At 46.2% G+C, this 57,671-nt stretch carries 48 protein-coding genes and 5 tRNA genes (1 of these 53 cut by a window edge); 29 read left to right on the forward strand and 24 right to left on the reverse strand.

What is annotated here, in order from left to right:
* Positions 1-7 precede the first annotated feature (7 nt).
* The 4 genes from ilvN to H5T88_07325 are packed head-to-tail and all read right to left on the reverse strand — an operon-like array spanning position 8 to position 4,732.
* Entirely contained in the window at positions 8-493 is a 486-nt protein-coding gene (gene ilvN, locus H5T88_07310; protein ID MBC7330150.1) for an acetolactate synthase small subunit, read from the reverse strand.
* A 10-nt stretch (positions 494-503) separates the two neighbouring features.
* On the reverse strand, positions 504-2,174 hold the full coding sequence (gene ilvB, locus H5T88_07315) for a biosynthetic-type acetolactate synthase large subunit (protein MBC7330151.1): 1,671 nt from the start codon (positions 2,172-2,174) through the stop codon (positions 504-506).
* Entirely contained in the window at positions 2,171-3,829 is a 1,659-nt protein-coding gene (gene ilvD, locus H5T88_07320; protein ID MBC7330152.1) for a dihydroxy-acid dehydratase, read from the reverse strand. Before ilvD ends, ilvB begins: the two co-directional genes overlap by 4 nt.
* Positions 3,830-3,859: 30 nt before the next feature.
* Positions 3,860-4,732 (reverse strand): ATP phosphoribosyltransferase, encoded by an 873-nt coding sequence (locus H5T88_07325; GenBank protein ID MBC7330153.1) that lies wholly within the window; start codon positions 4,730-4,732, stop codon positions 3,860-3,862.
* 267 nt (positions 4,733-4,999) lie between these two features.
* On the opposite strand from H5T88_07325, the gene H5T88_07330 reads away from it, so the two are divergent.
* The gene (locus tag H5T88_07330; GenBank protein MBC7330154.1) at positions 5,000-5,746 is read left to right on the forward strand and encodes a hypothetical protein; all 747 of its coding nucleotides are present in this window, start codon (positions 5,000-5,002) and stop codon (positions 5,744-5,746) included.
* A 127-nt stretch (positions 5,747-5,873) separates the two neighbouring features.
* Here H5T88_07330 and H5T88_07335 read toward each other — a convergent pair whose 3' ends face one another.
* Positions 5,874-7,499: a HAMP domain-containing protein gene (locus H5T88_07335; protein ID MBC7330155.1), complete on the reverse strand. Its 1,626-nt coding sequence runs from the start codon at positions 7,497-7,499 to the stop codon at positions 5,874-5,876.
* Positions 7,500-8,171, reverse strand: a complete 672-nt coding sequence (locus H5T88_07340) for a response regulator transcription factor (protein ID MBC7330156.1) — start codon at positions 8,169-8,171, stop codon at positions 7,500-7,502.
* 210 nt (positions 8,172-8,381) lie between these two features.
* On the opposite strand from H5T88_07340, the gene murJ reads away from it, so the two are divergent.
* The 12 genes from murJ to H5T88_07400 all read left to right on the forward strand — a co-directional run bounded on the left by murJ (position 8,382) and on the right by H5T88_07400 (position 18,691).
* On the forward strand, positions 8,382-9,986 hold the full coding sequence (murJ, locus tag H5T88_07345) for a murein biosynthesis integral membrane protein MurJ (protein ID MBC7330157.1): 1,605 nt from the start codon (positions 8,382-8,384) through the stop codon (positions 9,984-9,986).
* Between the two features lie 485 nt (positions 9,987-10,471).
* On the forward strand, positions 10,472-11,764 hold the full coding sequence (locus H5T88_07350) for an O-antigen ligase family protein (protein ID MBC7330158.1): 1,293 nt from the start codon (positions 10,472-10,474) through the stop codon (positions 11,762-11,764).
* Between the two features lie 15 nt (positions 11,765-11,779).
* Positions 11,780-13,942 carry a bi-domain-containing oxidoreductase gene (locus tag H5T88_07355; protein MBC7330159.1) on the forward strand — a complete coding sequence of 721 codons (2,163 nt, stop codon included), beginning with the start codon at positions 11,780-11,782 and terminating at the stop codon, positions 13,940-13,942.
* A gap of 66 nt (positions 13,943-14,008) precedes the next feature.
* Complete coding sequence (locus H5T88_07360) at positions 14,009-15,196, forward strand: hypothetical protein (GenBank protein MBC7330160.1); 1,188 nt, start codon at positions 14,009-14,011, stop codon at positions 15,194-15,196.
* 107 nt (positions 15,197-15,303) lie between these two features.
* Entirely contained in the window at positions 15,304-16,368 is a 1,065-nt protein-coding gene (locus H5T88_07365) for a DUF354 domain-containing protein (GenBank protein ID MBC7330161.1), read from the forward strand.
* 73 nt (positions 16,369-16,441) lie between these two features.
* On the forward strand, positions 16,442-17,002 hold the full coding sequence (locus tag H5T88_07370; GenBank protein MBC7330162.1) for a sugar transferase: 561 nt from the start codon (positions 16,442-16,444) through the stop codon (positions 17,000-17,002).
* A 4-nt stretch (positions 17,003-17,006) separates the two neighbouring features.
* Positions 17,007-17,963, forward strand: coding sequence for an NAD-dependent epimerase/dehydratase family protein (locus tag H5T88_07375; GenBank protein MBC7330163.1), 957 nt, complete (start codon positions 17,007-17,009; stop codon positions 17,961-17,963).
* A 316-nt stretch (positions 17,964-18,279) separates the two neighbouring features.
* Positions 18,280-18,357 (forward strand) — tRNA-Lys (locus H5T88_07380).
* 7 nt (positions 18,358-18,364) lie between these two features.
* Positions 18,365-18,441, forward strand: a tRNA-Glu gene (locus H5T88_07385).
* Between the two features lie 5 nt (positions 18,442-18,446).
* Positions 18,447-18,522, forward strand: a tRNA-Val gene (locus H5T88_07390).
* 7 nt (positions 18,523-18,529) lie between these two features.
* Positions 18,530-18,607: transfer RNA gene (locus H5T88_07395), tRNA-Asp, on the forward strand.
* Positions 18,608-18,615: 8 nt separating this feature from the next.
* Positions 18,616-18,691: transfer RNA gene (locus H5T88_07400), tRNA-Phe, on the forward strand.
* A 538-nt stretch (positions 18,692-19,229) separates the two neighbouring features.
* Here the strand turns inward: H5T88_07400 and H5T88_07405 are convergent.
* The 3 genes from H5T88_07405 to H5T88_07415 form a co-directional block, all read right to left on the reverse strand.
* Entirely contained in the window at positions 19,230-19,985 is a 756-nt protein-coding gene (locus tag H5T88_07405) for a prepilin-type N-terminal cleavage/methylation domain-containing protein (GenBank protein ID MBC7330164.1), read from the reverse strand.
* Positions 19,986-20,362: 377 nt separating this feature from the next.
* Entirely contained in the window at positions 20,363-21,565 is a 1,203-nt protein-coding gene (locus H5T88_07410) for a hypothetical protein (GenBank protein ID MBC7330165.1), read from the reverse strand.
* Complete coding sequence (locus tag H5T88_07415; protein MBC7330166.1) at positions 21,546-23,441, reverse strand: penicillin acylase family protein; 1,896 nt, start codon at positions 23,439-23,441, stop codon at positions 21,546-21,548. Before H5T88_07415 ends, H5T88_07410 begins: the two co-directional genes overlap by 20 nt.
* 38 nt (positions 23,442-23,479) lie before the next feature.
* On the opposite strand from H5T88_07415, the gene rbsC reads away from it, so the two are divergent.
* The 3 genes from rbsC to H5T88_07430 all read left to right on the forward strand — a co-directional run bounded on the left by rbsC (position 23,480) and on the right by H5T88_07430 (position 26,483).
* Positions 23,480-24,460: a ribose ABC transporter permease gene (gene rbsC / locus H5T88_07420; protein ID MBC7330167.1), complete on the forward strand. Its 981-nt coding sequence runs from the start codon at positions 23,480-23,482 to the stop codon at positions 24,458-24,460.
* A gap of 214 nt (positions 24,461-24,674) precedes the next feature.
* Entirely contained in the window at positions 24,675-25,604 is a 930-nt protein-coding gene (locus H5T88_07425) for a substrate-binding domain-containing protein (GenBank protein ID MBC7330168.1), read from the forward strand.
* 264 nt (positions 25,605-25,868) lie between these two features.
* Entirely contained in the window at positions 25,869-26,483 is a 615-nt protein-coding gene (locus H5T88_07430) for a DJ-1/PfpI family protein (protein ID MBC7330169.1), read from the forward strand.
* A 12-nt stretch (positions 26,484-26,495) separates the two neighbouring features.
* On the opposite strand, the gene H5T88_07435 is transcribed toward H5T88_07430, so the two are convergent.
* The 7 genes from H5T88_07435 to H5T88_07465 form a co-directional block, all read right to left on the reverse strand.
* Positions 26,496-26,963, reverse strand: a complete 468-nt coding sequence (locus tag H5T88_07435) for a GNAT family N-acetyltransferase (protein ID MBC7330170.1) — start codon at positions 26,961-26,963, stop codon at positions 26,496-26,498.
* A gap of 93 nt (positions 26,964-27,056) precedes the next feature.
* Positions 27,057-27,836 (reverse strand): DUF2993 domain-containing protein, encoded by a 780-nt coding sequence (locus H5T88_07440; GenBank protein ID MBC7330171.1) that lies wholly within the window; start codon positions 27,834-27,836, stop codon positions 27,057-27,059.
* 3 nt (positions 27,837-27,839) lie between these two features.
* A complete protein-coding gene (locus H5T88_07445; protein MBC7330172.1) occupies positions 27,840-28,541 on the reverse strand; it encodes an ABC transporter ATP-binding protein in 702 nt (233 codons plus the stop codon).
* The gene (locus H5T88_07450) at positions 28,541-29,305 is read right to left on the reverse strand and encodes an ABC transporter ATP-binding protein (protein MBC7330173.1); all 765 of its coding nucleotides are present in this window, start codon (positions 29,303-29,305) and stop codon (positions 28,541-28,543) included. The genes H5T88_07445 and H5T88_07450 overlap by 1 nt, the downstream gene beginning before the upstream one ends.
* A complete protein-coding gene (locus H5T88_07455) occupies positions 29,302-30,228 on the reverse strand; it encodes a branched-chain amino acid ABC transporter permease (GenBank protein MBC7330174.1) in 927 nt (308 codons plus the stop codon). Before H5T88_07455 ends, H5T88_07450 begins: the two co-directional genes overlap by 4 nt.
* Positions 30,225-31,124, reverse strand: a complete 900-nt coding sequence (locus tag H5T88_07460) for a branched-chain amino acid ABC transporter permease (protein ID MBC7330175.1) — start codon at positions 31,122-31,124, stop codon at positions 30,225-30,227. Before H5T88_07460 ends, H5T88_07455 begins: the two co-directional genes overlap by 4 nt.
* Positions 31,125-32,264, reverse strand: coding sequence for an ABC transporter substrate-binding protein (locus tag H5T88_07465; GenBank protein MBC7330176.1), 1,140 nt, complete (start codon positions 32,262-32,264; stop codon positions 31,125-31,127).
* A 107-nt stretch (positions 32,265-32,371) separates the two neighbouring features.
* Between H5T88_07465 and H5T88_07470 the strand changes: the two genes are divergently transcribed.
* The gene (locus tag H5T88_07470) at positions 32,372-32,536 is read left to right on the forward strand and encodes a hypothetical protein (protein ID MBC7330177.1); all 165 of its coding nucleotides are present in this window, start codon (positions 32,372-32,374) and stop codon (positions 32,534-32,536) included.
* On the opposite strand, the gene purE is transcribed toward H5T88_07470, so the two are convergent.
* The 5 genes from purE to H5T88_07495 are packed head-to-tail and all read right to left on the reverse strand — an operon-like array spanning position 32,507 to position 37,019.
* Positions 32,507-33,001 carry a 5-(carboxyamino)imidazole ribonucleotide mutase gene (purE, locus tag H5T88_07475; protein ID MBC7330178.1) on the reverse strand — a complete coding sequence of 165 codons (495 nt, stop codon included), beginning with the start codon at positions 32,999-33,001 and terminating at the stop codon, positions 32,507-32,509. The genes H5T88_07470 and purE overlap by 30 nt on opposite strands.
* Entirely contained in the window at positions 33,001-33,435 is a 435-nt protein-coding gene (locus tag H5T88_07480; protein ID MBC7330179.1) for a CBS domain-containing protein, read from the reverse strand. Before H5T88_07480 ends, purE begins: the two co-directional genes overlap by 1 nt.
* 13 nt (positions 33,436-33,448) lie before the next feature.
* On the reverse strand, positions 33,449-34,837 hold the full coding sequence (gene gltA / locus H5T88_07485) for an NADPH-dependent glutamate synthase (GenBank protein ID MBC7330180.1): 1,389 nt from the start codon (positions 34,835-34,837) through the stop codon (positions 33,449-33,451).
* Positions 34,819-35,643, reverse strand: a complete 825-nt coding sequence (locus H5T88_07490) for a sulfide/dihydroorotate dehydrogenase-like FAD/NAD-binding protein (GenBank protein MBC7330181.1) — start codon at positions 35,641-35,643, stop codon at positions 34,819-34,821. Before H5T88_07490 ends, gltA begins: the two co-directional genes overlap by 19 nt.
* A complete protein-coding gene (locus tag H5T88_07495; GenBank protein ID MBC7330182.1) occupies positions 35,643-37,019 on the reverse strand; it encodes a TrpB-like pyridoxal phosphate-dependent enzyme in 1,377 nt (458 codons plus the stop codon). Before H5T88_07495 ends, H5T88_07490 begins: the two co-directional genes overlap by 1 nt.
* 579 nt (positions 37,020-37,598) lie before the next feature.
* Here H5T88_07495 and H5T88_07500 point away from each other — a divergent pair.
* The 3 genes from H5T88_07500 to H5T88_07510 are packed head-to-tail and all read left to right on the forward strand — an operon-like array spanning position 37,599 to position 40,045.
* Positions 37,599-38,108, forward strand: coding sequence for a 3-isopropylmalate dehydratase small subunit (locus H5T88_07500; GenBank protein MBC7330183.1), 510 nt, complete (start codon positions 37,599-37,601; stop codon positions 38,106-38,108).
* A gap of 15 nt (positions 38,109-38,123) precedes the next feature.
* Entirely contained in the window at positions 38,124-39,173 is a 1,050-nt protein-coding gene (locus H5T88_07505) for an isocitrate/isopropylmalate dehydrogenase family protein (protein ID MBC7330184.1), read from the forward strand.
* Positions 39,170-40,045 carry a fumarate hydratase gene (locus tag H5T88_07510; protein MBC7330185.1) on the forward strand — a complete coding sequence of 292 codons (876 nt, stop codon included), beginning with the start codon at positions 39,170-39,172 and terminating at the stop codon, positions 40,043-40,045. The genes H5T88_07505 and H5T88_07510 overlap by 4 nt, the downstream gene beginning before the upstream one ends.
* On the opposite strand, the gene H5T88_07515 is transcribed toward H5T88_07510, so the two are convergent.
* On the reverse strand, positions 40,028-41,230 hold the full coding sequence (locus tag H5T88_07515; protein ID MBC7330186.1) for a hypothetical protein: 1,203 nt from the start codon (positions 41,228-41,230) through the stop codon (positions 40,028-40,030). The two genes, H5T88_07510 and H5T88_07515, sit on opposite strands and share 18 nt — an antisense overlap.
* A 126-nt stretch (positions 41,231-41,356) precedes the next feature.
* Between H5T88_07515 and H5T88_07520 the strand changes: the two genes are divergently transcribed.
* From H5T88_07520 to H5T88_07560, 9 genes are all read left to right on the forward strand, one after another.
* Positions 41,357-41,896 (forward strand): fumarate hydratase C-terminal domain-containing protein, encoded by a 540-nt coding sequence (locus tag H5T88_07520; protein MBC7330187.1) that lies wholly within the window; start codon positions 41,357-41,359, stop codon positions 41,894-41,896.
* Positions 41,897-41,901: 5 nt separating this feature from the next.
* Positions 41,902-42,171, forward strand: coding sequence for a hypothetical protein (locus H5T88_07525; GenBank protein ID MBC7330188.1), 270 nt, complete (start codon positions 41,902-41,904; stop codon positions 42,169-42,171).
* Between the two features lie 32 nt (positions 42,172-42,203).
* Entirely contained in the window at positions 42,204-45,821 is a 3,618-nt protein-coding gene (locus H5T88_07530; protein MBC7330189.1) for a beta-galactosidase, read from the forward strand.
* On the forward strand, positions 45,818-46,807 hold the full coding sequence (locus tag H5T88_07535; GenBank protein ID MBC7330190.1) for a carbohydrate-binding family 9-like protein: 990 nt from the start codon (positions 45,818-45,820) through the stop codon (positions 46,805-46,807). The genes H5T88_07530 and H5T88_07535 overlap by 4 nt, the downstream gene beginning before the upstream one ends.
* A gap of 131 nt (positions 46,808-46,938) precedes the next feature.
* Positions 46,939-49,083: a beta-galactosidase trimerization domain-containing protein gene (locus H5T88_07540; protein MBC7330191.1), complete on the forward strand. Its 2,145-nt coding sequence runs from the start codon at positions 46,939-46,941 to the stop codon at positions 49,081-49,083.
* A 62-nt stretch (positions 49,084-49,145) separates the two neighbouring features.
* Complete coding sequence (locus tag H5T88_07545; GenBank protein MBC7330192.1) at positions 49,146-51,359, forward strand: hypothetical protein; 2,214 nt, start codon at positions 49,146-49,148, stop codon at positions 51,357-51,359.
* Entirely contained in the window at positions 51,346-52,641 is a 1,296-nt protein-coding gene (gene hisD, locus H5T88_07550) for a histidinol dehydrogenase (GenBank protein ID MBC7330193.1), read from the forward strand. Before H5T88_07545 ends, hisD begins: the two co-directional genes overlap by 14 nt.
* A gap of 282 nt (positions 52,642-52,923) precedes the next feature.
* A complete protein-coding gene (locus H5T88_07555) occupies positions 52,924-54,798 on the forward strand; it encodes a glycoside hydrolase family 127 protein (GenBank protein MBC7330194.1) in 1,875 nt (624 codons plus the stop codon).
* Positions 54,795-55,775, forward strand: a complete 981-nt coding sequence (locus H5T88_07560) for a hypothetical protein (GenBank protein MBC7330195.1) — start codon at positions 54,795-54,797, stop codon at positions 55,773-55,775. Before H5T88_07555 ends, H5T88_07560 begins: the two co-directional genes overlap by 4 nt.
* 616 nt (positions 55,776-56,391) lie before the next feature.
* Here the strand turns inward: H5T88_07560 and H5T88_07565 are convergent.
* Complete coding sequence (locus tag H5T88_07565; GenBank protein ID MBC7330196.1) at positions 56,392-57,387, reverse strand: D-glycero-beta-D-manno-heptose-7-phosphate kinase; 996 nt, start codon at positions 57,385-57,387, stop codon at positions 56,392-56,394.
* 3 nt (positions 57,388-57,390) lie between these two features.
* Positions 57,391-57,671, reverse strand: partial view of a bifunctional phosphoglucose/phosphomannose isomerase gene (locus tag H5T88_07570; protein ID MBC7330197.1) — the final stretch only. The gene runs 796 nt beyond the window's last position; the window shows 281 of its 1,077 coding nt (coding positions 797-1,077); the start codon falls outside the window, past its right edge; its stop codon occupies positions 57,391-57,393.

Here is a 57,671-nt window from a genome sequence, read left to right on the forward strand (position 1 = left end):
CACCTCCCTAAAGGGATTGTAGACCCCTCGCCATTACTATCTTTCCCGTCCTAACTATCTCCTTAATTCCGTAGGGACGAACGAGAGAGATAAAGGCATCCACTTTCTCCACATCACCCGTTATCTCTATCACCATTGAGTTCTCCCCAACATCAACTACAGTCGCCCTAAATATATGGGTTAAATCAAGGATTTCCCTCCTCGCCTGGGCTGTCGCTTCAACCTTAACTAAAGCGAGTTCCCTTTCAAGCGTGGGCGCGAAGGTATAATCTATCACCTTTATCACATCTATCAGCTTGTTGAGCTGCTTGCTTATCTGCTCAATCATCCTTTCCTCTCCATCTACAACGATTGTCATTCGGGATATAGTTGGGTCTTGGGTGATGTTTACAGCCAGGCTCTCTATATTGAACCCTCTCCTTTTGAAGAGCCCAGCAACCCTCGCTAAAACTCCCGGTCTATTTTCAACCAAAACGGACAATGTATGTCTCATTCACCTCACCTCAATCCACTAACATTTTATCAATTGAACCGCCTGCTGGCACCATTGGTAGAACCTTCTCCTCAGGTGCGATTATGAAATCAATTATGCAGGGGCGGTCTTTCACCTCAAGAGCTTTTCTTATGGCATCTTCTATCTCGCTTGTTCTTGTGACTCGTATTCCAACGCAGCCGTAAGCGTCGGCGAGCTTGACGAAATCGGGAGCGGTGATTTGGGTGAAGGAATATCTGCGATTCCAGAAGAGCTCCTGCCATTGTCTAACCATTCCAAGATAGCCGTTATTTAAGATGGCTATTTTTATGGGAAGCCTCTGCTGAACGGCGGTCGCGAGCTCCTGAATGTTCATCTGGATGCTGCCGTCTCCAGCTATATCAAAGACGATTGCATCGGGACGCGCTATCTGAACGCCGATGGCGGCAGGTAAGCCGAATCCCATCGTCCCCAAACCACCGGAGGTTATGAATTGGCGAGGATACTTCGTCTTGTAAAACTGCGCCGCCCACATCTGATTCTGCCCCACCTCCGTCACTATCACCGCCTCACCATTCGTTAATTTCCAAATCGTCTCCACAACCTTCTGGGGTTTTATCACCTCGCCCTCTTCCTTATATTTGAGAGGATACTTCTGCTTCCAGTCGTTTACCCGCTCCAACCAAAGTGGGTGGCTCTTCGGCTCGACCTTCTGGACAAGCTGCTGTAGAACTCTCTTCGCATCCCCCACTATCGGAATATTAACCTGCACATTTTTCCCGATCTCCGCTGGGTCTATATCAATGTGTATCACCTGCGCCATCGTCGCAAATGTAGAGACCTTTCCCGTTGACCTATCGGAGAATCTCGCACCAACCGCTATGAGCAAGTCGCATTCGGAAACGGCGAGATTGGCTGCCACCGTTCCATGCATCCCCAATAGACCAAGGGAGAGAGGGTGTTCCTCGGGAATCGTTCCCTTGCCCATCAGGGAATGAACGACGGGAATCTGGCACTTCTCCGCTAATGCGACGACTTCCTCGGAAGCCCCCGAATTAATACATCCTCCACCCACTAAAAGAACTGGCTTCTGTGCCTCAGCTATTGCCTGTGCCGCCTTGAGAATCTGCCCCGGGTGCCCCTCATAGGTGGGGCGATAGGAACGGAGGGAAACTTTCTCTATCGGCTGATAATCTATCTCCGCAGATTGAACATCAACTGGCAAATCTATGAGAACAGGTCCCGGTCTCCCGGTTTTCGCTATATAGAAAGCCTCTTTGACGATATAGGGAAGGAGGTCAGGGTCCTTAACGAGATAATTATGCTTCGTTATAGGCATAGTTATCCCTGATATATCCGCCTCTTGGAAGGAATCCTTCCCCAGTATATCGCTTCTAACCTGACCAGTTATGGCAACGATGGGAGAGGAATCCATATAGGCGGTAGTTATCCCTGTCACGAGATTAGTGGCTCCAGGACCGGATGTGGCTATGCAAACGCCGACCTTCCCGGTAGCGCGAGCATAGCCATCGGCTGCGTGAGCTGCCCCCTGCTCGTGGCGAACGAGTATATGCCTTATTTCTTTCTCCTCATACAGGACATCGTAAAGGGGAAGAACAGCCCCTCCTGGATAGCCAAAAATGACCTCTACTCCTTCCCTCTTCATACATTCAACAAGAGCCTTAGCTGCTGTCATCCTCATTCAAGCACCGCTCCTTTCCCAGCAGATTTCACCTTCTCAGCGTATCTCCTCAGATAACCTTCCTTTATCTTCGGCTCGGGTGGACGCCAAGCTTCCCTTCTCCTCGCGAATTCTTCCTCGGATATGAGAAGGTCAATCTTCCTTCCAGGTATATCAATTAAAATTCTATCTCCCTCCTGTACCAAAGCAATCGGTCCTCCCTCCGCGGCCTCGGGTGAGATATGACCAATAGCCGCTCCCCTGGTCGCCCCTGAGAATCGTCCATCGGTGAGAAGGGCAACCTCCTCATCCAATCCCATTCCCACCAAAGCAGAGGTGGGCATCAACATCTCCCTCATCCCCGGACCTCCCTTCGGTCCCTCATACCTTATCACCACTACATCCCCACCTACAATCTTCCCGGAGAGAATCGCCTCTACAGCGGATTCCTCGTCATCAAATACCCTCGCCCTCACTTCCCTCTTCATCATCCTTTCCGAAACAGCCGCATACTTCACCACCGCACCGTCCGGAGCTAAATTCCCATGAAGAATCGCTATCCCTCCCTCCTTATGATAGGGATTCTCCACTGGTCTTATGACCTCTTCTCCCCTCCGCTCCGCCCTCTCTATTATCCTCCTCAATGGTTCGCCACTGACAGTCATACAATCCTGATTGATTACATCCACCTTTGATAGCTCTTTCAGAATAGCTGGGATTCCTCCCGCCTCGTTCAAATCCTCAATATGATGGGGACCTATTGGGTCAATTGCGCATAAGTGGGGAACCAGACGGGATATCCTATCAAAATCGTCCAGCTCCAGGGGAACCCTTGCCTCCTTGGCTATCGCCATAAGATGGAGAACAGTATTCGTTGAGCCTCCCAAAGCCATGTCAACCGCGATTGCGTTTAGGAATGCCTCTTTGGTTAAAATATCGGCGGGAGTTATGCCCAATTTCACGAGATTCATTATTGCCATCCCCGCCTTCTTCGCTAACGCCCTGCGAGCGGAGGAGGGCGCGGGAATTGTCCCATTTCCCGGCAAACCCATTCCCAAAGCCTCTGTTAAGCAGTTCATGGTATTGGCGGTGAAGGCGCCCGAACAGGAACCACAGCCGGGACAGGCAACCATCTCCAGCTCCTCCAATTCCTCCAAGGTCATCTTACCACTCTTCACCATTCCCACTGCCTCAAATACCTTGGAGAGGGAAACGGCTTGCCCCTTGAATTTTCCCGCAAGCATAGGTCCACCCGAGAGCATAATGCAAGGGATATCAAGCCTTGCAGCCGCCATAAGCATCCCTGGGACAATCTTGTCACAGCTCGCTATGAGGATAAGTCCATCAAATTGATGCGCCTTCGCCATTATCTCTACTGAATCAGCGATTACTTCCCTTGATGGCAGAGAATACTTCATCCCGATATGTCCCATCGCTATCCCATCGCATACACCTATCACTCCGAACTCAATGGGTGTTCCTCCCGCCATCCTCACTCCCGCTGCAGCAGCCTCAGCTATCTCCCGCAGATGGATATGACCGGGGATTATCTGGTTGTAAGAATTCGCTATCCCTATCAGAGGACGCTCCAGCTCCTCCTTTGTATAACCCATCGCGTAAAAAAGGCTTCTGTGGGGAGCTCTCTCCAAACCTTTCTTCGCATTATCGCTTTTCATTCGGGAAGACCTCCTTTTCTGGAGATAACCTTAGAAAACTACCTTGTTAAGCGGATACTCAACTATTCCCTGCGCTCCAGCCCTTGAGAGCTGGGGGATAAGTGAACGAGATTGGTTTTCATCTAAAACAACCTCAACAGCCACCCAATCGGGGTCAGTGAGGTTGGAAATAGTGGGATTTTTCAAAGCGGGAAGGAGTGAAATTATTTTCTCAAGATTATCTTTATGAACATTCATCTTCAAGCCCACCAATTGGGCACCATTCAAAGCTCCCTGCAGGAGCATAGCGATATCCTCTATTTTCCTCCTCTTCCACTCATCCTCCCAAGCCTTTGGATTGGCTATGAGACGGGTTGTTGACACCATTATTTCCTCAACAATGCGGAGATTGTGAGCTTTGAGGGATGAGCCCGTCTCGGTAAGCTCCACAATTGCGTCTACGAGATGGGGAACCTTCACCTCGGTTGCTCCCCAGGAGAACTCAACATCAGCGGAGACGCCGTGCTTTTCAAGATATCTTTTCGTCAAGTTGACATATTCAGTAGCTATGCGCTTTCCATCAAGGTCCTTGACGCTCTGAATGGTGGAATCCTGAGCAACAGCAAGGACAATCCTAACGGGACGGAAACCCTGTTTTGAGTAGACGAGCTCCGCTACCTCTACTACCTTCGCCGATTGCTCCTCAATCCAATCCTTGCCTGTTATTCCGGCGTCAAGGATACCCTGCTCCGTGTAGCGGGGAATCTCCTGAGCGCGGATGAGGAGAGGCGAGATTTCCTCATCATCAATGGAGGGTAGGTAAGAGCGGGGGCTCACAGAGATATTGAACCCCGCTCTCTTGAAGAGCTCAATAGTAGATTCCTGAAGACTTCCTTTAGGGATACCTAACTTGATCTGCCTCATCTGACCTCCTTTGTGCTATAAATGTAATTTTAAATTATATCAAGATAAAATCAATTCCTCAACAAAATGTATGATTCCATAGCATTTGAGACCCCTTTTCTTAGCTTTTTCTCACTTAGGTTTTTAGGTCTTTTTAAGAAAGGTCTTTAATCGTCTCATTCCATCACCTATATATTGCAATATTGTTAAAAATAGCCCGGGTAAAGACCGTCTTTCTTATTTAAATTTATTTGACATAACTCTTAACAAGTTTGTAAAATAGTATTTATGACCAAAAAGGAATTGGTTTATCAAAAAGCGAGAGAGATTCTTAAAGCCCATCCTTCTTGTTTGAAATACTCTCAGCTGTTTAAAAAACTAACGGAAGCCCTACCCGATATATCCAGGAACACAATTGCTGGCTCTTTGCATAGAATTAGGCTGGATATTCTTGAAGGGAAGATAACCGACATTGAAATTCCCGATAAAGGATTATATTGCTTTAGGGAAGGTAAACCTCCACCTCCACCTCCACCCACACCTCCACCTTCGGTAAAGGAAACCGACTTCTATAAGCCATTTGCCGAATATCTGATAAACGAGTTGGAGGAATGCACACGGGCAACACCCCTTGGTGGAAGCATTTTCGGGGATAAATGGGGAACTCCCGATGTAATAGGCGTGTACAAATTCTCCCCTCTAGACCCCATCCAACCACCGATTGAAGTCATTAGTGCGGAGATAAAGGTAGATACAAACCAATTGATAACCGCATTTGGGCAAGCATGTGCCTATAAGCTATTCAGCCACAAGGTTTACCTCGTGATTCCCAGAACAGCCGGAGAGGACATAAGCAGGATAGAATCGCTTTGTATGCGCTTCGGCATAGGGCTTATCACTTTTGATTTAAATCCCTGCGAACCTAATTTCCAAATCCGCACAAGAGCTTCAAAAAGCGAGCCCGATTATTTCTATCTAAACAAATATTTGAAAAAATTGAGTGAGAAGGCGATAAAGGAATTATTCGGCGGATGAAAACGATTGAAGTAATAAAACCAACCTTAACTAATCACAAAGATGGGCATCTTCTCTCAAGAATTTCCTTGCTCACCTTTGAAGATAAAGTATAAAGACGCTCCCTTCTAAAGTTAAAGCATTGGATTTAGTCCTTTTTCAATGGCAAAGTGAAGGAGAAGATTGAGCCTTCGCCTACCTTGCTTTCCACCCTTACCTTCCCTCCCTGCGCCTCAACCAAGCTCTTCACTATCGCCAATCCCAATCCCATTCCGCTCCCTTTTACCCTCGCCTTATCCGTCTTGTAAAATCTCTCAAATATATAGGGAAGTTCCTCAGGCGGTATCCCCTCCCCTTCGTCGCTCACCCTTATCTCCAATTCTCCATCCCTTTCCCTAAAATCAATCGATACCAATCCTCCTTCCCTGTTATATTTCACCGCGTTCTCTATCAAGTTCAGCAAAACCCTCTCCGTCATCTCGCTATCCCCTATCACCTGTGGAAATCCCTTCGCTATTCTTATCTTTACCTTCCTCTCCTCCGCCATAAGAGCTAATCTCTCCCTTATCCTCTTTGCCATCCCCTCAATATCCAGAACTTCCCTCTTAGGCTGAAGCTTTCCCGTCTCTGCCCTCGTTAATTGAAGAAGATTATCAACGAGATTGGAGAGATATATCGCTTCCTCAAGCGCCCTACCCAAATATTTCCTTTCCTCCTTCTCGTTCACAACCCCATCAATTATCGCCTCCAGGTAGCCCCTGATGGCGGAAAGGGGCGTGCGAAGCTCGTGGGATATATCTGTGAGAAAATCCCTCCTCACCCTCTCCAAATGTCTTATCTCAGTTATATCCTGCACAACTCCCACAGCCCCCTTTCCTTCCTGAAGGGGAGCCGATATGATGAGAAATATCTTCTCCCCTAAATTTATTTCCTGCCTTCTTTCCCCTTCCCTCCCTCTCTCAACAATGCTAAGAACCTCAGGTGGAATGCCCTCGGGAAAAAGCTCCCGGGCCCTTGGATTTAAAAGGGGTTCCCTTCCATCCTCCAGGGCTATAACTCCCTCCGGGAGGACAGAGAAGAGGGTGGAAAGCTTGTCCCTTTCCTCCTCAACACTCCTTATGCTTTCCTCCAATTTATCCGCCAGCGTGTTGAATGCCTGTCTGAGGCTCTCTATCTCGCCTCCCGCTTTCCTCCTCGCTCTCGCTGAAAGCTCACCCTCCATCCAGCTATGCACTACCCTTTCCAAATCGCCAACCGGAGAAGAGATGCTGTGGGAAAGGAAAAGGGCAAGAACGAAGGAAAGGAGGAGAGCTACAATAGCTGAGGCTATCACGATATTTTGGAGATACCTTATTATGTCATTTACTTCGCCAACCGAGGCGTGAAGGGCGAGAGTGCCGACTTGTTTCCCCTTCACCCTCACATCCGAGGCGACTGAAATCGCCATATAGGGGGGCATACATATCTCCCCCCATCTTATATGACCCTTCTCGAATTCCATACTCACGGGAGTGGGAGATGCGGGAGTGAAGCAAATGTGATAACCCGTGGATTCGCTCATCTGCTCAAGGAATTTGAGCGCCTCCTCTTCTCCCTCCTTCTCTCTGATGATTGAATAGCGGAGGGCGATTCCCTCCACCAAGACCTTCAATTCTTTTTCCTTCGTTTTCTTGTAATAATCGCTTAAGAGATATGTCGTTGCGAGGGCGATTGTGAGCGTTGCGAAAAGGACGACCAGAAAGAAGGAGAGAAGGAGGCGAGCAAATATGCGCATTTAGATTTCTTCTAACTTATAGCCAACTCCCCTGATTGTTGTGAGGCGCAATCCCGCTTCCTCAAAATCTATCAAACCCCTTATTCTCTTAATGTGCTGGTCTACAGCCCGCTCATCGGGTGGATAATCCACATCCCGCCAGATTCTATTCATAATCTCCGTTCTGCTCACCACCCTTCCCCTGTTATCCGCAAGGATATAAAGGATGTCCAATTGCTTTGGGGTTAGGGGTATCTTCTTTTCCCCTATCCTTGCCTCATAGGCTGACCTATCAAGAGTCATCTTCCCTATTGTCATCAGCTGTGGTGGTCTTGTCTTTCTTCTTAGAATCGCTTTGACCCGTGCTGTAACTTCCCTTGGACTGAAGGGCTTGACGACATAATCATCCGCTCCCAATTCCAAGCCCAAGACTCTATCCGCCTCCTCCGCCCTCGCCGTGAGCATGAGGATTGGGACATCGTAGCATTCCCGTAAAATCTTGCAGACCTCCCAGCCATCCATCTTAGGAAGCATTATATCAAGGATAACGAGGTTGGGCTTCTCTTGATGGAAGAGATTGAGGGCTTGGATGCCATCATAAGCGGGAACGACCTCGTATCCTTCCCTTTTCAAATAAAGGGATAAAATCTCCACAATATCCTTATCGTCATCTACAATCAAAATCTTCTCCATACAATATAATTTTATATTTCTTGTAGGATTTGAAAAGTCTGCTTGTAATTTCCATACTATTTAAGACTCCTAGGAAGACGTGGCAATCTCAATAGATTACTTCGTCTCTTCGCTTCTCGCATTCAAATAATGGGATTTTCTTGCCTTTGGCGACAGACAGATTTCAAAATCTTGTCTTCTCCTTTTTCTATCCTATAATTTAAATTCAGTATGGAAACAATAGAGGAAAGCCAAGAACTAAAGCCAAAGTCTAAAATCAAATCTCTTCTCCTTCGGCAGAGCTTCTTCCAAGCCTCCATTCTGCTTATGTTTTTTAGCTTTTTGAGCAAAGCGCTGGGCTATGTTCGGGAAATGGCTATAGCTGGCTATTTCGGGGCACGATATTTCACAGACGCCTTCTTCCTCGCGCAAATTATTCCCCTCCTTGGGGGGACTCTCGTAACCATGGCTTTCCCCTTGGTTTTCATCCCGTTCTACCTTAGCGAGAGAGAAAAAAGCGAGGAATCCGCACAAAAGTTAGCAAGCTCTATATTTTGGGGAGTTATTCTATATTCTATACTAGCAATTTTCTTAATCATACTTTTCTCTTGGCCAATATGCAGAGCAATAGCCCCTGGATTCAGTGATGTTCAGCTATCGCTTCTTAGAAGGTTCCTGATCGTACTTTCTCCATTGATTTTCTTTCAATCCTTAGCTGGTTTTTTCACTGCCTATCTTCAAGCACGAAAACATTTTCTTTCTCCAGCATTTGCTGGCTTTCTCGTGAACATACCGATTATTTCCTTCTTATTCCTTTTAGCTCGTCAATTGCCCTTTGAAAGCCTTGCTATCGGCTTTAATTTGGGATACTTTGCCTATTCTTTCGTCTTGTTCCCATTCGCCTTGCTTTTCGGTTTTAATCCCTTTGCTTCCTTCAATTTCTTCCATCCTCATATAAAGCGCTTCTTCTTACTCCTTTTGCCTATAGTAATAGGAAGCAGTTTGAGTTATATTGACATGCTCATCGCCAGAGCGCTTGCTTCTAAGGTAGGCGAGGGTGTGGTTTCAGCGCTGAACTATTCTTACCGTTTGATGGGTATTCCTCTGGGAATAATGGCTGGTTCAATAGGCACAGCAGTATTTCCCTTTATGTCCTCCAAGGCCGCCCTCCTTGATAGTGAAGCCGTCGCAAAAGAGACAACTCGTGGTTTGTATGCTACCTGGTTGATTTCCCTACCGGTAGGCGTCTTCTTCTTCGTTTTATCTCAACCAGTGATAAGGTTAATGTTTGAGCGAGGAGCATTCACAGCGGAAGCGACCAAAATCACCGCTGATATGCTTGCTTTCTTCTCCTTAGGCATACCAGCTATGACGGGTTGGGGAATAGCGACAAGGGCTTTCTATTCTTTACAAGACACCATAACCCCCCTAAAAATAGGTTTCTATCAAATCTTGATAGATTTGGTACTTCTTTTTACCCTCCCCCAAATTATAGGATACAAGGGTCTTCCCTTAGCCACATCTATCTCCATTAGTGTCGGTTTCTCCATCCTATGGCTTACACTATCCAAGAGGTTACCCCAACTAAGAAAAGAACGGATAGTTGTCTCCTTTGGGAAAGCGGTAATGATGTGCTTGATACAGGGCTTTTCCCTTTATTATATATGCCTTCATTTTAGAATAACTACAAGGACAGGTTTTGCAAGGGAACTATCACTTCTCGCTACTCTAGGTATAATTAGTTTCTTAATTTACATCGGGGCAGGAATTATGATGAGGTATCCTGATATTTCAATTGTAACCAGGAAAATAGATAAAATTTTCCGAAAATCCTGACCACATTAGTGGAAACTTCTCATAATAAGAGAAGGTCTGTGAGGAAATCTTACCTCAACAGTTTGGGTTAGGCCTCCACATTCCAATAAGCTCCCAGCAAATTCCGAAGTGAAAAAGAGAGAATAAACATCTTCCCCTGGTAACAATCTCCCAGTTAGAACGGAGCAGAAGGGATTCGCTCACCAATGGGGAAAATTTTTAAAAGGGATTGACTTACACAATAAAATGAATTATAATGAAATTAAAATTATAGAGGAGGAATTGTTTACTTAAAAAAATATACTTTAAAAAAACAGATGCCACAAAATGAACCCGATTAAAAGGGGCGATAATTTAGGATGAAGTCTATCGTGGCAAATATAGGTTTAAAGAAGAACAAAATAGCCCTATTTTTGCCTTTAGGCTTTTTAGCTTTGTTATCCGGCTTTCTTTGTGTCTGGCTGGAGCGAACCTGGCCTTTTGTTTTTGCCATAATTTACTTATCTTTGTTAATATCAATTGGTTTAGCAAGCGGTTTTTGGCTTGTTGTATTTCTCATATCTCTTCATCCCCTCATCCCTTACTACCCTATTGAGGCACTACGGGGAGCCGCTTTACAGGATATTTTCTTCGTCTTTAGTATACCCCTACTTTTAATGTCTTTGCCTCTTAAGAATAAAGGGAGAGCATATCCTCTAATCATCCCTTATATTGTCTTAGCCTCCTGGGCTTTTCTTTCAGCAATTGCCACGCAGGATAATTTCCCAGACTTCCTAGTTGCTCTCGCAAAAGGCACGGGAAGGCCCTTAATCATAGCCCTTACAGCTTTATTTGTAGCCACTGCTATCAGCGATTTTAAGCGTTCTACCATATTATATAAATTAATGGCTCTATCCGCAACTCTACAAGCGGTGATCGGAATTATCGCTTTCGTTTTCAATATCGAAATTGTAGCAGGAAACCTGCATCTTGGAGTCATGAACTTGCCTTACCAAATGGCCCCGATAGTTAATATAAGTAGAAGGCTTCACGGCACATTTTGCACGGCTAATCTTACAGGAGCATATTTCGTCGCCATTATGCCATTGACGCTGTCGCTGATTATTAACAGTAAAAAACTACTTGAAAAGATTTTTTGGGTGACGGGCTTTACCCTACAAACAAGCGCCCTAATCCTAACTTTCACCCGTGCCTCCCTCGTCGCTACAGGTTTCGCCTTAATCCTTTTCTTGATATTGATAAGTAAAAGCGGGCAATTCAAAATAACCCTATCCATTCTCTTTCTTTTATTATCTTCATTTGCCATTTTGCAGACGATTATGCCTGAAGGGTTCATAATAGTTAAAAGCCGCTTCATAAGCGCGAGGCCAGAGGTCCGTTTAGCACCCGCCTGGGCAGGTCTGATGATGTTAAAGGAACATCCTCTATGGGGCGTCGGAGTTGATAACGCAGTCCCCCTTATGGAATCTGACCCACTTTATTCTCGCACTCCCTTCGGCGAAACCTATGTAAGACCCCATAATTCCTTTATTTTCATAGGTGCAGAACTTGGGCTACTTGCAAGTCTCATTCTCCTTTGGGCGTTTATCTCTATAACAAAATTTATTTTAAAAGCCTGGCATTCAAGTAGTAGCGAATCCCTAATGTTAATTTCAGCTGCCGTTCTTAGCGGATGGTTTGGACAGTTTATTCATAGTTTCACAAATAATCTCTATCATCACCCTTCCTTGATGGTAACCCAAATAGCTTTAATAGCAGCACTAACCCCTATTATATATGAGGAAACAAAGAAAACTTGAAAGGAGGTATATTCCTTGAGACAAGTATTACAAGATATAAAGAGCGGCGAGATAAGAATAGTAGAGGTTCCCGCTCCTCTATTAAAAAGAGGAGGGGTATTAGTGCAGAATGCTTTTTCCGTTATTAGCGCGGGCACGGAAAGACACAGCGTAAGCTTGGGACAGAAAAGCCTCATCGGCAAGGCGAAAGAGCGACCGGAACTCGTTAGGAAAACTATTGATGCGCTTTTAAAAGAAGGACTCAGCACAACGCTCGCCCGTGTAAGAGCACAGTTGGAAGCTTATAGGCCGATGGGCTACAGCAGCGCGGGCATAGTTATCGGGGTTGGAGAGAACGCTGAGGAATTCCAGATAGGTGATAAAGTAGCCTGTGGCGGAGGGGGCTATGCTATGCACGCAGAAATTGTATTCGTGCCCAAAAACCTCTGTGTAAAAGTCCCAGATAATGTAAATCTAGCCCATGCCGCCTTTACCACACTGGGTGCTATTGCCTTACATGGAATGCACCAAGCGGAGGTTGGGTTGGGGGACAATGTATTAGTTATTGGTCTTGGACTTATCGGACAATTGCTTGTCCAGTTGCTTAAAGCCGGAGGCTGTCGGGTGATAGGAATGGATGTGAAGCCACAAGCGGTAGAATTGGCGCTAAAGTGTGGAATGGATCTGGGCATCGTGCGTGGAAGGGATATGATAGAAAAAACGGTCAGAAACTTCACTAATGGGCGAGGCGTTGACGCAGTGATAATTACCGCTTCTACAACTTCAAACGAACCCATGTGCATTATCCCCGCAGTTATTAGAGATAGAGGCAGAGTTGTTCTGGTCGGTAGGGTAGGAACAGCATTCCCTTATATGCCATACTCTAATAAAGAGCTGGAAATTAGAATGTCCCGTTCCTATGGACCAGGAAGATACGACCCAACCTATGAAGAGAAAGGTATAGATTATCCCATAGGTTATGTCCCTTGGCCCGAGCGCAGAAATATGGAGGAATTTGTCCGCCTTTTAAGCGAGGGAAAATTAAACCTTGACCCTATAATAACTCATTCCTTCCCCTTTGAGAAAGCTAAAGAAGCCTATGATGTGGTGCTAGGTAAAACGAAAGAGTATTCGGTTGGTGTTCTTTTACAATATCCTTCCTCTTCCATAAAACCCGAAAGGAAAATCGCCCTCTCAACTGAATCCAAAAAGCCTACCACAACAAAGGAGGTCCGAGTTGGCTTTATAGGAGCGGGTAATTTCGCCCAAGCCTTACTTCTCCCTAACCTGAAGAAGATAGAAGGGGTAATATTTAAGGGCATAGCCACAGGAACAGCTGCTAATGCCCAAAGAGTTGGTGAACGTTTCGGCTTTGAATATTGCACAACCGATTACCATGATATTTTAAACGACCCCGATATAGACTGTGTTTTCATCGCAACCCGCAATAACCTCCATGCCAGGGCAACAATAGAGGCTCTAAAGGCAGGAAAGGCAGTTTTCGTTGAGAAACCTTTGGCATTAACTTACGAGGAATTTGAAGAGGTGGTGAAAACGGTTGAAGAAACCGGCGGACGGGTTATGGTGGGTTTCAATAGGCGTTTCTCCCCATTCATTCTGTTGCTTTACGAGAAAATAGAAAAGACCGATTTCCCACTCGTTTTCTGCTACCGTGTGAATGCGGGACCTTTACCCCCGGACCATTGGGTGTTGGATAAAGAACAAGGAGGAGGGAGAATACAAGCCGAGGTATGCCACTTCGTTGATACTTTACAATTCCTCGCCCGAAGTGAACCCGTAGAAGTTCATGCCATATCCGCAGGTGGGAACGGTGTAATACCCAATGATAATCTAACGGTTAATCTGAAATTTAAAAACGAATCCATTGCCTCTATTGTCTACACTGGTCTCGGCGACCCAACCTTCCCTAAGGAGAGAATTGAAGTATTCGGGGGCGGAAAGGTTTTTGTGATATCTGATTTCAACGAACTTTTAATGGTTAGCTCCGGTAAAAAGCGAAGGGTTAAGAAACTGTTCCAGGATAAAGGACACAGCGAAGAGGTAAAAAAGTTCATATCAGCGGTAAAAAGTGGTGGTGAGATGCCTATACCATTCCGTGAAATTGCTCTGACTACATTGACGACATTAAAAATCGAGGAATCCATCTCTAAAGGAACTCCCTTGAAGATAGAGTTCTGAAAATTGACATGTTTTCTTTGCTTTTTAAAACACCTCTATTTAATCAAGGGAAGGGAGTGTTATGAGTTGAAAAAATCCGAAGAAGTTAATAAGGGGTATCTATCCATTATCCATAAAATGGAGAAATATAATCTAAAAAATATGTGGCGAGGATATGACCCATATGATGGTTTAAATAGCCGACTCTTCGAGCTAACCCCCTTTAAATACAATCGCTCTTTTCGCCTTTTATGGAGTTTTGCCATCAGGGCTATTCCCTTTAATGTAAGACCGTTCTTGCTTGTGCATAAAGGCATTAATCCCAAAGCAATCTCCCTTTTCATATCCTCTTATAGCGAATTGTATTCTCATTTTAGGGATAGAGATTTGCTCATAAAAGCCAAATTTCTTGTGAATGTGTTGAATAAAGAGAAAATCAAAAGGTATAAAGGACCTTCTTGGGGTTATAACTTCCCCTGGCAATCAAAAGTCCTTTACGCTCCTTTAGGAATGCCCAATGCAGTATGTACGACTTTCGCTGCCCAGGCTTTGTTGGATTTCCAAGAAGCAATAGGAAGCAACGAATTCACCGAAATGGCAGTGAGGATCTGCGATTTTCTCCTTAACGACCTCAATAAAACGATAACCCCCAGGGGCATATGCTTTAGCTATACTCCTATTGACAATCTTTGTGTGCATAATGTGAATCTTTGGATTGCCGCCCTTTTAGCAAGAGTTTACTTACTTACTAAAAATGAATCCTTATTATCATATGCGGATGAAGCTGTCAAGTTTACTCTATACCATCAAAATCCCGATGGCTCTTGGTTTTATGGAGTGGGGAACGATAATTTGCTTTATATAGATAACTATCATTCTGGCTTTAACTTAGTTGCATTGAAGCAATACATAGATTACTCAGGAAATTCGGAATATGAGGAACAATTAATTAGAGGTTATAATTACTATAAAAAAACCTTCTTCTTGCCCTCGGGAGCGCCTCGTTATTATCATAACAAACTTTTCCCCGCAGATATCCATTGTTGTGCGCAAGGAATTATCACCCACACAGTTTTTGGTGATTTGGAGGAAGCGGAGAAAATAGCCAATTGGACATTGGAAAATATGTACGACGAAAAAGAGGGTTTCTTCTATTACAGAAAATATCCTGCTTATACGATAAAAACGCCCTTCATCCGTTGGGGGCAAGCTTGGATGTTTTACGCACTAACTAAATTGCTTCTCTCAAAAGCACTTCCTCATAGATTGGGGTGATTAAAAATGGTCAACGAAAGGATATTGACTATTGTGGAAAGGGATATAAAATAATAAATTACGTAATTAATCACGTGATAGATAAAAATTGGTTAGAAAATCCTTATATGAGAGTAATCAAGCCAATGCGGATTTGGTTTGATTTAGCCAATTCCGCTCATGTATTACTTTTTAGAGGGATTATAAAGTCCCTTCGTTCAATGGGACATACTCCCTTCGTAACTGTACGAGATTATGCCCAAACGAAGGATTTAGTTGAACAAAGTGGGATAAAACATATAGTGGTGGGAAAACACGCCGGTAGAAGCTATTACAAAAAACTCCTCTACCTTTTCTGGCGAAGTGGCAAACTATTAGCACTCGTCCGGGGTTTAGATATTGATATTGCTGTTAGCCATAATTCCGCCGACCAAGCCATTGTTTCTTTTCTGTTGCGTATTCCATTCTTAACAATTCAGGACACCGAAAGACAAATAGCCAACCATTTGGTGTTCAGGCTAGCCGCGAAGGTCCTTGTTCCGGAATCCTTCCCTGATGAAAAATTGCGCCAATATGGAGCCCATCCAAAGAAAGTGGTCAAGTTCGGGGGTATAAAGGAACAAATCTATATACCCGATTTTGAACCAATACCCGGATTCCTAGGGAAGATGAACATACCATCTGATAAGGTCATTTGTGTGCTTCGCCCTCCTGATTTTCTTGCCTTACACGATAGGATAGATAACCCCCTCTTTTATCACCTTGCAAGATATCTTCTATCGCAACCGAATACGTTTGTTATCATTTTGCCAAGAACTCCCCAACAGCGGGAGAGGTTAAACCAATGGCAAAAACATTATAGTAACCTTTTAATTCCGACAAAAGCTGTCGATGGATTAAACCTAATGTACTATTCAGATATTGTTATAACTGCCGGGGGAACGATGGCAGCCGAAGCAGCTATGCTGGGAACCCCTGCTTATACACTTCTTAAAAACCTTAGGGCAGTTGATTTATATCTCGCCGAGAAGGGTCTTTTGACTATCATATCCAAACCGGAAGACTTCGCCAAAATCCAATTGAAGAAAAAAACAAGCACACAATGGTTTAGCTCCCCACACATAAAAGAAACTATTATAAAAGAGATACTGAGTTTAAAAAATGGGCTAAAAGGGTGTTATGCGCTTGGGTGAGTATGATATAAAGAGATTTTATTTAAGAGAAAAAGGTGCAACATTTTTCAACATCCTATTCTCGCTCTTTATTTTGTTTCTCATTGTTCCTCTGCTAGCCATCATCGCTTTACTCATCGCCTTCGATAGTCCTGGACCAGTTCTATTCAGGCAGAAAAGGTTAGGAAAAAACGGCAAAACATTTTCCATTTATAAGTTTCGTTCTATGTTTCACAATAGCGACCAATCTATTCACAAAAAATTCGTGGCCCAAGCACTTAAAAATCCAAGTGGTAAGCCCATTGAATATCGTATAAAGAACGATCCAAGGATTACAAGAGTTGGAAAATGGTTGAGGAAATTGAGTTTAGATGAGCTACCACAGTTTCTCAATGTGCTGAAGGGTGACATGAATATCGTAGGACCGCGCCCGCTACTTGTCTATGAAGCCGAATACTTTCAAGATTGGCATTGGCAAAGGCAGGTTGTAAAACCGGGCATAACTGGACTTTATCAAGTCTCGGCGAGAGGTAATGTCCCTTTTGATGAAATGGTGAAAAAGGACATAGAATATATTCGCCAGCGAACGCTATGGTTTGATTTGAAGCTTATACTGCTTACAATAAAAGCAATATTCAAGAGAACAGGAGGCTAAAGAAATGCGCTTTAAGAATGCACAAGTTTTGGTTACCGGAGGAGCTGGTTTTGTCGGTTCGAATCTTGTTATAGCTTTAGTTAGGGAAGGTGCAAAGGTAAGGGTTGTGGATAATTTCTTTACAGGGAGTGTGGAAAACATACAAGAGGTTCTAAATGAAGTTGAGCTAATACGTGCTTCTGTTAGGTCGCGGGAAGCTATGGAAAAAGCCCTAGAAGGTGTGGACTATGTTTTTCATTTAGCCACTGTGAATATCCAAGCTGCTGTCAAGTATCCCGAGCTTGAGATGGAAACAAATGTTGGGGGAACGGTTAATCTTTTGAATCTTTGCAAAAACCTTCCAGTAAAAAGATTTGTGTACACCTCCTCGGTTTCAATTTATGGACAGCAAAAAGACTTCCCCATTAAAGAGGATGCTCCCCCTATTTTGAAGAGCTTTTATCCAGCGGGAAAATACGCTGGGGAAGCATACTGTTTCGCTTTTCATCATCATTTCGGATTACCAATAACCATCCTTAGATATTCCAATGTATACGGTCCGAGGCAATCGCCTTCCAATCCCTACTCAGGGGTTGTGAGTAAATTTCTCAATTCTGCTTTAAGAGGAGAGAAAATAGTAATTCATGGGGACGGTAAGCAAACGAGAGATTTCGTCTATATTGAGGACGCAGTGGAAGCTACCCTTAGGTCAGCACTTGAGCCCCAAGCAATAGGCGAGGTTTTCAATATCGCCTCTGGAAAAGAGACATCTATAGAGGAGTTAGCTGGGCTTATAATCTCTATGGTCAACAATAGCCTTGAGATAGAGTATGTAGAGCCGAGACAAATTGATTATGTGAAGAGGAGAGTATTGGATATCCAAAAGGCTCAACGCTTATTGGGTTGGTCACCAAAGACAGATTTAAGGGAGGGATTGAAGAAGACTTACGAATGGATGCTGGGGAATGGAAAAAGCAACTAAAACATAGAAATGATATGACAATTTTCAAGACTTTTTGTTCATTTTTAGGAAGGGCTCTTGACAGCGCCCTTTTTGATGTTCCCACTGAATAATTAATATGAGATATTAAGATATTTGATTAGACATCAAACAAGAGGACTTATAAAGGCGATTAGGGTTTTGGGTTCTTGAAAACAACGATTATTCCATCTCGCCAATAGCCTCCCCTCCAAATGACCCTTTAAATCGTATAACTCTTTAAATTTGTTAATGCGGTAAATGTTATTGAATTATTCAATGATTTGACGAAAAAAGCTGTTTTGTATATACTTATATTGAGCCGTTAGCTCAGCTGTGGTAGAGCACCGGCCTTTTAAGCCGGGGGCCGCGGGTTCGACTCCTGCACGGCTCACCATAAAAGTGCCCCCATCATCTAGCCCGGTTAGGATACAGGCCTTTCAAGCCTGCGGCAGGGGTTCAAATCCCCTTGGGGGCACCAAAAATGGGCGAATAGCTCAGGTGGGAGAGCGTCTCCCTTACAAGGAGAAGGTCGTAGGTTCAAGTCCTACTTCGCCCACCAATTAGGCGGGGTCGTGGCGCAGTCCGGCTAGCGCGCTTGCCTGTCAAGCAAGAGGCCGCGGGTTCAAGTCCCGTCGACCCCGCCAAAAACTGCGCCGGGGTAGCTCAGGAGGTAGAGCGCAGGACTGAAAATCCTGGCGTCCCCAGTTCGACTCTGGGCCCCGGCACCAACTCTAAAAGGATATCTCTTCGCCACTTCTTTTTTCAAACATCTGCTTTGCTTAATACCATTCTTCAAGGGGGGTCACCTTCAGATATCGTTACGATTCCAATCATATCTACCATTTTCTCATCTGGACCTCTTGGCTGGAGTTCCATGCGGACAAGCTCCAGTTGCTCTGGAGGTAGAATGAAAGCCTAGGGAGCGAGTTCACCTCTCTTCTCAGCGATAGCGGGAAGAACAGGACGCTGAACTCCTTTCTGACCGCAGTTTTCAGTGAACTTTCTCAAATGGGTGGAATTCCCACACTCGGGTTTATATCTTGTTGACTTCTTCTCAATTGGAAGCGGATAGCTAACTTAGGCTATCAAGACTCCGATTTACCCCACCGCAACCTGAACCCAAGGGAACTCCTCCACTTTATAAAGGAACCATAACTTCCTACGCCAACCGGTATCAAATAGAAAAGTTTCTCTTTTTGAGAAACGCTTTGATTTTCAAGCTTGGGAGGAGGGCAATCCCTCCTCCCAAGCTATTTTCAACTTTAATTAATCAGCGGGTCCACCGCCCCATTTAGACCAGAAAGTTAAATCGTCGTGGTCCCGCATTGGCCAGAAGAGTTTACCGCAGTTATCAGCTATCTTTAGGAAATGCATCCATTTCGTATGCCCGTCTGCGAATACGATGTTCTCCCCTTCGGAATGCCGCGTGTTTCTTCTCAATCTGTTGGCGGGCGTGCATGCAGCACCGCAGCTATTCGCATATACTGTCCTTGTCCCACCACAGGTAAAAGCCATCGCTGCATCAGCGAAAACCGCCGTTTCAGATGGGGTCGGCATAGAAGAGAGCTTACAAGCATACATTTTGTCGTTCCAACCGATATCCACGCTCGCTCCCAGAAATTCTGGCGGAAATGGCCAACCCCAACCAGAAGGGTCGCCACGAGCACAACCATTCGCCACAACTACGAGCTTATACATATCTGCGGAGGGACAGTCGTAAACACCCGTATTCTTCACATAAGGGTAAATCTTCCCTTGTGGTGTGCAAAACGGATTATTCGCATCGGGACCACTTCCACAGCCAAAACAACCCAGGAATGGGAATGTCTCATCCCAATCCTGCACATACATCATAAGCGCCATCCCTATTTGCTTCATATTTGATAAACACGCAGTTTGTCTAGCCTTTTCCCGTGCCCTGCTAAAGACGGGGAAAAGGATGGCTGCCAAGATGGCGATAATCGCTATCACCACTAACAGCTCAATCAAGGTAAAACCTCTCTTCTCGTTCTTCACGAACATTCAAAATACCTCCTCTTTGCTTTATTTTTTCTCCCTATCCTGGTTTCCGGTCTGTCCGGCGAGGGAGGAGAGGAGAAGCCCCTCCCTCCTTTCCTAAACTCTCATGCTACATCACCTTCCTTTAGCTGGAGTTTTAAAGATTGCATAGTGTAAATCATCATCGCCTGTTAGTCAACTTTATCGTATAATTCCATAACATTTGAAGCTCATCAGGAAACTCCCATATCGCTTAACAACAAACTCCATAGGAAAAGGTCTCCCAAGGGGATATATCCTATTAGGTAATCGCCGTTGCTTGGCAGGGAACACAAAGCACATCCGCAGATGTTAATGCAGAGTCTTCCCTGCCGACTTCACGCTCTTTTAAATTGAGACTTTTAAAAGAGCAATCTCAGCGTTGGCTCAATTATATGGAGGTTGTTGAGGAGGGGTTCGGTGTATTTTATATCTCCGAACTCCCTTCCGTTGATATGATGCTCCCGCCCTACGCTGTTTTGCCAGTCTACTCCCTCGGTGAGAAATCCATATTCCCCATAATGATGCTTGGCACAAGCGAGAAGAATTTCCTCCGCCTTTCTACGATAAATTGAATTCCCACTATCCTCATATGCCTCTATATAGGCGAGCGCCGCCTCGGCGTTCTCCCATAGATAGCAGGTCGTCCAGGAATCCTCCATATATAGTAGACCCGCCGTCTCGCACCCGTTTAAATCCTCCCTCAACTCAAATCTCTCAAGCCTCTTTAATAGGGAATAGGCAAAATCCCTTATATCCGCCCTCCACAATAGCTTCCCCACCCTGAGAAGTGAACGAAATCCAACCGCTATTGAGACATTCTCCTCCTCATCATAAGTATCCTGATTTAAAGAGCCCAAAAATCCGCCCACCCTCATATAAAGCTCCGCCTTTTCCTCCACCTCCCTACTATAATCCCCTAATCCCCTTAGAGAAAGCTCGGAAAGAAGAAAGAGAATATGGGAGCCATCCCCCGATATTTCCCTGATTGGGTCCAGCTCTTCCCCTTCCGCATTGAGGGGATAAAAGCTACCATCAGCCCTGCACCTCCTTGGATACCAGCCATTGGGAGCCATCTCAACCTTTTCAACTATCCATTGGGCGCATCTCTTCGCATATTCGCTCAAATCCTTCCCCAAAATATCCTCTATCCAAAGCATTTGGAGGGCAATCCTCGCCATAGCTCCGGGAGCAAACCACTCACCGTTCCCCTTGAAATTTAGGCAGAATCTATTCTCCAATAAATGTCTGTAGGGGATGATGAAGCCATCCTCTCTTATAAATCCACAATTAAGGGTGTGATTCAGCAAACCAAGGGCGTCCTTCTCAAATTCCCCATTCTTGATATAGCGGGAGAATAGGAGGAACTCGTAGGCTCCTCCCAAAGAATTAGCCGCCCAGCCCGGACCCTCCAAGGGACCGAAATCGTGCCAGAGCATCGGCTTACCCTCGTAATCGACGAAGGAGGAGATAGCCCTCCTTCCTCCGCATAATGGGCAATCCTCAAGACAATGGCGAGCGAAGTTAGCCGATTTCTCCACTGATTCAAGAAGAATCTCCTTCATAAGCAGGCTTCAACCTCCTTTCAGAGAATAGGGGAGCTTGGTCGGCGAAATGGGGAGATTCAGGGTTTTCGCTGTTGCCGAAGGGAAGGAGACTCCAAGAACGAACCCTCTCCCCAAGCTCCACTATCATCAAGAAGGATGTCCCCGATTCCCCTTCCACCTTCCCGTCCTCCCTCAATCTTCCTGTGGCGAGATGAAGCGACTCGGTCGTGGAAAAACCCGCGCCAGCGCTGGGATATTCCATATCCCCTCTCTTGATGATGTGAAAATCCCCCCACCTCACATCCAACCTGCCCAATCTCCTCAACATCTCCTCTCCAGCCGATAAGAGTTCAAGCAGCACCCCCATCTCATCCTTATCCTCCCTTTGCGAGAATTTATCCGCCCATAAGCCAAAAAGATAGCTTCCCCTGCTTTCCAAATCGTCCTTGTTATCCCATTCCCTCAAGAGATTAATCGCCTGCGCCAATATCTCCCTTCCTTCTCCTATATTGTGTATAAGGGCATTATATTCGCCTATCAAGCGAGGCTTCCATTCCTCGGCTGTCATATCCAAAACATCAAAGGAATAAGCTATCGCATCCTCCAAGCTTATCGCCGAGTTCCCCTCCAAAAGGGCAAGCAATCTCTTGCTCCTTCCCGTGTAGGCGGGTTCCAAGAGAAATGGCGGGAAATCCTCCCATCTGAGATATTGCTCAACCGTTATATGGGTTGGGTCAACATTGCAATTTTGCAGATAGCCACAGGGAGGGTTCTCTATCTGGGGAAGCTTTTCAAAGGGATAGAAACCCTGCCATTCCGTCTCCCTCAACCACCCAGGCACTGGCTTTGACCAATCATAATTGGGAGAGCGGATGGGAGCGAGAGCATTACAGAGATAATATATATTCCCCTCCCTATCCCCATAAAGGACATTGAACATATGGAAACCCGGTCTTTTGAACGCCTCCTTGAATTCGCTTAGATTTCTCGCTTTCGCAACTCTAATCAGGAAACTAAGTATAGATTCAGCATCAAACAAGCTCAGCCGGACGGAATAAGCCCTCCCATCTTCTTCATAAATTATCGGACCACGATGGGACCTTCTTAATTTAAATTTTATCTTCTTTATTCCGCCCCTCCCCATTACACTCAACTCAACTTCCTCTTCCTCAATCTCCCGCCAACTATCTTCATAAAAGTACTTGTCTCCCGCAAGGCTCAACCTCTCCTCGTATACATCTCCCACGTTCACGGGATTGACCGTATAGGACCAAGCTATATCCCTATTATGCCCCATAGTTATCATTGGGATGCCGAAAAACGATACACCCCGCACATCAAATCCCACACCACGAAGATGGGCTTCATACCATTGGAAGGGGCGCTGAAAGGGAAGATGGGGAGCTATGGAGAGAATAGTTGACCCGTCTTTTGTTCGTGTTGGGGATATGGCGAATTGATTTGAGCCGAAGGATGTCCAAATCTTGTTCAGAGTCCTGCCTTCCCCAAAGGGCAAGAGGCACCAGCGGAGAAAAGCAAGGACATCCCTCTCATCCACTTCCTCCCTTGCCCATTCCGGAAGGCTGTTCTCGTTCTCCCTTATGAATCTATTTATTCCTTTCACGAAAGCTCGCAAAATCTTCCTTTCCTCTTCGCTAGCCCATCTTAAATCCCTTTCCGCAAACCTATCCATAGCATATGCCCTGCTTCTTAAATCCCTCTCAATCCCCTCCTCTCCGAGGACCTCGCTCAGCCTTCCCATCGCCTCTCTGAAATTTAAGAGCATTGGGAGGAGGTGGTCCTCTGCTTGCGCATAGCCGAAGAGGAAGAAAAGTTCCTCTAAATCGTCAGCCTCAATTAAGGGAACGCCGAACTCATCTCTTTTGATTTTCATAATTGATTGTCCGATAGGAAAATTTTATTATTTAAGATATGGGAAATAAAGGAAAAAATGGCTATGCCTTTTTAAAACTCTCCATAGGAAGGGCAAGCACATTTCTTGTTTTCCTCTTCATCTGCCTCCTATTCTTCACTCTTGAGAGGATTTTCAGCCCAAATCCCCGCTTTCTTACCCTTGATAACATATCTAATATCCTTCGGCAGGTCTCTGTTTACGCTATATTGGCTGTGGGAGAAACCTTCGTCATACTCACCGCTGGGATAGACCTATCGGTTGGCTCCGTCCTAGCCCTCTGTGGAGCCATATCAGCTGGCTTATCCCTATCCCATCCCCTTTGGTTGGCGATTTTATCAGGTATATTGCTGGGGGTAGCGATTGGAACTTTTCAGGGGTTGATAATAGCCAAGGGAGGGGTGCCTCCCTTTGTCGCCACATTGGGAACTATGGCTATCGCTCGTAGCCTCACTTTAGTTTACACAAAGGGAGCCCTCATATCTCCACTGCCCAAAGGGTTCCAATTTCTGGGAAGCGGATATCTCTTCCATGAGCTTTTCTCCCTTCCCATTATCATAACCTTATTCATCTATATAATCGCTTATGTTGTTCTCTCACGCACTGCATTTGGGAGGAGGATTTACGCCATTGGAGGAAATGAGGAAGCGAGCAGGCTTTCGGGGATAAATGTCTCTCTTTACAAGCTCTACATATATGCGATAAGCGGTATGACTGCGGCGCTGGGAGGGTTAGTTATGACTGCGAGGCTCAACTGCGCCCATCCTCAAGCTGGGCTCGGTTATGAGCTTGACGCTATAGCGGCGGTTGTGATAGGCGGGACGAGTCTTATGGGAGGAGAAGGAGGGGTTGGTGGAACGCTGATAGGGGCTCTCATAATGGGAGTGTTGAATAACGGACTTAATTTGCTTGAAGTAAATCCGTTTTGGCAGCAAGCGGTTGTGGGTTCCCTAATCATCATCGCCGTCCTTTTAGATAGGTTGAGAAAAAGGAGAGATTGAAGTATAAAGAGAGACCGGGACTAGAATTTAGATAGGTTGAGGTGTAAGGATGCTCTCCCCATTATCTGTTCAAAAAACTCTATGAAGGTTAGAGGAGAAAGTATTAGACCCAGGTGATATTCCGAGAGCATAACGGTTTCCAACATTCATTAACCTCTTAATTGCGACTTCCCCTTAAATTATTTATAATACATCAGGAAAGGAGGCTGTCGTTATGAAAAGATGGATATTATATCTTATCGCTTGTTCTTTTATTCCCTTGCTCTTCTTTGGGTGTGCCAAGAAAAAGGAAAAGGAAATCGTTTTGGGGTATTCAACGCCAGCCCTTAATAACACTTTCTGGATTAGGGTTACCAATGGAATAAAAGAAGAATGCGCCAAAAAGGGAGTTAAGGTCATCGTCGCAGATGCACAGGATAATCCATATAAACAGCTAAACGATGTTGACGACCTAATTCAGAAGAAAGTTGATGCCCTCCTCATATCCCCCTACGAAAGCGACCCCATAGTTCCCGCGGTGCAATCGGCAAATAAGGCAAACATTCCCGTGATTATTGTTGATATAGGAACTAGCGGTGGGGAATATGCCTCCCTCATCATCTCGGATAACATAAAGGGAGGAAGACTTGCTGGCGAATATATGGTCAAGGCTCTGAATGGAAAGGGGAAAGTAGCTCATATTCAGTGCCAGCTGGGAGCAGTTAACGCCCAAAAGAGAGGACAAGGTTTTGAAGAGGCTTTGAAGGGAAGCAATGTGCAAGTGGTGGTAAAGCGTCCCGCTGATTCCCGCAGGGATAAAGCGTTGCAAGTTATGGAGGATATCCTTCAAAGACATCCTGATTTGGACGGCGTCTTCGCCCAAAACGACGAGATGGCTCTCGGCGCCCTTCAAGCGATAGAAGCTGCGGGAAAGCTGGGAAAGATAAAAGTTATAGGATTTGACGGAAACAAAGATGCCCTTGAGGCGATAAAGGAAGGAAAGATGCTCGCTACAGTCGCGCAACAGCCGGAGGAAATGGGCAAAATGGCAGTTGATATAGCCTTGAAGGTCTTGAAAGGCGAAAAGGTGGAGAAAAATATTTATGTCCCAGTAAAGCTCGTCACGAAGGAAAATGTTGACGAGTTCCTTAGCAAGTTCAAGTGATAGAAGATATCCCTTCTGAGCCTGGCAGCTACTTCTTCCATATCTTCCTTAAAAACGACATCAATCTTAATAGAGGGAGGCTTGGAGAAAACCTCTTCCCCAAAAGGCGATTATTTTTATGTGGGTTCAGCCCGAGGGTCTTTAAAAGAGGATCTCCCATCATCTTAAAAAGAGCAATTTTAGGCACATAGATTATCTCCTCCGATGAGTAAACTTGCTCTAAAATGAGAAGCGACATAGAATTTCAATGGAGGTGATAAGGTTATGAGGAGGATAGCGGTAGGAATTATTTTGTTTATTCTCACCTTGGTTTGCATTGCGGGGTGGTCAATCACCCATATAGAGAAGCCTAAGGTGCTCATAGTGATAGCCCAGAGGGATTTCCAGCAGATAGAATATAGCACCTCAAGGGAAGCGTTGGAGAAAAACGGTTTCGCTATTGTAGTTGCGAGCAACAGCAAAAAGGAAGCGATTGGAATGGATGGGAAAACAAAGGTTCGCCCTAATATATCAATTAAGGAAGCCAAAGAGAAGGATTATCTTGGGATAGTGATAGTGGGAGGAAGCGGGTCACCGAAATATCTATGGAACAACAAGGAGCTTTTGAAATTGGTCAAGGCCATGAATGAGAAAAAGAAGGTTGTCTCCGCTATCTGCTTATCTCCCGCTGTTCTCGCTAAAGCGGATATATTGAAGGGTAAGGAAGCAACAATCTATCCCTCCCCCGATGCCTTGAAGGTCTTTAAGGAGAAAGGAGTTAAATATAAGGATAAGCCAGTTATCAGGGCGGATAATATCATCACAGGAAGGGACCCCAAGGCAGCGAAATTCTTCGCTCAGGAAGTAGTGAAAGCCCTAAAAGAGAAACTACCTCATTAAGTTGGGAATCCATTAATCCAGCTCAAGCTTCATAATTAAGGAGGGACCTCTATTATCTACATATTCGGCGACTGGCTTGAAGCCAGCGCCAAGATAGAGGGAAATCGCTATCTTGTTCTCCTTCATAACCGTCAGCCTCAAACCTCTCTTATTCTGTCGCCTTGCTTCCTCTATTAGGCGTCCTAATAGAGCTTTCCCTATCCCATTGCCCTGATATTCGTCCCGAACGCAAATGCCGAGAGTTGGCATAGGAGAGGAGTTAGGTTCCCACCAAACATAACCCACTATCCGCCCATCAATCGTTGCGATGAAGCAAGTTATATCGTCTCTCTGGGCGAAAAGAAAAGCATGATCGAGAGGAAGGGGGTTGAAGGAGAAAAGGCGGATGGTGGAGGGAGAAAGGGACGAGAAAAACTCTTTAAGAACCTCCGCATCGTCTTTATTCAATTTTCTTATATCTAATCCTTTTAACAGCTTCATCTTTAAAAATTTCTAAAATTTTACTATAACTCTTTATTATGTGAATCCATTTTTAAAGTTGAAATCCCTGAGTAAATTTTTTATTTACACTCCTCATTTTCCAAACTTGCTCAAATCTACCTCACAGAAAACGCTTATTTCCCCTTCCTCTACCACAATATCCTCTATCTTCACTGGTATCGTGAAAGGGATTAAAGTAGAGATGTCAAGGACGGGATTCAATCTATCAACAGCTAATTGAAGAAGGCTTTGAGGAATGGGAAGCAATAGAATCTCTCCGGTTGGCTGGACGAAATAGATTTTATCGCCCCTCCCCTCCAATTTCCCATATATCTCTATGGGGATTGCTATTGGAGGATATCCCACATTTAAGCTAACCTTTATTTTATCCTTTAGAAGCTGAATATTCGCCTTTCCCTTCATAACCTCGTTGATTGCTTCCTCCTCTAAAACGAGACTTACTTTTCCCTTTCCCGCCCCAATGAACTGCATCTTCCTATGAACAAGGAGCCTAGGAAGATTAAATTTCAAATCGGAAAGGTTAAGGGAAACGCTTTTTATGGGAATATCCTTATACCTTATATCGCTCCCCTCAAATCTCAGCATGCTTATCTTTCCTGCCATTACTTTCTTGGGCGTGATAGTTATGGGGAGAGTCTCGGTTTTGAATCCCCGCATCTCTACTTCCGCTTTCTCTATCCTTCCGAGCAAATCGCGGGGGAACGGCGCGAGCTCAACATCAACTTTTATCTCCTCCGCACCTCCAACATAGGATAAGAAGACATCCTTTATCTTGTTTTCTATTGAAGAGGGACGAAGGAGGGCTTTATCCAACAAAAAAAGAAGGGCAACATAAAGGAGCGTCTCCTTCATACCTTAACCCCCAAGATATACGCTCTTAATCGCATCAATATCCTTCAACTCATCCGCACTTCCCTCAAGAACGATTTCCCCTTGCTGAAGGAGGGCAGCTCTATGGGCTATCTGCAAAGCCATATGAGCGTTTTGCTCAACGAGAAGAATCGTTATCCCCCTCTCCTCGTTTATCTCTTTGATATAGCCGAAGATGTTCCTGACAAGAAGGGGAGCAAGCCCAAGAGATGGCTCATCAAGGAGAAGAAGAGTGGGCTCGCTCATTAAAGCTCTCGCTATTGATAACATCTGTTGCTCTCCACCGCTCAATGTGCCGGCGAGTTGTTTAAGCCTCTCCTTCAAAATCGGGAAGAGAGAGAAAACCACTTCAAGATTCTTCTTTATCGCCTTTTCCTTGGTATAGCCACCCAAAAGCAGATTCTCCTCAACGGTCAGCTTTGAGAAGACCCTCCTTCCCTCAGGCACCTGCGATATCCCCCTCCTCACCCTCGCCTCAATTGGTAAATAGGTGATATCCTCGCCCTTGAAGAATATCCGCCCTGCCTTGGGAATAAGGAGACCGCTGATCGTCCTCAAAGTCGTCGTCTTTCCCGCTCCATTTGCCCCCAAAAGGGCGAAGATTTCTCCCTCCTTCACCTCAAAGGAGACTCCTCTTAATGCCCTAACAGCATCATAGTAAACATCTATGTTCTCTACCTTCAGCATTACTCCTGCTCACCTAAATACGCCTCTATAACGGCGGGATTGTTTGCTACTTCCTCGGGTGTCCCCTCGGCAATTACCTCCCCATAATTCAAAGCTATTATCCTCTCGCAATAGCCCATTATCATTCTCATATTATGTTCAATCAAAATTATTGTCAACTTGAATTCCCCTCTCAATCTCTGGAGTTCCTCCATCAGGGAGACAGCTTCCTGATGGCTTAGACCAGCAGCTGGCTCATCTAATAGGAGCAATTTGGGCTTCAAGGCAAGCGCCCTCGCTATCTCCAGCTTCTTCCTCTCTCCATAGGGCAAAACTTTGGCAGGTCTATCCTTATATTGCTTCAATTCCAATTTCTCAAGAAGCTCAAGAGCAATTTTGTTTAGCGTTTCCTCTCCCTTGCGGAAGGAGGGCAGTAGTAAGGGCGGTGCGATTGCGGGATAGGGAGAACCTACCGGGAGCTTGACATTATCAATGACGGAAAGGTGGGAGAAAAGACGAAGGTTCTGAAATGTTCTTGCTATGCCGAGACGAGCTCTTTTATGGGGTGGAAGAGAGGTTATGTCTTTCCCCTCAAAAACGATTTTCCCCTCTTGAGGGATAACCGCGCCAGTGATTGCATTGAAGAGGGTTGTCTTGCCTGCTCCATTTGGTCCAATAATCCCCAAAACCTCTCCAGGGAAAACGGAGAAAGACACGCCCTTTAGGGCAATCAGCCCGCCGAATCTAACAGTTAAATTTTCAACTTCCAAAATCGCCTCTTTCATTCCTTTTTGCCGAAAATCCCTTGGGGTCTCAGAATGATGAATATCATAAGCAGGGAGGCGAAGAATAACATCCTAATGAACTCCTTATTTTGATATAGGAGGGGATTCTGCTCCAAGAGAAGCCTCAATCCCTCCGGTAGGAGAGTGACAATCGCTCCGCCGATAGCTGCTCCATAGATTGTTCCCATACCACCTATAACGCCCATCAATATTATCTCAATTGATTTCATAAATGTAAACGAATCGGGATGGATGAAGGATGTCCAGTGGGCGTAAAGTGCTCCAGCTATCCCAGCGAGGCAGGCGCTGAAGGCAAAAGCTAGGACCTTGTATCTCACTATATCCACCCCCATCATCTGAGAGGCAACCTCATTCTCTCTTATTGACAGAAGTATTCTGCCTTGCTGAGATTTCAGAAGGGAAAGGCATAGCCAGAGGGAAATTGCCAGGAGGAAATAGACGGAGAAGAAAGAGGAAAGGATAGGAATTCCCTTCATCCCCCTCGCTCCGCCAAGGCTATTCATATTCAATATGGCAACCCTAACTATCTCCCCGAAGCCTAGAGTGGCTATAGCAAGATAATCCCCTCTTAGGCGAAGCGAGGGTATACCAACGAGGAAACCGGCGAGCAGGGAAAGGAAAGCGGAGAACAATATTGCGAAAATAAGCGGTATGTGGTAGTTCAAGGTGAGGAAGGCTGAGGAATAGGCACCTATAGCCATAAATCCTGCATGCCCTATTGAGAACTGCCCGGTTACGCCAGCGATTAAGTCCCAGCTTATCGCTAATATCGCGTTTATCCCCATAAGCACGATTATCTGGAGGGCATAAGGGCTGAAGAGGGAGGGATTGGAGAGAAAATAGTTCAGAATGAAGAGAAAAGGTATGGAAAGAAGGAAAATTATAAGCGCCCTTTTGCTCATATCTTCTCCACCACACCCTTGCCAAGAAGTCCTTGGGGACGGAAAAGGAGAATGAGGATGAGGACGAGGAAAGCGAAGAGGTCTCTATAGCTTGATGAGAGATAGGCTGATACCAGAGTCTCCGCCTCACCGAGCACGAAGCCTCCCAACATAGCTCCCGGTATGCTTCCTATTCCCCCCAAAACTGCGGCAACAAAAGCCTTCAACCCCGGCAGAAGTCCCATAAGGGGATTGATTTGGGGTGTATATAGGGCTACCATAACGCCAGCTATTCCAGCCAAGGAGGAGCCGAGGGCGAAAGTGAAGGAGAGGATTCTCTCCCGCGGTATCCCTAAGAGGGCGGACATCTCGCTGTCCTCCGCAACAGCTCGCATAGCCCTTCCCATCTTCGTCCTCATCACTATGATATGGAGAATCCCCATAAGAAAGAGAGAGGTTAGAATGATGAGTAGCTGGAGATTGGTGAAGAGGATACCGCCGACGGAATAATTTTTCAAAGGGATTATCTGGGGGAAGGAGCGAGGAGCAGCACCAAAGATGAAGAGTCCACCGTTTTCCAATAAAAGGGATATTGAGACAGCGACAATCAGGAGGGAAAGGCGTGGAGCCTTCTTCCGCCATAGAGAGCGATAGCCAAATCTCTCTATGAGAATACCCAGAAATGTGGAGAAAAGCATCGCTGAGAGGAAAACCAAAACAACACTGGGAAAGGAGGTTTTGTTTGGGAGAAGATTTGCGACAACTAATCCAGCAAAAGCTCCCGCCATAAATACATCCCCATGGGCGAAATTAATCAACTGCATTACCCCATAAACCATAGTATAGCCGATTGAGATTAAAGCATATATACCTCCCCAGGCTAACCCATTTACCAACTGCTGGATAAAGATGTTCATTTAGGGCTTGATGGTCGCGAAATAAATGGGCTTTTGTTGCTCTATCTTTAAGATGACGATTGGCTTTTGGGCATTCCTGTTTTCATCTATCGTTATATCGCCTGTTACTCCTGGGAAGTTAGTAGTGCTTGCCAACTGCTCCTTCACCTTTTCGCTATCTGTCGTTCCCGCCCTCTTAATCGCATCAGCCACAAGGCGAAGGGTATCATAACCTAATGCGGCTAAAGCGTCGGGCTCCTCGTTGTATTTCTTCTTAAATGCAGAAACGAATTCCTGCACTCGTGGCTCTTTTTCCACAGGGGAGAAATGGGTTCCGTAATATGTTCCCTCCGCATTCGCTCCCGCTATCTCTATCAACTTCGGTGAATCCCAGCCATCACCACCCAAAAGCATTGCCTTTATTGAAAGCTCCCTTGCTTGACGAATTATTAAGCCAACTTCGGTATAATATCCCGGGATAAATATCAAATCGGGATCGCTTGCTTTAATTGAAGTGAGTTGGGTGCGGAAATCCGTATCACCCGCCGTATAGGCTTGCTCATTGACTATTTCCCCACCCATTTCCTTGAATGTATTTGCGAAAGCAGAGGCGAGCCCCAAGCTGTAATCGCTCTTAACATCCTTCAAAATGGCTGCTCTTTTGGATTTGAGATTCTCAATGGCAAAGCGAGCGAGGGCAGAGCCCTGAAAATCGTCTATAAAACAAGTGCGGAACACGAAATCGCCTGTCTTGGTAACATCAACATTCGTTGCGGAAGGTGTGATGAGGGGGATTTTATATCTTTGACAAAGAGGGGCAATAGCGAGAGTGGAGGAGCTTACAACTTCACCTATTATGAGGTGAACCTTGTCCTTGGTGATTAGCTTCATAGCAACGGTCTGTGCTTCGTCCGACTTGCTTTCGTCATCTTCAATTATACATTCAACCTGCTTTCCCAAGATGCCACCCGCTCTATTTATCTCCTCAAGCGCAAGCTCCACACCCTTCCTCACGGATTGACCAAAAGTTGATTGCAGCCCTGTTAGAGGAAGAATAACCCCAATCTTAACGGTTGTCTCTTCCTGTTTTTTGCCACAGCTTGAGAGGAAAACAGCGAGAAAGATAGCGGATAGAAGAGGTATCACCAAAGCTCGCCTCAAATTTTACACCTCCTTTAAAAGAAATAACATAAAATATTATAACAGAAAATGGACGAGAGAAAAAGGAAAATGTATAATTCCCTAACATAGTTCTCCATTATTTGAAAGTGGTGCTGTATTTACCGATGGGTATTATTGGCATTGCGAGGAGCGAAATAAAAAGGCGTCTCGTCTTTGGTTTTTTAAAGAAAGCACCCCGCCATCTGCTTCGCAGAAGGCTCGCTATGACAAAGCAGGAAAAACTAACCGCCCTTCTCTACCTCTTCCGCTGATTTCTCAACCGCTTTTCTCATCTCCTCCTTTAATCTTAGGAGATGCTCTCTCAACTCGGGATATTTGAGGCTGAGGATTCTCAAAGCCAACAGACCAGCGTTTCTCGCCCCGTTTATCCCCACAGTTCCAACAGGAACCCCCGGCGGCATTTGAACTGTTGATAGTAAAGCGTCTAATCCCAATAAACTTCCTCCTATTGGCACCCCTATCACGGGAACCAATGTATGGGAAGCAACGACGCCAGCTAGATGCGCCGCCCCACCAGCTCCCGCAATCACCAAATCAAATTCTCCCGCCTCGCATCTCTCACAGAGCTCCCTCACCCTCTCAGGTGTGCGATGAGCCGAGGCAACAGTGAAAAGAACCTCCACGCCTGCCTCCTCCAATACCTTCTTCGCTTCATTCATCACCTCAAAATCCGATTTTGAACCCATCAATATGAGGACTTTGCCCTTCTTTCCCATCATTCAACCTCCTTTAGCGCTCGCAGAACTCCTCTCCTGCTCACAATTCCCACCAATTTCCCTTTATCGTCAACTACAGGCAAGCATTCAACCCTTTTTATGGCCATTAGGGAAAGTACCCTCATAAGGGGCGTTTCCTCCCTAACAACCAGCGGAGGGGTGCTCATCGCCTCGGCAACTTTCTTGCTCAAAGACAAAGCAGCCCTTTTCTCCTCCACTTCAGATAACAATCCTTCCTCGGCAAGCTCTTCATATGATAAGAGAACTGCCCTGATGATATCTCCCTGTGTTATATAGCCTAACACCTTCCCCTCCTCATCAGTCACAACCAATCCATCAACCCCGAATTCGTCCATCTTTTCCACCGCCTCCAAGAAGCTGTTCTCCTTGCCGATAGTATAAACGGTTCTCTCTATGATATCCTTTACCCTCATCTTCTCTCCTCCTTCATCTTCGGCTTGAGATGCCGAGATATTTTTTGATTGATTGTGCCGCTTTTTTAGCCATACCCATAGCGAGAATGACAGTCGCAGCTCCCGATGCAATATCTCCTCCCGCCCATACTCCCTCAAGGGAGGTCCTCATCTCTTCATCAACCAAAATCTCCCCTTCCCTTCCCCTCGCCAATCTAGGCTCAAGGGATGGAATCAATGGATTCGGTCTCTGCCCAATTGCCACAACTACAACATCCACCAGCAAGCTAATCGTCTCCTCCGTAGGGAAAACCTTTCTCCTTCCACTCTCATCAAGCTCATCTGATAGCCTCATCTTCCTGCAAATCAATTCCTTCTCCTCATTTCCCCTTATCTCCAAGGGCGATAAGAGATAGAGAAAGCGGATTCCCTCTTCCTTGGCGTGTTCTATTTCAACCCTCCTCGCCGGCATCTCCTCCTCTGTTCGCCTATAAGCTATGTAAACTTCATCGGCGCCGAGCCTCAAAGCAACCCTCGCGGAATCCATAGCAACATTCCCACCACCTATTACCGCCACCCTCTTCCCTCTCTTTATCGGAGTGCCATATTGAGGGAAGAGGTCAGCACGCATCAAGTTGACCCTCGTGAGGAACTCATTCGCTGAATATACCCCCTCTAAATTCTCTCCCTTTATTCCAAGGAGCTGGGGCAATCCTGCACCCGTAGCGATGAACACGGCATCAAATCCCTCTTTGGTTCTCAAATCGGAAAAAGGAATCGTCCGTCCAACTAGCACATTACCCTCCATCCGCACCCCCATATCCTTTAACCTTTGAATTTGCCTATCTATAACCGCTCTAGGCAGACGAAAGGATGGGATGCCATATCTCAAAACTCCACCGAGTTGATGAAGAGCCTCAAAAACGAAAACCTCTACCCCATCCCTCGCGAGTTCAGCGGCGCAGGTCAATCCCGCGGGACCGGAACCAATCACCGCAACCCTTTTAGGCTTAGGCGGACCATTGCTTTCCTCTTCTGCTTCCCCACCATAATCCGATGCAGCTCTTTCAAGCGCCCCTATGCTAATTGGAGCGCCCAATCTTCCCAAAACGCATTTGCTCTCGCATTGATATTCACTTGGGCAGACCCGCCCGCAGATGGAGGGAAGAAGATTCTTCTCCTTTATCTTCAACAAAGCCCCTTTGAAATCCCCTTCCTTTATCCTCTCTATAAAAGCCGGTATCTCCACTCCCACGGGGCAACCCTCAACGCAGAGGGGACGACTGCATCCTAGACATCTTTTCGCTTCCTTTATAGCCTCTTCCTTAGAGTAGCCGAGGCTTACTTCTTCGAAATCCTTTACTCTTTCCCCAACTGGTCGCTCGGGGATGGGAGTCCTTTTCTCTATATCCTTGCCTTCCATTCCTCCAACGCCCTTCTTTCCTCTTCTTTATACATAGCGAGACGTCTTTTTAGGTCAGCGAAATCCACCTGATGAGCGTCAAATTTCGGACCATCAACACAGGCGAACTTCGTCTCCCCTCCCACCTTTACCCTGCAGACACCACACATCCCCGTAGCATCAAGCATCAAGGGATTTAGAGAGACAATCGTCTTTATTCCAAAGGGGCGAGTGAGATTCGCCACCGCCTCCATCATCGGAACCGGTCCTATGGCTATAACTAAATCAATCCTTTCACTTTTCAACAACCTACTTAAAACACCCGTAACGAATCCCTTCTCTCCATATGAGCCATCATCCGTGCACACAAGAAACCTATCGCTCACGCTCTTCGTTCTATCCTGAAGGATTAGCAAAGAAGCGGTCCTCGCCCCGATTATTGAAATCACTTCGTTTCCCGCCTCCCTCAATCCCCTCGCGATGTTGTATATAGGAGGAATCCCCAATCCTCCACCTATGCAAACAACCAGTCCATATCGCTTGATTTCCAAGGGCTTTCCCAATGGTCCAAGAAGGGCATAGGGTTCCTCCCCCACTTCAAGACTTGCCAGCTCGCTCGTTGTCCTTCCCACCACTTGAAAAACTATCTCAATTGTTCCCTTATTCCTATCCCAATTATGCAGGCTGATGGGTATGCGCTCGGAGGTCTCGTAGGGCATCAAGACGACGAACTGCCCTACCTGTGCGCTCCTCGCTACCCGCTCAGCCTCTATTTCGAGCAGAACCACCCCCTCCGCAAGAGGCTCCTTGCGAATTATCTTGCCCATTATTCTTCCCTTCCTATGCTCTTCAGGAACTCTCTGAGCTGTTTTATCGCCTCCTCTACTTTTTCCTCAGGATAGACGAAATCCTCCAACTTTCCAGACAAATAATCGTCATATGCGGCCATATCGAAGTGCCCATGCCCTGAACCGTTAAAGAGAATGACCTCCTCTCTTCCCTCCTCCTTACATCTTAAAGCTTCATCTACGACGAATTTTATCGCGTGCGCCGTTTCGGGGGCGGGAATATAGCCCTCCGTTTGAGCGAACAAAACTCCAGCCTCAAAAACAGCTTTCTGAGGGTAGGCAACAGCCTCTATAATCCCTTCCTTATAAAGCAAGCTTACAAGGGGAGCCATTCCGTGATAACGCAATCCGCCAGCGTGAATTGGGGAAGGAATGAAGTTATGCCCCAAAGTGAACATCTTTAAAAGAGGAGTTAAGCCAGCGACATCGCCGAAGTCATAAGTGTAAATTCCCTTTGTCACGCTCGGGCAAGCCGTTGGCTCAACGGCTACAACTCTTATATCCCTCTTCCCCTGCAGTTTATCCATAAGGAAGGGGAAGGATAGCCCAGCGAAGTTTGAGCCACCGCCTATGCAGCTGGTCACTACATCAGGCCACTCCCCAATCATCTCAAACTGCTTCCTCGCCTCCAAGCCGATTATTGTCTGATGGAGGAGGACATGGTTTAAAACAGAGCCAAGGGAGTAATTCGTATCTTCGTGCTTAAAGGCATCCTCCACCGCCTCGCTTATTGCTATCCCCAAGCTTCCCGGGCTCTCAGGATTCTCCTCAAGGACTTTCCTTCCCGATTCCGTCCTATCGCTCGGGCTGGGATAAACATCCGCTCCCCACAATTGCATAAGCACCCTTCTATAAGGCTTCTGATGATAGGATACCTTCACCATATAGACCGTGCAATCTATCCCCATAAATTTGCAACCCATAGCCAAAGCGGAACCCCACTGCCCCGCTCCAGTCTCCGTCGTCAATCTCTTCACCCCTTCTATCTTGTTATAATAAGCTTGGGCGACCGCAGTGTTTGGCTTATGGCTTCCCGCAGGCGAAACCCCCTCCCACTTGTAATATATCCTTGCGGGAGTTTTTAGCGCCTTTTCCAAATTCCTCGCCCTCATCAAAGGGGTGGGTCGCCATAATCTATAGACTTCTAAGACTTCATCTGGTATATCTATCCAGCGCTCCGTTGACATCTCTTGCTCAATAAGTGAACGAGGGAATATCTTAAGGAGAACAGAAGGGTCAAGTGGACCTCCCGTGACGGGGTCTAAGGGTGGAGGTGGAGGCGTGGGCAAATCGGCTACGATATTGTACCACTGTCTGGGCATCTCCTTCTCGCTGAGATTAATCTTCAAATCCATTAAAAATCCTCCTTTCTTAACATAAACTTTATGAAATTATAATGGGCTTTTTAGCCGTTGTCTATTTTAAAGTAAAAATACCCTGTTTTATAATAATAGGGCTTCCTATTGTCATTTCTTCCCCGTGTATATCCCCTTTCCTTATCGTTCTTTTGTAAAAAAGAGCAGATTCGCCAGATTCCACTCAACTCATCCTCTCCTTACCAATAGCATTTCGGGCTTTCCCTCATCCTGCTGATGATAAAAGCTTCTCTACGAGAAATGATAAAGCTTCCCTTGAAAGAAGTTCTTCCACCTCTTTTACACTGGTCGGGGAAACGGATGCACAACTCATATCATAAATTTAAAACCGAGCTACTCCAGAAAAAGGTAGCAAAGGAAAGCTTTTGGCGTTTCAAAAAAACATAATTCTCAAGAAGACCTAAAAAATCCGACTAAGAAAGATTCTTCTTGGGGTTTATAGTGAAGCAATATGGGAAATCTCCTAAGGGGTCTCAAATATTATTGAATTGCCCAAAAATTTGACCATCCCATCCCTTTCCCTTATACTTTTAAATATAAATCTTCAAGGAGGTTTCTATGGTTATCAGAGGATTTGCAAGGAGATTGCCCATAGATGATGATATAAACACTGATTACATCATCTCGGGACGATATAAGTTTCAAACTGAGGACATCTCCCAGATGGCTCGCCATATATTTGAGGATTTGGACCCAAACTTCTTTGAGAAAATCAAAGAGGGAGATGTCGTAGTTGCGGGCAAAAACTTCGGCTGTGGCTCTTCAAGGGAGCAGGCTCCCCGTGCCCTCAAAGCAGCGGGAATATCCTGCGTTATAGCCCAATCCTTCGCCCGCATATTCTACCGCAACTCCTTCAATATCGGTCTCCCCTTGATTGAGGCGGAAACCAAGGACATCCCCGATGGCGAACCTCTGGAGATAGATTTGGATAAGGGAATAATAAGATTACTCAATTCCCAAAAGGAAATTCCCTTTAAACCCATTCCTCCCTTTATGCAGAGGCTCTTATCCGATGGAGGACTCGTTCCCCATCTCCTCAAGCATAAGGGCTTCGCTATTGAGGATTGAAAAGGAGGTCTGATGATGCACAAGGTAACTTTCATTCCCGGAGACGGAATCGGACCGGATGTCGCTTTAGCTGCAAAAAGAGTCGTTGAGGCTACGGGAGTTGAAATAGAATGGGAGGAGAAAATAGCGGGCGAACCGGCAATAGAGAAATACAACACGCCTCTTCCCGACGACACACTTGATTCAATTAAAAGAAACAAGGTAGCGTTCAAGGGTCCAATCACCACGCCCATAGGCGGAGGCTACCGCTCCGTCAATGTTCTCCTTCGCCAGCTACTCAATTTATACGCCTGCGTTCGCCCTGCCCGCTCCATCCCTGGCACAAAAACCTCCTTCCAAAACATAGACCTCGTCGTGATTAGGGAAAACACAGAGGATGTCTATGCGGGAGTTGAGTTCCCTCCTCACTCTGAGGAAGCGAAGAAGATAATAAGCCTCTGCGATGGGAAGGTAAGGGAAGATTCCGCCATCACATTGAAGCCGATTTCATTCTATGCCTCCGAGAGAATCGTGAGGTTTGCTTTCCGCTATGCAATTGAACATGATCGGAGAAAGGTTACCTGTGTTACAAAAGCGAATATTATGAAGTTCACAGATGGTTTATTCTTGGAAGCAGCGAGGAAAGTGTCCGAGGAATTCCCTCAGATAGAATTTGAGGAGCGTCTCGTGGATAATATGGCTATGCAGTTGGTCCAAAAACCCCAACTCTACGATGTCCTCGTAACTCCCAATCTCTACGGCGATATACTCTCCGACCTCTGCGCCGGTCTAATCGGAGGGCTTGGTGTTGCTCCGGGAGCGAATATAGGAGATGAAGCAGCTGTCTTTGAGCCCGTTCACGGAAGCGCCCCAAAATATAAAGGCATGAACAAGGTCAATCCCACCGCGGCCATCCTCTCCGCCGCTATGATGCTGGATTACCTAGGAGAGAAGGAAGCAAGCCAGAGGATTGAGAAAGCGGTCAGGGAAGTGATAGCGGAAGGGAAATGGGTCACTTACGATTTAGGAGGGAACGCCTCAACCACGGAAATGACTGAGGCGATAATTGACAAATTGGGTGGATGAACGAATCCAATATAGTTGTTCCCAGCACATTAATCAGGGATATAGTTTATAAACTCACCTCCCAAGCAAGCGTTTCCCTCCATCCCCGCTACTACGAGGAGCTTTTAAAAAGGCTTCCCGAGGAGGATTCTCCAAATGCCCAGTGGGTTCTTGAGCAGTTGGTAAAAAATGTAGAGGTGGCGAAAAGAGAGAATCTCCCCCTTTGCCAGGACACGGGCTATGTTCTAGTATTCATAAAAATAGGAGAAGATATCTGTCTTCCGAAGGATATCAAATCGTCTGCCGACGAGGGAGTTCGCCTGGCATTTAAAGATTCTCTCCTCAGAGCCTCTATGGTCGCCCATCCTCTCAATAGGGTCAATACTAAGGACAACACACCGGCAATCCTCCACATAGAGAAAGAAGACATAGATGGAATGGAAGTTGATGTTATGCTTAAGGGTGCTGGCTCCGAGAACGCATCCGCCTTAAAGATGCTCTCTCCCAGCGAAGGGATGCGGGGCGTGAGGAGATTCATCCTCCAAACCCTAAAAAAAACCGCTTGGAACGCCTGCCCTCCACTGGTTTTGGGGATAGGGATAGGGGGAACGATGGAAAAATCTGCTTATTTAGCCAAGAAAGCGATTTTGCATTGGGCGAAGGGAAAGGACTTAAACGAATGGGAAAGGAGCTTGAGGGAGGATGTGAACAAACTGGGGATAGGACCTGGCGGAGTGGGAGGGAAGCTGACCTGCCTGGGGGTGAGCATAGAGACCGCCCCCTGCCACATAGCTACCCTGCCCGTCGCCTTGAATGTCCAATGCTACGCTATGCGAATCTCCAGCCTTCGCTTATCCAGAGAAGATATACTCGCCTCACTTGAGTCTGTATAAATGAACATCGTAGGGTTTGAAATCATCCTGAAACCTTCCATCCTGAAGGGGAATCTCCCTCTTCTCGCCTAAAACCTCAACCTTCCCTTTCCCCTTCATCCCCTTTATCCGGAAATCCGCTCTTGTCTGCCCATTTCTCATTCCCACAGCAAATATATAAACCGTTCCTCCGTATCGCTTGACCATTATATGCACCGGCACATCTGGATTGGTGGATTTCACTTCTACGAGGTCCGAAATCGTGGGGCTATTTAAAACGGGAGCTAACTCCTTTATCTGCTGGTTTATCGCACTGACCTCGGCGAGCATTTCGGGGTCTTCCAACAAAGCTGCTTCAATGAACTTAGGTTTGAATTGATGGACAAAGTAAATCAACCCCATTGAACCATGTATCAATGACATCCACACCTCAGCCCTAACCTGGTGAGGACTCGGCTTCTTCTCAAGATTGGATATGCGTGTGCATTCAATGCAATTCCAGACAATCTTCTCACCATCAGTTGATTTATTCCAATTCACCCAATTGAATAGTCTCATCACACCCTTTGCCACATACCAGAGAAGATTTTCATTATTCAAACCAGCAACGGGATAGACATCAAAGGAAACGATATCGCACCCCTTCACATAGGTGAAGTAATCATCGGGATGTGCACCTGGACCTCTTCCTACCCAAGTGTCGTTTGCTACTCCCTGCCCGAGGTTCAAGAGAATCGGCCTATCAGGGTCCTTTTCCCTCATCTTCTTATACCTATTTATTATTTCCTCGGGAGGAACTGGACCACCGTAAACGGGGTTTCCTCTTTCATTCCTCCCTATTACCTGCGCGTTATCGGGCTCATCCTGATGCATCCACCCCACGATTATGGGGTCATCAAGGTGGCGAAGACCAACCTCGTTCTGGTCACATATCACCATCATTTTTGCCTTGCGAAGCTTCTCCAACTGCTCCTCTGTTGGTCCCTTCCACAGACCAATATACATATTGAAGCCAGCCTGTTTATAGCGCTCCGCATTATCGGGATTCTGAAGCCAGACCGCAATGGGGAAGAAATTTGGGTCCTTGGGAGGTCCTTTCTTCCAGCGAGAATAAGGATTCATGGGGACATCCGCCCTAGTGTTTATAATCAAAACCTCGCACAAGAGGGCAAAAACAATTAAGACAAGCATTGTTCCGAAACGCATCTCCTTTCGCCTCCTTATTGAAAATCAATTCAATTATATAAACTTTGTTGGGGTATAGTGAATAACGAATCTATGGATTTATTACAACCCTTGACTTGCATTAAAACTTTTATGAAAATAAAAACAATGAAGGATACAAGGATTGAAGTTCCACTTTCCGATGTGGATATTGAGAAGCTGAGGAGCGGGGATAGGGTCCTCATCTCCGGCGTTGTCTATACCTTGCGTGATTCAGCAAATAAGAGGCTCCTCCAATTCTATAAAGAAGGGAAAGATTTCCCCTTCCCTACAAAAAATTCCGTCATTTATTACGCCGCCCCCACCCCACCCAAGCCCGGGCATCCCTTGGGGTCCCTCGGACCAACTACTGCGAGCAGAATGGATGTCTATGTCCCTTTTTTGCTTGAAAAAGGGATAAGGGGAATGATTGGGAAGGGGAAAAGAAGCGAGAAAGTGAAGAAATTGATAAGGGAATATAGGGCGATTTACTTCTTAGCAGTTGGCGGGGCAGGAGCTTTCCTCTCCCAATTCGTGAGGGAGGCAAAGCCAATAGCTTTCCTGGATTTAGGACCAGAAGCTATTTTTGAGATTCATCTGGAGGATTTCCCCGCCCTCGTCGCCATAGATAGCTATGGCGAAAGCATTTGGGAAAAGGAAAAGAGGTGAGCACGGTGGCAAGAGGAAAACATATCCCGAATAGAAGCTTTCAACCCGCTGAGTACCCTGAGTGCCCAAACTGCGGCGAGAGGAGAGCCTGGAAAATAATTGAGAACGGGGTGGAGTATTGCGAGAACTGCTATCCCGAGGAGCCTTGCGGAGAACCTCTTTGGGGCCAACAGGATAGTGATGACATTGATTTAAGCGATTTTTTCGGCGGAGATATCTGGGTTGATGAATCTCTGGATGAAGAAGATTTCCTCGGAGGAAACGGTAGGCATTAGTTGACAAAATTTGTTAACGAGGTGATTTTGAAATGAGAGAATTAGGCAAATTGCTTCTATTTTTGTTGATTTCTTCTTTAGTCTTGGGACAGGAAGTGGATTATGGCCCAAAGCATATCTCCCCCACGCTTGAAGTCATAACTCCTCATATCAAATGGCTTAAGCCTTATGCGAATGGTCCCCTCAATGTTCTTTTCATAACCCACAGAGGGGCAATGAGGGAAATCTCCGAATTAGTGGAAAGAATGGACATTAATTACACGGTCATATCAATCGCTCGCCCCGATACATTCTACGAGAGAGACCCAGCCAATCCCTCCACCCTCTCTCCAGAGTCCATAACAGCCGATGGGGAAAGAAAGCTGGAGGGGAATTACGACCTCATCGTCTTAGGTAACATCAATTGGACGTGCCTTCCCCTTTCCTGGCGCTACCTCATATTGAAGAAGGTGAAGGAGGGAACAACACTCTTGGGAATCGTCAGGGGAAGCGATGAATACCTCTCAAGGGCTTTGGAGAAGAAAATAGATGCAGATTTTCCCTTCCTCTATCCCTTCAAGGGGCTTCCCTATTTTGAGAAATACGAGAGCAAAGATTCCTTTCTAAAAGCCACCCTTGATGCTTACCAGTTCGGAGAGGGGAAAATATTCCTACTTAAAGGATACGATTTGCCCTATAGAATGCAGATGCTCACCCCTCCACCAGTGGGAAATCGCTTGGAGGTCAGCTATATTGAATACGATTACTATCTCGCCTACATCTGCCATCTTCTCAGCATCCCCAAACCACCCTCCCTTATCCTAAAGGGCAAGGATTACATAGAGACGGATAGGGATAAATTCACAGATATGGTTTTCTCCCTTGAAAGCAAAGAAAAAACGAAGGTTTCCTGCAAATTTGAGCTGAGGGGCAAGTATAACGGCTTCAGCCATTCCCAAACGAAGGAAGTATCACTTTCGCCCGGAGATAACCAAATTAGCTTTAAATTTGAGAAACTGCCAGCGGGCGAATATTTCGCCGATATATGGGTCTTTAAAGAGGGGAAAATCCTGAACTTCGGCTCCTCATTTTTAAAAATCAATTCCCCTACCCTCATAAAAAGCATAGATATGAAAAAATCCTTCGGAAAGGAGGAAATCGTCTCGGGAAAAATCACCATTGAGAGCGATTCACCCAACTGGAAAGGGTTAAGGCTCTTCGTTTTTCAAAAAGATGCCTACGGGAGAATAACGAGCGTTAAGGATATAGACCTCTCCTCATTCCCCTCAAAATCACCTCTGGAAGTTACTTTCTCCCTTCCCCAAAGCAAGCCCTTAACGGTTCTTCAGAATCTCTGGGCGGTGCTTTTTAAGGGAAGGGAAGCTTTGGATTGCAAAAGCAGACCATTCTTCATCTCCAATCTCTATCCGAAAGACGATATCAGGTTCATCCTCTGGGTAGGAGGCTTCAACACCTATCTCACTCCACACTTCTACACTTCCCTCTATAAAGCGGGATTTGACACTCAATATACCGGCTTCAATGAAGCATTGCTCCTCGCCAATATCTATCATCTTCCCTATGCAACGAGATTCATAGATAGAAAGACCGATTGGTATCCCCATCCAGATGTTCCGAATAGAACGAAGGATGACCATATAAGGCTTCCCTGCCTCAACGACCCAGCCTATCTCAATGAGGTTAGAGAAAGTCTGACGAAGACAGCGGAGCATTTGAAGGACTTCTCCACGAGGGAGTTCTCGATGGGGGATGAATGTCATTTCGTTGGAGGAAGCTATGAGCTATGCTTCTGTCCATATTGCGTTTCCGGATTCGCCAAATTCTTGGAGAAGGAATATGGAAGCGTTGAAAACCTCAATAAGGAGTATGAATCGGATTATAAATCCTTTTCCGATGTGAAGCCCGTTACTTTGGAGGAAGTTAGAGGGAACCCAAAGCTCGCCCCCCTATGGGTGGATTATAGAAGATATATGGAGGATGTCTGGGCGGGAATTTATCGCTTCAGTAAGGAGGTGATAGAGAAGGTTGTTCCCAATGCAAGGGTTGGCTATGAGGGAAGCGATATGTCCATAAACAGCTATATAGCAGCCGATTTTTACAAGCTTATGCAATCAATGAACCTCAACAATACCTATGACGCTTCCTTTATCCCATATGCGGTTTCCGATTTCAGCCAGCCTGGAACCCTCTTGGGATTAGGATGGTATGGAGGATATAACCCCTGCAGAAGCGAGATTTACAATAGATACATCGCCTGGCGTCATCTGTTCAGAGGGGCGAATTCCTTCTGGGTCTGGCATGGAGAGCCGGGCGAGGAGGGCGGAGTTGTAGCGCCAGACCTTTCTTTTTATGATTACTTCAAGGCAAATATTGAAGAAATCAAGGAGCTGAAGAGGGGAATTGGGAAGCTCTTGATGAACGCCAAACGAATCGGCGATGTCGCCATCCTCTATTCCGCAAGCAGCGTTCATCTCTCAACATTAACGGAAAGCTTCCCTCCTATTGAGCAGGTCCTTAATAGCCTCGTTGCCCTACTTGAGGATTTGAGATGCCCATTCAGAATTATCTCCTATAAGCAACTTGAGGACGGAATCCTAAGAAAGGAAAAGTTCCGTTTCCTCATCCTCCCCTATGCGCAAGCCCTTTCCCCAAAAGAGGTCCAGGAGATAAAGGATTTCGTCAAAAATGGAGGAATAGTTATATCCGATTTGCGACCGGGAATCTACGACCAACACGGCAAGCCTTACGAAAATTATCCACTTGAGGAAGTTTTCGGGGTGGAGCTTTCAGCGAACCCTCAAGCGAAAAAGGGAAGGATTACCCTCAATCTGGGAGCGAATTTCCCCAGTTCTCTTCCCGAAACATTCGCCGACGCCTCCATCAAATTAACAACCGGCAAGCAATACGGGGAGGTTGAAGGAATTCCCTGCCTCATCGCAAAAACATACGGCAAGGGAAAAGCCTTCCTCTTCAACTTCTCCCTCTCCCCTTACTCTTCGCAGGGCGAATCATCGCAACTTTGGCTATCCTTCATGAAATCTTTATTGAATTATGCTGGTTATAAGGAGAGAGTCAGCCTCTCACCCGATATCCCAGGGATTAGGACATATTGGTTCCAACAGGGTTCAAATCTTTATCTCGGCATCCTTCAGGAACTGCCCGAGCCCTCAATAAATTACGCGCTCGGAAAAGCAAAGCCGGTCGCCTCGTTGCCCGTCAAATTTTCACTTCCCCAGAAATATCACATTTACGATGTAAGGGCAGGAAAATATCTCGGCTACGCAAATCTAATAAGCACAAAAGTCGAGCCGGGAAGGGCTAAACTTTATGCCCTCCTCCCCTATAAGATAAATAAACTCTCCCTAAATATCCCAAGCAAAACGGTTCAGGGAGGCGAGTTAACTTATGACCTCAAAATAGAGGGGAAATCTTCCGCCTTGGGACTTCATATCGTTCATCTCTCACTCATCAGCCCAGAAGGAAAAACCGTAGATTACTATGAGGATAATCTCCTTGTTAAGGGCGGAAAGATTAAGGGCTCAATTCCCCTTGCCCTAAATGAAGAGCCCGGCAAGTGGCGAATAAGGGTTAGAGATGTCGCCACGGGAATCTCAAGCGAGAAAAGCTTCGTATTGGAGGGGATAAAATGAAGGGGAAAATCCCGATTTTGCTTATCTTATTGATTCCCCTTTTTCTCCTCTGCAAGGAAAGGAGGGAATATCCTTGCTACCTTCTTCCTGAGGCTCCCGTTATGGATGGGAGGGAGGAAAAAGCTTGGGAAAGCATTCCCGAGGCTACTGGCTTCTTCCTCTTAGGTGGGGAGAAATACGCTATGGAGAAGCAGACCTATTTCAAATGCGGATGGACAAAGGAAGGGATATATTTTCTCATCAAATGCGATGAACCGTCAATAGAGAAGCTTTCCGCAAGATTAAATGATGGTGAGGAGCTTTACAGAGAGGATAGTATTGAACTGTTCTTCTTCCCAAAGGATGCTCCGAATTATCTTCACTTGGCTGTGAACGCAAGAGGAAGCAGATGGAATCAAATTGACGCTACTGGTCAGCCTGCCACTCCCTGGAATTGGCAGGCAAAGTCTTTCGTAGGCAAGGATTTTTGGTCCGCTGAAATATTTATCCCCTTTGAGGTGCTGAGAAGAACAGCAAGGGATGGAGAAAGATGGCTGATTAACATCGCAAGGAACATCTATACTGGTCCAACCTCTGAGCATTTCACCTGCTGGCCGCCTCTGAGGGCGGGATTCCACGAAGTTCAAAACTTCGCCTTCCTAACTTTCAAGGAGAGGCAACTATCCCTAGAGGAAAAAGGAAAAATAGAGGAGGAGATAAATAAGCCTTTCTACGCATTCCTCAAAGGGGTAGTTGAGGGATTATGGAGGGAATTGGAGAAGGAATCGGGGAGGTATCGGGAAGCTATATCCTATGGATTGGGGAAAGAAAAGCTGAAAGAGGAAGCTAATTATTTGAATGAGGCTTGGGATGAGCTGGGGAAGTTGATGCAAAGAGAAAAGCCCTCGCTCACCGAGCTCCGTTCTTTCATCATAAATTACCCAAATCTTCCCGCGAGATTCAAGGAATTCAACTACAAAGTGCTTTTGGAGAAATTGTTCGAATGAAATTATACGCTTTCTCACTGTAAGCCCACCCAAGGCGGGCGTGGCAATCTCAAAAGGGAATGCGGACTCGGTTCTCTCAATGAACAAACCTCTTGCCTTCCCTTTCTAAAATGATGTAAAATCCAATCGCTATGAAAGGAATGAACCATTTGAGCACAGTCCTTTTCTTCCTCGTCTTATCTCAAGCCATCCCCTCTTTCCCCGCCCAGAAGTTCTGGCGAGGATGGGATAAATATCAGGTTATTATGTGGAGCACAGGTGATGTGCGGAACTTCCCCCTCTGGGTGCAGAGATTGAAGGAATTGGGATTCACCGCCGAGGAATGCTTCCGGGGGAGAGACCCTAAACCCTTCGTGGAACAGAATTTCGGTTTCTACGCGGAAAACCTCGTCTTTGAACTCTGCTTCCTCCATAGCCGACAGCCCCTTTACGATAACGACTTCAAATCCTACACCTCCACTCATAGCAAGGAATTCCTCGTCCGAAAGCCCTGCTTCCACGACCCCTCCTTCTGGGAGAAAGTGGAGAAGGAATTGAAGGACTTCGTCTCCCTCTATTCCCCCCATAAGCCCCTCCTCTACGACCTCCGTGATGAACCTTCAATAGGCTTTTTCGCCAACCCAATGGACTATTGCTTCTCTTCCTATACCCTCCAAGCCTTCCGGGAATGGCTGAAGAGGAAATATGGCTCTCTGGACGCTCTAAACAAGGAATGGGATACTAATTTCTCCAGCTGGGATGAAGTTGAGCCGATGACCACTTATGAGATAAAGGAGAGGGAGAAAAGTGATTTGGAAAGCGGTAGATTGGAGAATTACTCACCCTGGGCTGACCACAGGGCTTTTATGGATTTGACCTTCGCCCAAACCCTTGATAGAATGCGCCAGATAATCCATCAGCTCGACCCAGAAACGCCCGTGGGAATTGAGGGAACCCAGATGCCAAGCGCTTGGGGAGGCTACAATCTCTACCTCCTATCCCAAGCCCTGGATTGGGTTGAGCCCTACGATATCTGCAACAGCAGAGAGATATTCCGCTCCTTCTTCCCCCATAATGCCCCAATCATAAGCACGTTCTTCGGCACGGATTACAATCGCATCAAGAGGAGATTATGGTGGCTTCTCCTCCACGGAGACAAGGGATGCCTTGTCTGGGATGACGAGAATTCAAGATGCATTGAGAAGGAAAAGGATGATATGCCTATTACGGAAAGGGGCAGGGAATTAGCCAAGATAATCGCGGAGATAAAGGCAACAGCACACCTTTTCTTCCAGCTTCAACCGATAGTCGACCCCATAGCCATTCATTATTCACAAGCGAGCATTCGCGCCCATTGGATGTTTGATTCCCGCGAGGATGGCAATACCTGGCCACGAAGGTTCTCTTCCTATGAGAGGGTGCATTCCCGCTTCGCTAAGGCAAGGAATGGATTTGTTCGCCTCCTTGAGGATATAGGTCTCCAATACAACTTCATCTCTTCGGAACAAATAGAAAATGGAGAACTTATGAAGAAGGGTTACAAGGTCCTAATCCTCCCCCAATCAGTCGCGATGTCAAGGAAGGAATGCGAGGAGATAGAGAAGTTCGTGCGCTCGGGAGGAATCCTCATAGCCGACAATATGATAGCCACTATGGATGGGCATTGTAAGAGGTTGCCAAAGGGACAGCTTGACGATTTGTTCGGGATAAAGAGAAAATCTGTTGGCTGGCATCCCGATGCTGAAGGTGGAGAAATAAGCATTAATGAGCGATATGCACCGCTTCCCATATTTGAAGCCGATGTTGAGACGACAACCGGGAAAGCCCGATTTTCCGCCAAAGCGCCTGCGGTTATAGAAAGGAAAGTGGGAAGAGGGAAAGCGATATATCTCAATTTGGATGTGAGGGTTTATCCCAAACTACGCCTTTCCCCTCCTCAAGGATACGCCTTCAGGAAATTGTTCGGGGGTTTGTTAAAGGAAAGCGGTTTAGAAGCGCCAGTTAAAGTCAAGAAAGCGGATGGGGAATTGGCTGATTGTGTTGAGGTATGGAGATACAAGGGAGAGAAAGGAGAATACATCGCTTTGATTCGCAATCCCGAGTTCGGGGTGGAGGAATTGAAGCAAATCGGCTATCCCGGAAACGATGCGATAGAGAAAGAGGAAGAGTTAGAGATTATCTTCCCTCGCAAGGCGAAAATCAAGGAGATTCTGAGCGGTAAGGACTTCGGCACTACGAATAAGGTAAAAGCAACTCTCTCCCCCTGGGTTCCTTTAATATTTGAAATAGTGAGGTGATTTAAATTATGAAAAGATTTATCATTTTTCTAACCATTATTTTGGAGGTGTTATTTTTCTCTATGGCGAAGACAAACATTGAGAGCAAAGGCGATATATGGATTTTGGATAACGGGCTACTCCGTCTCACGGTTGACGCAAGTAAAGGAACGATAAGTGTTAAGGATTTGAAGAAGGGAACAACGTGGGAGCAACCGGAAAGGGAGATTATCCCCGAGAGAGCCTTCCGAGAGGTTAAAAAGATTGCCAATGGGATAAGCTTCAAAACATCCCTTCCCGAGCATAGCGGAAAATTGATAGAGGTTCAATATGAACTAACCCTCAATCCTCAACTCCCCCAAATCTATATAAAGGTCAGCAAGGAGGGAAAGGATGAGCAATTTTGGGGCTTCTTCTCCCTTGAGCCATTCCTCACCTCCTTCAAAAAGGGGGTCATAGCTATAACTGATTATTGCGATGGGCATCTTTACCCCGTTGAGGAATTCCCCCATTATGCATTTGAAGCTGCTCGCCTTGATATAAATTTCCTGGGAATTTGCGATTTGGATAGCGGGGCAGGCTATGCGATTATTCTTGATACCCCCGATGATGCCACGGTATATTTCCCCAAATTCAGATTCAAGGGGAAAGAGCTACCCGCTCCACGCATATACTGGGAACCAAGCAAGGGGAAATTCTCCTATCCAAGAGAAATCATCCTACATTTCACGAGCGATGGAAGCTATGTGGCTTTGGCAAAGGCGTATAGGGATTACGCGAAGAACAAGGGTCTTATAGTGCCGTTCAGCGAGAAGGTGAAGAAGAATCCCAACATCCGCCGCCTCTTCGGCGCCCCCGATGTATGGTTTGAGTGGGATAGAGGGGATTATCTATCTTTCGCTTTGGAGGCAAAGACCTACGGAGTTGAAAAGATGCTACTCCACGGGAGGAGCTCGCCGGAAAACCTTCTGAAGGTCAATTCCTTAGGCTACATAACAAGCGAATACGATAATTATACCGATATCCTTCCCATTGAAGAAGGGAAAGGGGTGGATTCAACTCATGGGAGAATCCCTGATGATGTTGTGTTGAAGGCTGACGGGCAGAGGATGACAGCCTGGCTAACCTGGGATAAGAAGACTCAATATATGAAACGCTGTCCTGCCCTCTGGCGTTCAGCAGCGCAAGAGGTCATCCCCAAGGTCCTTCAACAATATCCCTTCATCGGACGCTTCATAGATGTCACCACTGCCGAAGGATTATACGAATGTTATGACCCAAATCATCCCCTGACTAAAGCTGGGAAGAGGCAATGTGGGGTTGAACTCCTCTCCTATGTCCGCTCACTGAAGTTGGTCGTGGGAGGAGAACATGGTATATGGTGGGCTGTCCCCTTCCTTGATTACATTGAGGGAATGATGAGCTGCAATCCCTTCTTCTCCTGGCCAGCCGGTCATCTAATAAGACCGAAATCCAAACATGAGGAGTTCACCGACCCTTGGGGGCACAAGCTTCCAAGCTGGGAGACATATGAGAAATGGGGAATCGGGCATAAGTGGAGAGCTCCCCTATGGGAACTCGTCTTCCACGATTGCATAGTTCCCACTTGGTATTGGGGGGATTCAACCGATTTCCTGCTTGAAGCGGCACCCGAGATAACCCCTAAGAAGAACGCCTTCAATATACTCTATGGAACGATTCCTATGTTCTGGAGCAGAACTTGGAACAGCAATAGGGATTTGTTCCTACAAAGCTATCGTGTGACCTGCAAATTGCACGAAGTTATCGCCGATAAGGAGATGCTAAAACATGAATTTGTAACTCCCGACCACGATGTGCAAAGAACCCTTTTCAGCGATGGAACGGAGGTCGTAGTCAACTTCGGGGAGAAACCCTACAGATTGGAAAGGAATGGCAAGACCTACCTCCTTCCCCAGAATGGCTTTTATGTTAAGGGTCCAAAGATTGAGCAGTATATGGTTTTGAAGGATGGAAAGGTTATAACGAGAATAAAGGCGCCCGGATATACCTTCAGCGATGAGGAAGGAGTGGAAGTAGAGATGGCGTATGTAGGGACTAGAAGGGCAAGACTTCACATCGGAGCGGGCAAGGAAGTCTTGATAAAACCGAAGGAATTGAACAGCAATTGGAACCTTAACACAACGCGTATATTCCTCCTTGACAACCAAGGGAATAGGAAAGAAGAAATACAATTGAAGAGAGAGGGAAGCGGTTTTCGCATTGGACCCTTCGCCGAGTTCACCAATTTGGAGATGGTCTGCAGTGCGGGTTCTTAGATTAGATAGAGATAAGGATGAGATAGTAAAGCTCTTGAATCGCCCTCCTTTTGAGGAATCAGCTCTGAGCTTAGCGAAAGAGATAATTCACAAAGTGAGGGAGGATGGGGATTCTGCCCTCCTCCAATTCGTGCGGAAATTTGATTCCCCAAATGTAAAGAGCCTGCTCGTCTCGCTCCAGGACTTGGAAAGAGCTCATAAGAAGGCGAGCAAAAGCTTTTTATCGGCGATTAGGAGAGCGAGAAGAAATATAGAAAGATTTCATAAGGCTATCTTGAAGAATTTAAGGGAGACTACTTTGAAACTCCCTAATGGGACTAAATTAGCAAGCCTTATCCGTCCCTTAGAGAGAGTGGGTGTTTACATCCCTGGAGGAAGGGCTCCCTATCCATCCACCCTGCTTATGACAGCCGTTCCCGCTCAGGTGGCGGGAGTTAAGGAGATAATCGTCTGTTCACCACCTCAAAAAGATGGGGAAATCCATCCCCTCATTTTGGCAACGGCAAAGGAGCTCGGGATTGAAAGAGTGATAAGGGCGGGAGGCGCCCACGCCATTTCCGCTATGGCTTTTGGAACGGAGAGCGTGCCCAAGGTGGATAAAATTGTGGGTCCAGGTGGAGCAATCGTTGCGGGAGCGAAGAAAGAGGTCTTTGGTTATGTGGGAATAGAGAGCATAGCGGGACCGAGCGAAGTCCTCATCCTCGCTGATGAGAAAGCAAACCACCATTTCATAGCTTTGGACCTTCTCGCCCAAGCGGAGCACGACCCACTTGCTTGGTCGGTTTTGGTTACAACCTCTGAAGAGCTCGCCGAGCGAGTTTTGAACGAGATAGAAACGCTCCTTCCGGGAATGGCCAGGAGGGAAATAATTGAGGAGAGCTTGGGAAACAGAGGATACATAATAATAGCAAATTCTGTGGAAATGGCGATTGAATTCGTAAACGATTTCGCTCCTGAACATCTCCAGATAATGATGGAAGAGGGAGAGGAAATAGTTCCTCTTATAGAGAATGCGGGAGCGATTTTCCTGGGGGATTTCTCGCCCACGGCTATAGGGGATTATATCGCTGGTCCGAGCCATACCCTGCCGACGGGAAGGACATCTCGCTTCTTTTCACCCCTATCAGTTGAGGATTTCCTCAAACGAAGCTCTTTAATCTCCTATTCCATCCAGCAATTCAAGCGGGATGCGAAATCAGCGATGAAGATAGCGGAAAAGGAGAAGCTCATCGCCCATCAGCTTTCAATTTTGCGAAGGCTGGAATCGCTTGAGGGTAGTTAGAGAGTTTAATGGACAAGAAATGCGAGCCTGAACGCTTTTGCGTTCAGGCTCGCATTGACAGAGAGTCGCTTCCTCCTCAGGAAGCGGGTCATCTCCCTTCTCGCAATGGAAACCGACAGTTATTATGCATTTTTATTTGACTTGTTTAGGGTTTTATAAGATAATATTCTCACTATGAAAAGAAGGGCTTTTCCCACAATAATGAGGACTGTTATCCTGCCCTTCCTTCTTTTGGTTTGTTTGTTTTCGGGGAAACCCGCCCACCCACAAGGAGGAGAAAATATGGAGAAGAAATTCCTCAAACCCGTTTCCCTTAAAGATGTGGAAATCAGCGACCGCTTCTGGGCTCCCCGCCAAGAAACCCTGAGGAAAGTCACCATTCCCCACCTCTTCAAGATGCTGGAAAAAGCGGGGAATATAAATAATTTCAGGTTAGCGCGGGAAAAGGCTCACGAGGGCTATAGCGGACCCTACTGGATGGATTCCGACCTCTATAAAGCAATTGAGGCGACCGCTTATGTCCTCGCCAAGCATCCTGACCCTGAACTGGAGAAACAATTAGACGATTTAATCTCCCTCATCGCTTCCGCTCAGCTTCCCGATGGTTATTTGAACACCTATTTTGAAGTTGTTGAGCCAGATAAACGCTGGACTAATCTTATGGCTTGCCATGAATTATATTGTGCCGGGCATCTCTTTGAAGCTGCTGTCGCTTATTACGAGGCCACTGGTAAGAGAAATCTATTGGATGTAGCCATCCGCTTTGCCGACCATATAGATTCAATATTCGGGGAGGGAAAGCGGCTTGGATATCCCGGTCATCCCGAGATAGAGCTCGCTTTGGTGAAGCTCTGGAAGGCAACGGGAGAAAAACGCTATTTTGATTTGGCTCGCTTTTTCATCTTGAAGAGAGGAAGCAAATATTTCGCGCAAGAACACAACACCCCCCTTGACCAATATGACGGGAGCTACTTTCAGGATAATGCGCCAATTAAGGAGCAGAAGGAAATCGTCGGACACGCAGTGCGAGCGGGATATTTGATGGCGGGAGCGGTTGATGTGGGAAGGGAAACCAACGATGAGGAGCTCCTGCAAGCGGTTCTGCGGATTTGGAGAAATGCGACCGAGAGAAGAATGTTCGTCACCGGTGGGATGGGCAGTGCCTCAGCAAATGAGGGATTCACAACCGATTACGACCTCCCCAATCTGACAGCCTATCAGGAGACTTGCGCCACCTGCGCCATGATATTCTGGGCGCATCGTCTCGCCCTCCTCTACGGCGATTCCCAATTCGTGGATGTTATGGAGAGGGCGCTCTATAACGGAGCCCTTGCCGGCATTTCCTTAAGCGGAGACCGTTTCTTCTATGTCAATCCACTGGAAAGCAAAGGAGGATATAAGCGGGAGGAATGGTTCGGCTGCGCCTGCTGTCCTCCCAATATCGCTCGCTTGCTAGCCTCCTTGGGCAACTACATTTATGCCCAATCGGATGATGGAATTTGGGTGAATCTATATGTTCAAGGGAAAGCGAATTTAGAATTGAACGGGAAGAAAGTTGGTTTGGAGGTCATCGGAGATTACCCCTGGGATGGGCATATGATTTTATTCCTTCACCCCTCGGAATCATTTGAATTCTCCCTCTATTTGAGGGTGCCGGGTTGGTGTAAGGGAGCGGAAGTGAGGGTGAACGGCAAGAAGGAGGAGAATCCGAAGATGGAGAAAGGTTATATAGTTTTGCGAAGAGCTTGGCGGGAAGGAGACAAGGTCGAGCTGGAGTTGCCTATGAGCGTTGAGAAACTCGTAGCTCATCCTGAGGTGAAAGAGGATGTGGGGAAGATTGTCTTACAGAGGGGACCATTGGTTTACTGTTTTGAGGAGCAAGACCAAAACGCTCCCCTGGGATATATTTACCTCACTTTGGATTGTGATTTCAAACCGAGATGGGAGAAGGATTTGTTAGGAGGTATCGTGGTTTTAGACGGAGAGGGAATAGCATGCGAGGGATTGGAATGGAAGGAACAGCTATATCAAGCTGTAAGTCCCAGGATGAAGAAGGTAAAGGTGCGAGCTATTCCTTATTACGCATGGGATAACAGGGAGCCTAGGGCGATGAAAGTCTGGATGCCCCTTTATCCCTCCGCTATTTGGGAGAAATGAGAAGAGTTTTAACTCTATTTTTAACATCCCTCTTCGCTCTTAATCTAAGGGCGACTACATTGGGAATAAAAGGGAAAAATTTCGTCGTTGATGGAAAGCCCACATTTCTATTGGGGATAAGCTATTATGGGGCTTTGGGTGCGCCGAGGGGATTCATTCGGAAGGACCTTGATGATATGAAGAGATTCTCCTTCAATTGGCTTCGGGTATGGGCGACTTGGAGTGCCTTTGGAGAGGATGTATCCGCTGTGGATAGGGAAGGCAATCCCAGGGAACCTTATTTCAGGAAGCTGGAATGGATAGTTAAAGAGTGCGATAAGCGAGGGTTGATTGTTGATATAACATTGAACAGAGGGGCATTTGCCAACCATCAAGCTCATTTGAAGGCTGTAAGGGAAATCGTTTCCGCTCTGAAATCATATAGAAATTGGTATATAGATTTAGCGAACGAACACGATATCAGGGATGCGAGATTTGTGAGTTTCTCCGAGTTGAAGGAGTTAAGAGACGCTGTTAAGGCGATAGACCCAAATCGCCTCGTCACAGCCTCGGGAAGACCCGGCGATGTGGAAACGCTTAAAAAATATCTTTTAGAGGTTGAAGTGGATTTCATAGCTCCCCATCTCGCGAGAAATCCCGAAGCGCCTAAACAAACGGAGGAGATAACGAAAAGATATTATGAATGGATGGAGAAATTGGGGAAGGTTGTGCCAGTTCACTATCAGGAACCATTTAGGCGAGGGTATACTCCGGGATGGGAACCCAAGGCGGAGGATTTCCTCACGGACCTTGAGGGAGCGAAGAAGGGTGGTGCGGCGGGATGGTGTTTTCACAACGGAAGCCAAAGAGACACCCCCGACCAGAAACCTCGCAGGTCATTTGATATGAGAGAGAAGCGGCTATTTGAACAGCTGGACGAGGAAGAGCGCAAACTTCTTAATAAACTACGCAATTCCACAGCATCTGCAACTCCCTAAGATGTTTTCCAAGATGAAGATTTTCTGAGCCGAAGACTCTCCTTTAGAGTTTATAGTCAAGCAATATGGGGAATCCCCTAAGGAATCTTCCAATGCTATAGATCATACACCCTTACACCATCTTCTCTCCGTATATCGCGGGTCATGTTGGGCAGCTCTATTCGTGCATATTGATTGACACCTACTGTCCAACACTTAAGTCATACATATAGATGTCCCAGTAGCCGTTCCTTAGATCTTCCCACACAATCTTATCACCATATATCGCTGGGTTCGCCTGGCGCCCTGGAGCCTTGCAGAATTGATAAGAACATAAAGCCGATGCACAAAAAGATAAACAATAGAAAGAGCAAGAAAACAACAGTCGCTCTTCCCAATGTCCAACGCCTTGCTCTCTTGCCCCTCGTCAGCATATGCTCTAAACCTTACTCTTTAAAATGATAATTGCTTAATTCTAATCCAGTTTCGCTAATCCTGTCAACAACTCGCCTTACTTCTATAGGGTAGGTTTTAGGACATAATCGCTATTTACTTCTCCATCTTTCGCTATACTCTGAAACCCTTACCAACACTTACATAGACGAGAAAGAATTAATCTGAGCTATTTGCTGGTCTTCTATCTCGTCCTTGTCAATATCTCCTCTCGCAACTCTTCTAAAGACACAGTGGCAGTGCCTATCCTCCCTACAGCTATCCCCGCAGCGATGTTGGCTAACTTGGCGGAATCGTATAAATTCGCTCCCGCGAGTAAAGCGAGCGTCACCGTAGCGGTAACTACATCTCCCGCCCCAGTCACATCAAATACCTGCCGAGCAACTGTTGGTATATCCATAATCTCGCCCTCTCGGGGAAACACCATCATCCCCTTAGCGCCCCTCGTTATTATTACGCCCTTGGAGGAAAGTTTATCTAATAGAATCCTCCCATATCTTCGCACATCCTCGTCCTCCCGCCCCTTCTCACCCACAGCAAGCGCTGCCTCGTTGTCATTGGGAACAATATAATCTATCCCTTTGAAATAACCTACCCTTTCCCTTGAATCACCAACGGAAAGTGTCCCAGCTTCAGCAACTAACTCTATGACCTCCTCTCCCACGACCCCATAAGAGTAATCCGCCAAAACCACCGCCTCAACCTCGTTTATATACCTTTTGATTCTTTCAAGGAGCTCCCTTTTCGTTTTTTCCTCTACCTCCCCCTGATGATATTCATCTATTAGAGCAAGCTGTTGAGTGGGCGAATGTTCCTTCGTTGCAAGTAGCTTCGTAAATGTCGTCGTAATAAATGATGGCTCCACTATTATGCCCTCTACATTTATCCTATTTTTACGCATTAGCTCTAAGAGGATTTGCCCATGATAATCGTTTCCCACTATCCCCACTGCGAGAACCTCCCCTCCCAAACTTCTTACACAGTTGCATACATTAGCTCCACCTCCAGGGGTGTAATCCCTCCTAATAAGCCTCATCCTTGGAACAGGAGCTTCGGGGGAAAGTGCATAGGCTTCCCCAAGTATATATTCATCAAGACACATATCCCCTATCACAAGAACCTTTCTTCCCTTAAAACGGGGAAGAAAGGAAAGAAGCTGAGGGGATATCTCCGCCTGCATAAATCAATTTGGAATGGGACCGAGTTTCTTCTTGATATAATTGATTGAATCTATCTCCTGTGGGTCTACACCATAGAGAACGGCGAGGTAAAGGCTCAAGAAATCGCCGAGATATAAAACTGAGAGAAGCCTCGCCAATTTCCCTTCGCCTTTAGTCCAAACCTCGTAAATCTCAGTCTTATCGGAGAGAAGTTCCTTCGTTATCTCTATCCTCTCCTTTATCCTATCGTTTTCTCCCTTATCCCGCAAAATAACTACCACGAAGTTTGCGACTTTCTCCTTGG

It is taken from the genome of bacterium (assembly GCA_014360495.1).
Classification (GTDB): domain Bacteria; phylum Armatimonadota; class JACIXR01; order JACIXR01; family JACIXR01; genus JACIXR01.

Excerpts from the sequence above, each read along its gene's own strand:
- ilvN (MBC7330150.1), bottom strand. The coding sequence starts at position 493 with ATGAGACATACATTGTCCGTTTTGGTTGAAAATAGACCGGGAGTTTTA.
- ilvB (MBC7330151.1), bottom strand. The coding sequence starts at position 2,174 with ATGAGGATGACAGCAGCTAAGGCTCTTGTTGAATGTATGAAGAGGGAA.
- ilvD (MBC7330152.1), bottom strand. The coding sequence starts at position 3,829 with ATGAAAAGCGATAATGCGAAGAAAGGTTTGGAGAGAGCTCCCCACAGA.
- H5T88_07325 (MBC7330153.1), bottom strand. The coding sequence starts at position 4,732 with ATGAGGCAGATCAAGTTAGGTATCCCTAAAGGAAGTCTTCAGGAATCT.
- H5T88_07330 (MBC7330154.1), top strand. The coding sequence starts at position 5,000 with ATGACCAAAAAGGAATTGGTTTATCAAAAAGCGAGAGAGATTCTTAAA.
- H5T88_07335 (MBC7330155.1), bottom strand. The coding sequence starts at position 7,499 with ATGCGCATATTTGCTCGCCTCCTTCTCTCCTTCTTTCTGGTCGTCCTT.
- H5T88_07340 (MBC7330156.1), bottom strand. The coding sequence starts at position 8,171 with ATGGAGAAGATTTTGATTGTAGATGACGATAAGGATATTGTGGAGATT.
- murJ (MBC7330157.1), top strand. The coding sequence starts at position 8,382 with ATGGAAACAATAGAGGAAAGCCAAGAACTAAAGCCAAAGTCTAAAATC.
- H5T88_07365 (MBC7330161.1), top strand. The coding sequence starts at position 15,304 with ATGAGAGTAATCAAGCCAATGCGGATTTGGTTTGATTTAGCCAATTCC.
- H5T88_07375 (MBC7330163.1), top strand. The coding sequence starts at position 17,007 with ATGCGCTTTAAGAATGCACAAGTTTTGGTTACCGGAGGAGCTGGTTTT.
- H5T88_07405 (MBC7330164.1), bottom strand. The coding sequence starts at position 19,985 with ATGTTCGTGAAGAACGAGAAGAGAGGTTTTACCTTGATTGAGCTGTTA.
- H5T88_07410 (MBC7330165.1), bottom strand. The coding sequence starts at position 21,565 with ATGAAGGAGATTCTTCTTGAATCAGTGGAGAAATCGGCTAACTTCGCT.
- H5T88_07415 (MBC7330166.1), bottom strand. The coding sequence starts at position 23,441 with ATGAAAATCAAAAGAGATGAGTTCGGCGTTCCCTTAATTGAGGCTGAC.
- rbsC (MBC7330167.1), top strand. The coding sequence starts at position 23,480 with ATGGGAAATAAAGGAAAAAATGGCTATGCCTTTTTAAAACTCTCCATA.
- H5T88_07425 (MBC7330168.1), top strand. The coding sequence starts at position 24,675 with ATGAAAAGATGGATATTATATCTTATCGCTTGTTCTTTTATTCCCTTG.
- H5T88_07430 (MBC7330169.1), top strand. The coding sequence starts at position 25,869 with ATGAGGAGGATAGCGGTAGGAATTATTTTGTTTATTCTCACCTTGGTT.
- H5T88_07435 (MBC7330170.1), bottom strand. The coding sequence starts at position 26,963 with ATGAAGCTGTTAAAAGGATTAGATATAAGAAAATTGAATAAAGACGAT.
- H5T88_07440 (MBC7330171.1), bottom strand. The coding sequence starts at position 27,836 with ATGAAGGAGACGCTCCTTTATGTTGCCCTTCTTTTTTTGTTGGATAAA.
- H5T88_07445 (MBC7330172.1), bottom strand. The coding sequence starts at position 28,541 with ATGCTGAAGGTAGAGAACATAGATGTTTACTATGATGCTGTTAGGGCA.
- H5T88_07450 (MBC7330173.1), bottom strand. The coding sequence starts at position 29,305 with ATGAAAGAGGCGATTTTGGAAGTTGAAAATTTAACTGTTAGATTCGGC.
- H5T88_07455 (MBC7330174.1), bottom strand. The coding sequence starts at position 30,228 with ATGAGCAAAAGGGCGCTTATAATTTTCCTTCTTTCCATACCTTTTCTC.
- H5T88_07460 (MBC7330175.1), bottom strand. The coding sequence starts at position 31,124 with ATGAACATCTTTATCCAGCAGTTGGTAAATGGGTTAGCCTGGGGAGGT.
- purE (MBC7330178.1), bottom strand. The coding sequence starts at position 33,001 with ATGGGAAAGAAGGGCAAAGTCCTCATATTGATGGGTTCAAAATCGGAT.
- H5T88_07480 (MBC7330179.1), bottom strand. The coding sequence starts at position 33,435 with ATGAGGGTAAAGGATATCATAGAGAGAACCGTTTATACTATCGGCAAG.
- gltA (MBC7330180.1), bottom strand. The coding sequence starts at position 34,837 with ATGGAAGGCAAGGATATAGAGAAAAGGACTCCCATCCCCGAGCGACCA.
- H5T88_07490 (MBC7330181.1), bottom strand. The coding sequence starts at position 35,643 with ATGGGCAAGATAATTCGCAAGGAGCCTCTTGCGGAGGGGGTGGTTCTG.
- H5T88_07495 (MBC7330182.1), bottom strand. The coding sequence starts at position 37,019 with ATGGATTTGAAGATTAATCTCAGCGAGAAGGAGATGCCCAGACAGTGG.
- H5T88_07500 (MBC7330183.1), top strand. The coding sequence starts at position 37,599 with ATGGTTATCAGAGGATTTGCAAGGAGATTGCCCATAGATGATGATATA.
- H5T88_07505 (MBC7330184.1), top strand. The coding sequence starts at position 38,124 with ATGCACAAGGTAACTTTCATTCCCGGAGACGGAATCGGACCGGATGTC.
- H5T88_07510 (MBC7330185.1), top strand. The coding sequence starts at position 39,170 with ATGAACGAATCCAATATAGTTGTTCCCAGCACATTAATCAGGGATATA.
- H5T88_07515 (MBC7330186.1), bottom strand. The coding sequence starts at position 41,230 with ATGCGTTTCGGAACAATGCTTGTCTTAATTGTTTTTGCCCTCTTGTGC.
- H5T88_07520 (MBC7330187.1), top strand. The coding sequence starts at position 41,357 with ATGAAGGATACAAGGATTGAAGTTCCACTTTCCGATGTGGATATTGAG.
- H5T88_07530 (MBC7330189.1), top strand. The coding sequence starts at position 42,204 with ATGAGAGAATTAGGCAAATTGCTTCTATTTTTGTTGATTTCTTCTTTA.
- H5T88_07535 (MBC7330190.1), top strand. The coding sequence starts at position 45,818 with ATGAAGGGGAAAATCCCGATTTTGCTTATCTTATTGATTCCCCTTTTT.
- H5T88_07540 (MBC7330191.1), top strand. The coding sequence starts at position 46,939 with ATGAAAGGAATGAACCATTTGAGCACAGTCCTTTTCTTCCTCGTCTTA.
- H5T88_07545 (MBC7330192.1), top strand. The coding sequence starts at position 49,146 with ATGGCGAAGACAAACATTGAGAGCAAAGGCGATATATGGATTTTGGAT.
- H5T88_07555 (MBC7330194.1), top strand. The coding sequence starts at position 52,924 with ATGGAGAAGAAATTCCTCAAACCCGTTTCCCTTAAAGATGTGGAAATC.
- H5T88_07560 (MBC7330195.1), top strand. The coding sequence starts at position 54,795 with ATGAGAAGAGTTTTAACTCTATTTTTAACATCCCTCTTCGCTCTTAAT.
- H5T88_07565 (MBC7330196.1), bottom strand. The coding sequence starts at position 57,387 with ATGCAGGCGGAGATATCCCCTCAGCTTCTTTCCTTTCTTCCCCGTTTT.